Genomic DNA, 57,671 nt, shown 5'->3' with positions numbered 1-57,671 from the left:
CCTGCGGATCTTTGGCCACCCCGCCGGCGCTGCGCAGGCGCGCCAGGAAGTCTTCGAGAAGCTGCTGTTCTTGCGGAGTCATACCCGTACCTGGATGCGATGACCGGCCCTGTGCCGGCATGGCACGGTATGGGCATCGCCCGGCGCAGACCAAGGGTGCGTCCGAGCTCCGGTGTATCGGCATTCATCAATCACGCGCGCCGGGAAAACCAGCCCGGCGGCCGCACTGGCGAACTCCGACATTCTTCCGACAACGCGCGCCAGGTACACCCCCACTCCAAGCGCACACGCCGTGATTATTCCACGTCGATGTCCGAACTGCAGGAGGACGTCGCATGCGGCAGCCGCGCCGCCCACATGTTGTCGACCAGGTTCGGATACGGGCGGCCGTTCTCCTCGGCGCGCTGCTTCGCCGCTTCCTTCTGCGACGACGACAAGGGCTGGCTGCGCTGACCGCGCGGATTCGGCTTCTTCCACGGAGGCGTCTTGGACGAGGACATGGGCGTCAGGGTGAGCGGAGAGGAGCCATCGTCATCTGGCCATGCGTGCGTGGAGGGTGAAGGTGCCAGCGGTCGGCTGTGCCGACACTTAGCCGTTCAACATCTTGCCGGCGGAGGTGCGGCACCCCCCTTCGTCTTTACATCAAACTCGCCAGACACCGGCTTGATTGGCGATCCTCGCACTCCACGACGCGTAAGATTGCACCGCGCCAACTCGAGCCCACGCTGCATCACCTCCACCGTTGCCAGCCAACTGAGCGGAAGCCACTATCGGCGTCGCCGAGCGATGGTTGGAATTGTTTAGCCACCGGAATGCATAAGAGCAAGCAACACACAGACATCAGCAAGTTCCTCAGCTTTGTGCTTCGCCACGAGCCACAGGCCGCTGGCATTACCCTCGACAGCGAAGGCTGGGCGGAGGTCGATGCATTGATCGCAGGTGCTGCGCAAAGCGGCAGGACGCTCGACGCAGACCTCATTCGCGCCGTGGTGGACAGCAGCGACAAAAAGCGTTTTGCGCTCTCGGAAGATGGCCGGCGCATCCGTGCTGTCCAGGGCCATTCGACTGAGAGCGTCGCCATTCAGTACGACGCCAAGGTGCCGCCAGAGTTCCTCTACCACGGCACCGCCACACGGTTTCTGGACGCGATCCTGGCCGAGGGCTTGCGTGCGGGCCAACGGCATCACGTGCACCTGTCGCAGGACATCGCCACCGCGACCACGGTCGGGCAACGTCATGGCAAGCCGGTTGTCCTGAAAGTCGAAGCCCTGCGAATGCACCAGCAGGGCTTTGCCTTCTTTCAGGCGGACAATGGCGTCTGGCTCACCCAGGCAGTTCCGAGCAGCTTTCTTTCGGAAATCTAGTTCCTGTGGCTATCTCGCTTGGGCACCCATACCGCGTGTGCGACTGGGCAGCGACATCCAGGGACTCATAATCCTTTGCTCCGATTTGGCGGGCGTTACGAGACGATCCCTGCATTACTCCGAATCCACCCCCGCCAGCGCGAACACCCACCGCGGCACCACGGGTTCACCAGCATAGAAGTCCTTGGGCTTGTCCTCAGCCATCGCCCAACGGTGCAGCCAACTAATCCCGCCGGGGCCAGTGTAGCCCTCGGCATGGGTGTAGGCAGGGTCGCGCAACGCTTCATCCAGGGAAATGAAGGCGTAGCCGCGACGGCGCGTGGCCGCGACCAGATCCGGGAAGGCGGCCGCGTTGAGCGCATTGGCATGCATCAGCCACACCTGCGGGATGCGGCGGCCGAACAGGGCCTGCGATTCGTGCTCGAAGAAATCCAGCTTGTTGAGCATATACGGCACGTAGCCCTTGCGCAGCCGCAGCAGCATGGCATCGCGCGCCGGGCCTGCCGGCTCGTCCAGCACATGCGCGTAGGCGAACGCCCACACCCACTCGCCGCTGTCCACGGTGACCGGCGCGATGCGGTAGCCATGCGCGGCCAGGAACGCGTTGACCGCCTCGCGGTCGGCAACGCTGCGGCCGGTCGCTAGGTAGGGATGACGGAACCACTGCAGCGACTGGCCACGCTCCGTGAGCAACGGCCGCAAGGTGCGCTCGCCACGCACGATCGCATCTTCGTACGCCGGGACGCCGACCTGGTGCAGGTTCACGTGGCCGTAGGTGTGGTTGCCCAGCGCATAGCCGGCATCCAGCCAGTCGCGCAGCATCGCCACGCGTTGCGGCTGCACTTGACCGTCCTGCTCCAGCTTGTCCTCGTTGACGAAGCCGACGATGGGCACCTGCGCCTGCCGCAGCGAGGCCATCAATTGCGCATGCAGCGCCGGCAACTGGGCCGGCGGCGTCTGCTCGATGCGCTGCCACGGCAGGTCGTCGATGGTTACCGCGATGCGGCGCGTGTCGTCCTGGGCCTGGGCGAATGCGGCGACGCACAGCAGGGCCGGTAGCAACAGGCAGCGAAGTACTTTCATCGGACGCCCCCGGTATGGAGTTGCCAGTCTATACGCACACATGCGGACGACACCAAGGAGCACCTGCCAGCTGGTTGCGCGCCCTGCCTGGCCGACTCTCCGGCAAGAGCCAGGCGCCGAAGATTCAACGCCCTGCGTACGCGTTGCCACGACCCTGAGAGCAGGCTAAAGAAGAGCGGCGTTCCAGGTTCCGAGCCAGCACCCTCACCAGCTGCTCGCGCGCCAAGCGCTTTCGTGCAGGCGACAGGGCCGGCAGGATCTCCACAAGCGCATCGCTGAGCGGCAGCGACCAGGTCGCCTTGGGGCCATCCATCGCCTCATCTCTTCGGATCCCAGGCACACCGTGGATCCACGCCAGCATGAACGGCTTCTGCGACTGCGAATGGAACACCAGCGGCGCCCCGCGTTCGGGCACGATGCGGATCGTCATGGACGGGCTATCGTCGGTCCATGGGATAGATTCGCCATAGAGCCGCTCGAGCGCGTCTCTCACGCCATCTCCATTCACTTGCGCGGCATGCAGTTGGCGCTGTTGTAGGGGTGGGCAATTCCGATCGACAAACAGCGCATTGCGGATTCTGGCGATGGTCGCCGGCGCCATCGCCCGCTGCTGCAACACGTCAAGCCCGGTCGCGCGGTCGATGCGAGGCCCGCGTGCCGCCGCGAACAGTGCCATCACCTTGTCCGTGGCGACCCGCTGCTCGGCGTGCCTCGCCCCATCCTTGTCCGACCAGCGCATGACGAACCCCATGCCGTTGCGCGCCGGAACCAAGTGGAAACGTTCATCGACGTACCCCCACCCCATGTATGTGTATTGGATCGAGACCGAGGCGATCCTGATCGGGACTTGCCGCCCGGCCGGCGCCGCAGCACTTCCTGCAGCAGGCAGCCAGAGCGATGCCACGGCAACGACGATGACCAACGCGATACGCATGCGATTCCCCCCAAGTGCAGGCAACCTAATCCACCTTTCATGCAGAAGGAAGCCGCCAGCGCCGGAATCTCCTTTTCGCAGGTCCAGTCGACACGGGCGGCAGGGAGCGCGGAGCGGATGCGCGCGCGATTCACAACACGCGAGGCGCCGGCACTCGCACCGCCATGGCACCATGCAGATGCGCCGACTCGCGCGCGGACCCGAACAAACGGAAACGACGGAATGAGGAAAGCGCTTTGGCTGGTCTGGACGTGCCTGCTGCTCGCCGGGTGCACGAACACGGCGCAGGCGCCCGCCGCAGCGGCAGCGGCGGCAAGGAAGGACGCCACCACGCAACCGGCACCACCTCCCGCACGCACAGTAGCAACGCAGCTCGGCGGTCAGCGCGGCAGCGGTGCGCCGTACGAACTGGCCGGGACCGAGGTGTGGGAGGTCCCCGATCCCGTGTCCGGCCGCACCTACCAGGTGTTCGTGGCGTTGCCTGCCGGCTATGCCGACCATCCCGAGCGGCGCTACCCGGTGCTGTATGCCACCGATGCCGACTATGCGTTTCCGGTGGCGCGGCAGATTGCGCGGCGCTTGAACGGCGAAGGTCCGGCTATCGAGGACTTCATCCTGGTCGGCTTGTCGTATTCACTCGGCGATGAGCCGATGCCGAGCCGGCGCCGCGACTACACGCCCACCACCGAGGCCGGCGATGTTGCGGCCGCCGGTGCTACTCACGGGGGTTCCAGCACCTACATTGCCTACTTGCGAGATCAGGTGCTGCCCTTCGTCGCGCAACGCTATCGCACCGATGAAGCAAGGCGCCTGTTCCTTGGCCATTCCTACGGCGGCCTGCTCGGTACGCAGATCCTGCTGAGCACACCCGAGCTGTTTTCCGGCTACATCCTGGGTAGTCCGTCGTACTGGTTCGGCGCGCATGCCATGCGCGCCGAGGAAGCGCGCTTCGCTTCCAGTCACCACGATCTTCCGGCACAGGTCTACATGTATGTCGGCGAGTACGAACAGCGCCGCTACGGCAAGCGCTACGACATGGTGACCGACGCGCAGCAGATGGTGCAGACCTTGCGCGGGCGGCACTATCCGTCGCTGCGCCTACAGTTGGACGTGCTGGACGACGAGGATCACCTGAGCGTTGCACCGCGTGGGCTTACCCATGGCTTGAAGTTTCTGCTGGGTGTTCCGCGGCAGTGAGGCGCGGCGCGCACGCCGCCGGTCGGGCGGATACTGCATCTCCACGGATGGCGTTGTCGCGGCTGAAGCCGTTCCCACAGGTGCCGGCCGGCCGCCGTTAAAGGTCTTCTAAAGCAACGCCATTTACTGGCACGTGTTCGCAGAGGTTTACTGAAGGCACCGCGCAACGGCCGCTCAATATTTCAGCGCATCCGCCGTCGGCGCCAACGGTGCAAAGCGTGCGCCGCTGAAATCGTGCAGCAACCGGAATACCTGGGCACCCCGCTGCGCCACCTCGCCGAAGTCGCTCTTGCGCAGACGATACAGCCCGCCCTCGCGCGCGAACACCAGGTCGCCGCCGTCCCAGTCGGCCCAGTCGCTGCCCGGCAGGTCGACCAGCACGGTGCCGTCGCGGTCCAGCACCCGGTGATCCTGGCCATACCAGGCATGGTTTTCCTGGCCGACCGCATGCAGCAGCGACTGCAGGCGGCGGCCGTTGGCGCCGAGCTTCTCGCGCACGCGCGGGCGGCTGAAGCGGAACAATGCGCCGCTGCGCAGCCCGCCACGTTCGCCCTCGCCGGCATCGCGCAACTGCCAGCCATCGCGCTCGCGCAGCACGCCGTCGATCGGCTCGTCCTCGCCGCCGCCCGAATGCGTGCCGAACGGCCGCACCTGCAGATGGTGCGGCAACTGGAAGCCGGCGGGCATCGGAAAAGGATCCCGCCCCTCGCGTGGCCGGTGATTCAACAACAAGGTCCGCTCGTCCTCGAACATCCCGCCGCCGCCCCAGCAGTCGCCCTTCGGCCACAGCGCCAGCGCGGTGAAGAACGGCGGCCGCGACAACGCGGTCCAGGTGCCGAAGTCGCCGCGCTGCTTGGAGGCGAAATACACCAGCAGCCGCCCCGACGGCGACAGATCGCACCGCCGGTCGTAGATGCGGCCCTTGAACCACTGACCGTGCACGAAGCTGTCGTCGCGCAGATCCCAGTGGATCAGCTGCACCTGCTTGCTCGGCCCGCGGCGGAAGATCACCCCGGTGCGGGCATCGCGCGCCAGCAGAGCGAACAGGCGGGTCGCCGGCGGGCGCTGCGACATTGAGGATTGTGCGGACTCCATCTGCGGATCTCCTCGCAGGACACGGCTGTCACAGTGGCAGACCCGCGGCACCGCGACAACCGCTGCCGGCGCGCCGCATTCGCGACGCGCATGCCACAACCGATGTCCGCGAGCGACGGGCCACTCGAGCCCGCCTCTACCGCGTCGTGCTACTTGGCGATCACCGACGTCCCCGACGGCACCATGTAGCAGGCCTGCGCCTTGGCACAGGCCTCAGCGTTGATCTCGGCGATCTGGCTGGCCAGGTACTGCTCCGGGGTCAGGCCCATGCGGTTGCGGTAGGCGTTGTCCGCATCGGCTTTGGCCACCTGCTCCTGCTCGCGCTGGCGCTCGGCGGTGGTGGCTTCCACCAGGGTCTTGACCCGCTGCTGCTGCGCCGCGGTCAGGTTCATCTGCTGCAGCACGTCGGGATTGGGACGGGCGCGGCCGAGGGTGATGTTCTGGATCTGGATCGGCAGGCCCTGCTCCTTGACCAAGGCACGCACGTTCTCGGTCACCGCCTCGTCGATCTTCCGTGCACTGTCCGGGTCGCTCATCATCCGCGTCATGTCGTAGCGCTTGACCTGATCGCGCACGATCGCCGCGTACTGGCTGGCGACGTTGTTCTTGAACCAGTCCTGCCCGAAGCCGGACAGCAACCGCGCCGGCGCGGTGATGCGGTATTGGATCTGCGTGGAGAAGTCCAACAGGATGTTGTCGCTGGACGAGAAGTCGTCGAAGGCCACCTGCACCGTCTGCGGCGTGGTGTCCACGTACACTGCCGACGTCGTCATCCAGGTGTAGGTGCGGCCGGGATCGCGCACATCGTCCAGGCGGATGCCGCCCTTGCCGAACAGCAGCGGCTTGTCCACCAGCACCGCCTGCTGCCCCGGATCGGGCGAGACCACGGTACAGCCGCACAGCAAGGCCGCCACGGCGGCGGCCAGCATGGAATGTTTCATCGATGCCCCCTGAAGGACGGCGCCGCGCGCCGTCGTGTGCGGGGGATGCTAGCGCATCGTGGGGGTGCAAGGCATCTGCTTGTTTGCCGACGCCAAGCAGGCGTCACTCGTCTCGCGCCGCGTGCTGCGTGCCGCGTGCTGCGCCCAAGGCTGACGCCGGCAGGCTGAAGCTCAGAAGACGTCAGCCTCAGTGTCTCGAACTGGCAGGCGCAATCGCGCGGCACTGTGCAAGCAACGCCGCACCGGCGGGGCTTTCCCTCGTCATGGGTCGGTCGCCGAAGGCCTGAAGTACCTCGGTCCGCACACGTTCGGCGCTCTCGGATGAGTCGACAAGATGCGGATCGTCCGACGCCACGCCGAAGCCCGGCAGCGCAGAAGGTTCCAGATGCCCCAATGCCACCAGTTGCCCGCACAGCCCGTAGTGGTAGGCGGCGTATTCGTTCCCAGCCAGCGACACGTCGCCAGCGGCGAACATGCCCACGTGGAAGCCCTCATGTGCCACCAGATCGGCGACGTTGGCCAGCGTCGCCTCTTCGCTCTGCAGCACCGGGGCGACGAGGACGAGCTTCGGCCCTCTGCCCACCCTGTAGAAGGTCGCCTGGTAGTCCACCCGACTGGGCACGACGAGCAACGTGATGGCGATATTCTGCACGTGCGACTGGGCGCTGACGAACGCGAGCGCCTCGGAGGCGACGTGGCAGATCCGCTCAGGCGTGCGCCCCAGTCCCTTGGCAAAGGCCACCTTGATGCGGCGATCGCTGCAGACGATGCGTTTTTCGAAGTGCACGGGCTGCGCGCGCCCCTGCGTCGCGACCTGAGAGCGTGTCAGGAACAAGCCCATCGCTTTGATGACACTGTGCTTGTTCATGCCCTCGACGGAGAGGCGCGGTGCATCCGCCGCTAGCGCTTGCGTGCAGATGAGTGCCACCCAGATGCATTGGAGGGCCAGCAGACGCGCCCAGCTGCAATTGCGCACGTTGTGCTGCAACCTCGTGACCGAGTCAACCCGCATCGAAAGCCATTCCCTGAGGTGCGTGGTCTAGAGGCCGCAGGTGCCCAGCACCCTGTGGCCCGGATGATCCAGTGGGAAGAGAGCGCATAGGCAACCTGTCGATCCGGCAGGACATCTACATCAGGTCCGAGTAATCGCCGATCTGATTGCAGATCTCCACAGGCGGCTCGGCCAACTCCACCAACCGGCGCTTGCGGGCCGCTGTGTCGCTCTTCGGTGACACGATGCGATACAGCAGATACAGGCGGCCCTGCACCTGCCAAAGACCAAACGTGGAGAGCTCTGAGAACTGGTACGCCGTGTCATCCAGCCGATGTGCAGTGAAGTTGCACTCGGCGTAGCTGCCCGAGCCACAACTGGCATCGAGCGACCGCAAGCCGTCCGTTCCTCGCAGATCGAAATGATAGGTAAGCCCCACCTCGCTCTCTATGATCGTTGGCGTGACCTGACGCGCGGACGACGGCCCTCCACCATCCCAATCGGCGGCTTGCTTACAGATTGCGTCTCCAGAGACTGCTGCCACAGCTTCGCTGGTAGAGACGTTGGCGCATCCGACCAAGAAGAAGCCGGTCAGCCCCAGCCAACAGCTTAGTTTCGCCATCGCCCCCTCCCGCTCCGGCGCCAGTGAAATAGCAGGTCTGGCTGACCTCCCACCAAAACGTAGCCGAGCGCGTGGCGCACTGTCCATCTCCACCAGCTTGACCTGGCCTACCAAGGGCCGCTTTTGGCTCACTCAAGGGCCGTCTGGCAGAAGTGTGCCATCGCTAGCCCCTCAGGTGCGTCTTTGGTCACCACCCCATCCCGCATGAATTGCATGAGGTCTTTCGTCGCCGAAATGCCCGCAACGTTCGACGCATTGACGCTGTCAGAAACCCCTTCGGCCCGCTTTGGAAGCGCAATGGATGGTAGATCCTTGCTCCTCACCCATCCCAGTGCCTGCAGTTGCGCACATGCACCCATCGTGTAAGCCAGGCGCTCTTCCTCTTGCATCTCGGACGTCGTGCCGCTGAGGCCACGCAGCAGGTGAAATGTTTCGTGTGCCGTCGTAGAGATGACATTCGCGGCAGTCAGGTCACTGTCCTTGTCTAGTGCAAATGCATAGCGCGCGCTTGCGCTGGCCGCCGTTGCCAGCGACGACGTGCGGGCAATGAGTTGTTGACCGGGGCTGATCAGATCCACCGTCAGCTTCAACTTCATGTCGGGCAAGTCGGACGCAGCGACGGCATACTGAAGTGCCGCCAGCACTGCACCACAGGCCGGCGCAGCATAGGGCTCTGCACTCTCCTGTCGTCGCAAGGCGACGTGCAGCGTTCCGCTGCGACACTCGTCAGTGACAGCGAACTTTTCGGCCGCGCGTGCGCTACCAGGCAACACGCTCACGGTTCTGACCACGAACACCGGCCCGATCCTGGTCACCGCCGTGGCGTGCGCGCCCTCTTTGGCGATCAAGTTGGCAGGTGGCACCTCGATCGAGGCGCAGGCAGGCAACAGCAAAAGCGCCATCGCCAGTGCGATGGCGCAGACGTGCCACCGCACCGCACGCACGGCATCCCGTATCAGCGCGACGTCGATGGCCACTGCTGACCCAGCGCCGCCACCGCGCGTTCGAGCACCGGGTCCTTGCCGTCGCGTAGGTCGGTGCGGGTCGGTGCGGCCACGATGTCCGGCAGCACGCCGACGCCGACGAAGTCGGTGCCGTCGGGGTAGCTGTCGCGTTTGACGCAGATCCGCGCCGAGCCGCCGCCGGGCAGGGCCAGCAGCAGCGGCTGCCCGGTGCTCCCACCGGTCGCCTGCCCCACCAATGGGCCGCGCCGCATCAGCCGGAACACCGCCGCCGTGTCCTCGCCGGCGGAGAACGTGCCCGCATCCACCAGCATCGCCACCGGGCCGGAATAGGCGTTCGGTTCGGGTGCCACCGGCTCTTGTTGCACCGGCCGCCATTCGATCAGCCTGGCCCCGCGTGCCTGTGCCAGCGACGAGCCGTTGTCGCGCTCGACAGAGCGCAGCGATGGCAGCGGCGCCGCGGCGACGTAGCGCAGGATCTGCAAGCCGAACCACGTGTTACCGCCACCATTACCGCGCAAGTCCAGGATCAGTCCGCGCGCGGCACGCACGCGTGGCAGTGCCTGCTTGAGCGCCTGCAGGCTGGCATCGTTCTCCAACTGCGGCACGCGCAGTACCGCCACACCATCGCGGCGAATGCGCAGCAGCGGGGCCTCCGGCATCTTCATCGTGGCGTAGCCGCTGCGGGTGGCATGCACCTCGCTGCGGTGCCCGTCTGCATGCTCCACCGACAGCAGTACCGGGGTAGCGGCATCGCCGGCCAGCAAGGCGTAGGTATACATACGCAACTGCAGGTCTTGTGGGGTGGAGCTGCTGATCTGCGGACGCACCACCCGCTGCGCGTACTGCTCCACCGGCTCGCCGTCGATCGCGAGGATGCGGTCACCGCGTGCCACCCCTTGGCGGCGCAGCGCGGCATCACTGACCGAGGTCACCACCACCTCCCCGTCCAGCCAGGCCGCCCGCAGCCCGGGACGGGCATACCAATGGTCCTCCAGCTCCTTGGGCGGCAGGATCCCGGTGTGTCCGTCGTGCAACTGCGCCAGGAAGCGCGCCAGCACGCGGTAGTAAGCGTCGGTATCCGCCGCGCGCTGGACCAGTGGCAGCGTCTCCAGGTACAGGCGATCCCAGTCCAGGTCCGGCACTTGGTCGAACCAGACGAAGCGATCGCGCGCGGCCATCCACACCTGCGACAACCCGGCCACGCGCTGGGCTTCGGTCAGCTGCGCGGCGTAAGGCACCACGATCGCGGGCGCCGTGGCATCACGCACTGCCAGCGCTTCGTGGCGCCGGACCTCGGCCAGGCGCGGGTCGTCCAGCAACGCCGCCGTGGCCGGGTCCTTGTCCACCACGAAGTCGATCAGCCCCTCATGCCAGGACATCGCGTCCAGGGCGCGCCAGGCCGCCACCGCCGCGTCGCGGTCGCCGAGCCACACCTGCACCCGTACTAGATCGCCCAGCAGGTTCAGGCGGCGGAAGCGCAGCGTCTTGCTGCCCTCGGCGAGCGCTGTAACCGTCGGATCGTCCAGATACTGCAAGCCCTGCTGCAGGGCATCGCGTGCCTGCAGCAGGTCCTCACGCGTGCTCTTGGCGCCGTGCTCGCTGAGCTGACTGGCCCGGTCGCGGAACGCGGTGGCCCGCGCATAGGCCTGATCGGCTGGCGTTTCCGCCGCCCCCACCGACGGCAACAGCAGCAACCACAACAGCGCACCCCATCCGTAGCTTCGCATCGCACCCTCGCGCTCGAGCGTTTGAATCGCAGGCCGCAGTATCGGGCATCTGCTGCGCGCGAGCATCTGGACGACGCTGGGCCGCTGCGGCGACCAAGGGACAAGAGCCTGTCATGAGCCGCACTTCCCTTTACTCGGTTCGTCTCCAGGGGGTGAACTGCGACCCACTATCGGCATCGCGCCCCTGGCGCATCCAGCGCCAGACGATTGAGCGCCTGATTCCTAATCGCACTCCTTGGATGCCGGCGCCACCTCGACCGGGGTCACTTGTCCATCCGGGTTCACGCGATTGACCGCCAGTACACAGACCGAATTGCGGAAATCGAGGTTCAACGCAACCTCGTAGTCGGCGCCCGCCTGCGGAACGAACGTCGATGTCAGCAAGGCGCCGCAGTTCCATCCCATGTGGACGCCTGTCGCCTGGCTCCAGTGCGCAGGCGAACCGGCGCCGGCTTCCACGACAATGGGCTTCCCTGCGTCCAGCGCAAGCTCTTTGTAGAACGGCTTGGAGCCGATCATCTTGCGGTCCTGCAGGTTCCTTGTGTTCTGCGTCTCCGGGATGCCAATCCCCTCGTTCTTCACCGAGCCGAACAGGGAACCGAACGCAGTGCCAAGCGATCCGGATACGCGGATCTTTTCGCCGTACTTGGCCGTGCACACGGCATCCTTGTACAACACGATGCCAACACCATTCTGACCAAACAGGCGAATCCGCGCGCCGGCAGAGGCCGCTTGCGGCGCAGGCTCCTGGCACAAGGCAGGCATCGCATATGCGCTGGCGAGCAGTGCCAGCAAAATCCCATTACGTACTTTCAAAGCATTCCCCTGTTGGGTCGATGGTTTCTCAGACAGCCACGCATAGCGGCAGAAGCCGGCGTTTCTTGACGCAGTTTTCCTAAAAATTTCTTGTAATCCGACCTAGCGCACGCCAACTCAGTGAATCGCTCCTCCGGCTGCATTGCTGGCTGCACCGATCGTACCGCGCATGTCACTCGTCACCGGGATGATCTGCCATCGGTGGCGATGGACAAGCGCCGCCATGCTCCTGCTTGACGCAAGATCGCGTCGCCGGCTAAAGAGCGCTCATCGAAGTCATAGCTGACGAACCGACATGCCAACGACGTTTCCTGGGAAGAGGGGGTGGCTAGCTGGCGTCGCAATGGCGCTGCTGGCCACCGCCACCTGTTTGGCACAGCAACCGTCCGATGCGGCCTGGCTTGCAGCCCGCAATCAGCAAGCTATCGCCCCTACCACGCATACCGCAGCCGATAGCCCCTTGCCGCCGGGCGAATACATCACAGATAAGGGATGGGGTCGCCTGCTGATCAAGCAGCAAAACGGCACATTGACCTTCTCCCTGGAAAGCACCACGGGGGAAGACGTGTGCGAGCTGAATGGCACGATAGAAGGACACACCGGCATCGCCAAGGGGAACAAGGGCCAACCCACCTGCCAGGTGAAGTTCGCCAGTACGCCGCAGGGCATTGACGTAGCGGCTGCCACGCCCGCCGAATGCAAGACGTTCTGCGGCTACAACGGGGATTTCGAGGCGCCCTACCTGCGGGTCAAGGATGGCTGTGGCCGGGACGAACTGGACCGCACACGGACGACCTTCAAGCGCCTCTACGATGCGAAAGACTACAAGGCAGCGCTCGCCACCTTGTCGCCAGTCGTGCCGAATTGCCTGCCGACGCTGGAATGGGAAGACGAAGGCGCCATTCGTAACGATCTGGCCATCACCCAATACAAGAATGGCTTGTATGCGCAGTGCCTTTCCACACTCGACACCTATGCGGAGGACGCCGCCAAGGACGACGACGCGGCCGTGGAAGGATGGATGCCAATGCTGGCGGACCGCTACCTGGCCATCGTGCGGGCAGCGAGAACCAACATCGGCTTGTGCCGCAAAGGCGCAATGAAGCGCTAGGCCTCAAAAGGAGTGGTGTAAGGAGGTCGCCCCGCATCCGCCATCGACAGCGACGGATGCGGGGCTACCCTTAGAAGGGTCACCCCAGTGACTGCCCCTGGCTTCTGGACACCTCGCGCTGCTGTGTCATCACTTGCTCCTGAGCGATGGCTTGGTTCGCCGCCATCAGCTTGGCATCTGACTGCTCGACCGGAGTCTGCATCGCCTGCTGCACTGGCACATGCGCGCGCAGGTGGGCAGGATCGTTCAATTCTCCTTGAACAGCGATAAGGCGTTCAGGCCCGGCGACAACATGATCCACCCTTGTCAGTGCATTGCCGGAGAGCGATGCACTGGAAACATTCGGATACTGATCTCCGTTGTCCTTGCAGGCTGCGAGAAGGCTCCTGCACACACGCTCACTGTTCTCATCGAATGGCACGCCAGCCTGACTCCCGAGCCGCTGCACTCCGTCTCTGATTTGCAGGAGCATTGCGTGATCAGGGTGCGCAGGATTGTCGGGGCCGGTCCGGCCACCATGCTGTTGCGGAGCAGGCCGCAGTTCCGGCGCATGAGGATCCACATGCAGCAGCCGTTGCGTCTGGCCTCCCTGCTGCAGGTTGAGATCGGTGGTGCCATCGTGGTTTCGGGCGCGTGTCAGATTCTCGCGCGCAACAGAACTCCACTCACCGTTCAAGAACGCATGGCCCTGTCCATGCTTGTTCCAGTTGACCAGATCATTGCCTGCGGCATAGAAGCCTGGCCCATTGAAGCGCTCCGGATGCGCGTGGTCCGTGGGGCCGTACTGATGCGCCCCGCCTCTATCCAAGGCACCGACAAACTGCCCTGCGCGATCGTCATGGATGAACAAGTTCTTGATGACGGGGTACTCGTGCGGCAAGTTCTGATGCGCCCTATCTGCATTGAGGGCGGTTGGATTGACGAGTGGATCCGCCAGGACACTTGCCCACGCAGTCGAGAGAGGACTTTCTCGATTCGCATTGCGCAGCAAGTTGACGACCGCCGCACCCCTCAAGGCGTCGTCACGGCCCAGCTCAAAATAGTCTTTCTGACCTGAGCGCTTGGGGAGAAAACCGTCAATGGCAGCACTGACGTCTGCCACAGAGTCATACTGGTTCCCCTCAAGCTTACGAATCATTGTTGCGGCACGTACTTCGTTCTGGTTGTATGCCTTGCCAACCATCGCCGCCAGTTTCACTTGGTCGTCGAGTGACGCGTTCTGATACAGGTTGCTTCGCTGCAGCGGCGCGATGGCGCGATCCATCAACTTATCGATCTGAGCGACATCGCGGTCGTGCACCCAGGTAATGCCGGCATCGGAGGCAAGAAACGCGTCCAACCGCGATTTGACATCCGCATCCAGCGGGCGTCCATGGTCGTTTCTGATCGCATCTCCATCACGACCAAGATCCGCGATCGCTCTTGCCGCCTGATCGTCGGTCAACACCGACTGCGGCTGATGCGCCCTCGCCCAGTCCTGGTATGCATTGATCAGGTCCCTCGGAACGTTCTCGCCGTTAGGATCATTGGGCTGGTAGTGCTGCCCCAGGTCCGTCTGGATGGTACCGATCGAGTAGCCACTGCTGTCCGCTGGTTCGAGCGTGGGCGTTGAGGCCTTGTCGCCTGCGACAACCAGTCGATATGCATCGTATCGACTCTCGGAGGTGACACCCACAGCGAAGTACAGGGTTGCACGCAGCTCCTTGTCTGTGAGCGTACTCATTGTGCGTCCTCCGGATCCGAACAATCCTTGTCATAAGGCACGTCTTTACCTGCGATATCCGGATAAAGCGCGACAGTGCGACGATAGCTGGAACCATACTTCTCATATCGAATGAGTTGTCCATTTTCCAGCTTGAACTGATCCTCTCGCTCGGAGAACGCCGGGCAAGCGGAGTAGCTCTTTCCTCCGTCGTCGCTGCAGTAGCGGACATACAACGTGTCTCCACGCACCTCTCCCTGCAACTGCCCATCATTGCCGCGAACGTTTGTCCCCTCGCTCCAATCTCCCGTCACGCGATCGCCATGTTGCTGCAGATGCAGGCTCAGATAGTGGCCCAAGTCGCATTTCTTGGCATACGCCCACTCCCCAGAGAACGACGGAGATTTGCTCGCGGAAGCGGCGGTAGCACACGAGGTGATCAACGCCATCATCATTACTAGCGCGGCCACCGGAAAACGCGGGCTTGATCGCTCTTGCTCAGCCATCGGTCACTCCTTGGACGTGGGTTGCGGCTCGTATGTGCGGAAGATAGCAACTAGGCCCGGGACGTTCCACAGGTCACCAAGCACGTTAATTTGATGAATGTTCTTGCCTCAACCAAGCTAGGATCAATGCAACCACCCGCTTTCTCCAGGCGGTGCTTCAGAGCCCAGCGCATAGACAGCCCGCTCTTCTCGTACGCGGTTGGACGCCGGTTCGCGCAGCGGCTGGCGTGCGATCTGCAGCAGCAGTTCACGCACGTCGTTCGCTGCGGTGCAGAGCGTGCTGCCCACTTCTGGCAGCGTCTGGCCTGCACGCTCGGCCGTATCGCCGGCCGCCACTATCCGGGCATTGGCGGATACGGTCTCGGCCAGTTGCGTGAGCCTGTCGATCTGCTGCTGCGTCATGCGGAACGTGCCGCTGCCGGCGTCCGTTGCTGCCTGGATAGCAGCATCGGACCAGGCGCCGCGCGTCGTGTCGGTCCGCTGAGCAGGATAGGACAGCGCGCCCAGTACCAGATCCACCTGGTCGGCCAACAGCTCCAGGCAGAGCGCCAGTTCGCCCATGCGCACCTTGGGTTCGGCGGCGCGCTCCTCGGCCTGTGTTCGTGGCTGTGCAAGCCGGACCAGGAAGCGCACGTGATCGCGCAGCTTCGCCAGGCGGAACTGGCTGTCCTCCGGCAGGAAATAGCCGGGCATGTCGTCGTCGTCCAAACGGTCGTGCGCCATCGTTGCCTCCTCATTCCATGAAGGGGTCCGGCCGCCACGCATGGCGGACGGGAAGTCGGGAGGTTCGAAACCGCTAAGAGCCGGCGGGCGTATTTCCCCGAAGGGTGTTGTATTAGCCGCCCTCCCGACGCAGGCATTGCGTCGGCTTGCGCCCGAGCCTCGGGCACAAAAAACCCACCGGTTTGTCGGAGGTGGGTACCGCTCTTAGAGGAGTTTCGACGCTCCTTGCGGTAGAGATTGCTACCGCGGCGCGTGGCCTGTCAATCTTTCGCTAGGAGAATCGACCTGCTCTAGCGCGGCACCAGTGGCTACTCGTCGACTTAAGCTGTATCTGCGCCCGGCACCGCCATCATCGCGGCAACTGAGACCGGTAACATCTAACCTGCACGTTCCAACAAAATCTGACGTAACAGCTAGATCAATGGCCAAGACCCGCGCTTACACCTCGGAGTTCGGCAGCGAGATCGTCACTGCGGAAGCCATCGGCAAGATCCGGCACATCCACTACAACGGGCAGCCCACCGGCCAACGTTATTTCAGCACGCATCGGGCGGGCCAGCGTCGCCCGGTGAAACACGTCATGAAGGGAAAATGCTTCTTCGCCTATGTCGATGGTGGAGGAAATGCCTCGGCTTCCGAGGGCGAGACGTTGAATCACCTCTTGTTCAAGGAAGCTCTAGCATTAGTCAAAGGTACTACGCTCTCCTTGTACAGACTTACTACCGGAAAGCCCGCGCACTGGTGTAATGTTTCAATCCGCATTAAAAAAGCAGAACCGGAGAAAGAAATCGAGCGTGAGAATGGCCCGCCATTACGGGCTGACCTTCGCATTGAATTTGATGACGACATGGGCTTGGGCTTAAAGTGGAATAACGAGCTATATCTAGAGATCTGCCACACTCATGCAGTCCAGGCTGATAAACAATTGGAACTACGCAGCCTTGAGTGCCCGGTCGTAGAAGTGGCAATTCCTCATCTGTTCACCTATCCCGTCAGTGATGACGAAACCAACGATTATCTAGAAGAAGAGCATAGACAGAGAATCAAAGCAATCCTCGAAAGTGAAAACGGCTTCCTGAAGTGCGTCCTTCTCAGTGATCCGAGTTCTAAGGCGTACCTCCAGCGCGTGGCTAACACATATCTCAAAAAGATTAAGTCATTGCAATCGGTTGGCGCCACACTTCGTGATTCGCTTTGTGCGTCTGAGAAACAGTTACGTTCATCCAGCGAGGCAATTACGCGCTTGTCTTCGCAGTTGCACGAAAGTAGGCAAGCCGCAGAGAGACACCTGTCTAACCTGGACGACGCACGCCGTGAGCTCGAGGAGCTTCGACCGCACGTGTCAGGGCTGCAACGCCAAAGAAATCAACTAATAGTGACGTGCATTGTACTGTGTGTATTATTTGGCTTGCTAATGGCTTGGTGGTAATTGGCCAGCGTCAGATTCAAGCGAAGAATTAAATCGCAGCATCTAAGGCATCTAGAGCTTTTCCTAGATGTCGGCTGGGCTAGGCCAGGCTCACCTGTAAGAATAGGTGAACCTGGCCCCGTACTGGGCGCCAGTCTAGGACTGCCGCCTGGGTCGCCGGTACTGACTAACAATAGAGCAGATTGAAATCTGCTCTATTTAAAATGTTGCCTTCTGCGCTTATTGGTGCAGCCCCACATTAAGCGGCAGTTCTTCGCGCCTTAGCTTTTATATCAGCCTTACAGCTTTCCAAAAAGTCTCGCCCCTTTGAGTCCTGAAATACCGCCCACTCAGATGCAAGAAACTCAAACTCCCGATCCTCTTGTAATAATTTAATGAACTTAGATTTCGCCTGATTGATATCATCCAATAGGTACAGAGCGCATGCCACAGCGCGCTCATCAGAGCATCCGGTCACTATACTACCCATTCTACCTTTGTTTAGCTTCCCATCAGCCCGCAACTTAGCAAGTTCATAATTTATTATTAGTGGCGCATGAGTTAGGTTAAACCCAACCTTATCCAGGGCAGCTTTGCATACGGCCTCAGCGGCAGCATAGTTGCCCAATAGAAGAAGCGTGTGGCTTTCGTCGACAACCCCCTGAATGCTTAAAAAGGCTTTAAAGGAATATATCTTGCGCGCCAGTTCCAACTCCAGCTTTCGATCGCCTTCCGATTCAGCTTTAAACCTAAGAAGCCGGATTCTCTCCTCGGGCGTCAGATACTTGTAATTTACCTCACTCAAAGTCCGCAATTTATCTGAAAGCTTTGCATACTTATAAAGAAGCCCAAGTCTTATAATGTAAGTAGAATCATGCGCAATACCTATTGCACTCTCAAGATCCGAAATTGCGGCTTGTAAGTCGCCATGGTGCTTCAAATGATACTTGGATCGCCTATAGAGGAAACCAGGGCTTTTTAATGCCACTTCATTTTGAGAGAGTTCCGTTATTTTCGCCGCCAAATCAGAATCCCTGTCAAACTTCTCAAGCACATCTAAATGAAGTATCTCATAGCTGAAATAGTTGTGCCGATTGGCTGCATCCTTAGCCTTTTTAACTCCTTCAATTAAAGAATCCACTTCTGGCCTGGAAGACCTGTCGTACGCGTGAATGTATGTCATACTCGCACGCAAAACATCTATCTGCCTCGCATCTTGATTTTGACCCGAGGTAAGCAATTCAGAAAGCTCTTCCTTGGCGCGACTGAAGGTCTTTCCAGTCCCGGCCAGGTAATCGAAATACTTAAGCCACGCTCGATTATCAATACTTGGATTCATTGCTATTGAATTCTTGAATGCAGTACACGCATCGACATGCAAGCTCTCAATAGCACCATATCCGGCTTCTATTTCTTCGACTAGGAGCTGTGCTTTGTCACACCAAGCATCTGAGGAGAAGGGGTTTATTCCTATAGCCTGATCAATAACTGCCTTTTTTAGTTCTGCACTCGGAAGTAGATTTGCTTTCCAAAGCAGCCACGCCTCTTCGCGCGGGTCTAATTTTATTAAGTCATCCACTATGGCGACAGCGGCTACAAGGTCGCCAAATGATTCCTCATTTTTCACTGCAACCACGAGAAATTCTTCTCTAGCTTGCCAGCTGGACGCAGACTTAATTGCCTCCTGCAGTTGCTCGCGAGCACCATCAAAATCCCCCATTGATATCTTGTGCTTCGCAGATATCAGCGCCCCCACTTCAGCGTCAGTCATTTTATTTTCAACGCCACCAGAGGAACTAGATTCCTTTTCGGTGACGCTTCTAATTACATCAATAAAGTTTTCTCTTTCAGACAATTTTTTTAATTTATCTATGTCCCTGACGATTATTTCGGAGTTAGAGGAAAGCAAGTACTCATTTCGGCAGAATGAAATAACAGTTCTACGGGGCTTATCCGAGATAAGATTTGTCTCAACCGGAAGCTTATCTCCAATTGCGTCTCTATGGAGTTGTGCCATCAGTTCATCGAAGCCGTCAATTTCGACAAAATAGACGCGATCCTTCCATAGAAGCTTCAATAGATCTTCGCTTGGCCTTTCACCCTTTCTAAAGCACCAATATATACCATGCCTAAAATAATCATCGCTTCGTAGTAGATGACTAATGACGTCCATGATGGATCTGTCGCCACCAGAATATCCAGCAACAATAAGACCATGCTCGCGACTAAACTCAGAAAACTTTTTCTTTATGTTCTCCTCTAATGTCTCTGTTTCTCTGACTGTAGATTTTATATCGTCAAATAAATAGTCGCCGTGCAGTTTTATTATTTTCGGCCGCTTTGAAGTTATGCTTATACTCGAAACAGAAGAGTCGTGAGCACAAACGATTGGCCTCAAATCAGAGAACCTGAAAAAAGCTTCGTTTATTAGATCATCGAAGTTTGTGGTGAACAATGTATTTAAGTAGCCATTTTCGACCAGCTTGATTAAGTAGGCATAGCCAATGCTCGGGTTCTTGTCCGCGACCTCAGCCTCTATGAACATACGGCGTTGCCTAGGCAGATCGAAACGACGCTCAAATAAACAAGAGTATTCCCTGTTTGGAACGAACCAACTGCTTTCTTGACGCGCCATGTATTGATTTATTTGCTCTACTGTTGGGGTTGTTACTTCTGGATGCGCCGACTTGTAAATTTCCTCTTTCCAAAGCGATGTAAGTTCTGAAGCAGTTCGTATTCCTGAAGTCACAGAACAACCCGCACCAAGCAGCAATGTGAAGTTTGGCACCTCACTTGTTCGAGTTACCAAAAACCTACTTAGATCGCTATATGAACGTCGCTTCGTATGTAATTGTGAAAGCACATCCGTCTCTTTCATGCCCCCTCCTTCTGTTTTAGAAATCTGCTCAGTCATATCGCAGCAAAGACCAACATTTCGGAAGATAGCTCAAAATTAGATAGTGCAGGTATACGAAATTTTGCGTGCACTTGGAATTCGGCAAAAAAAAGGCAGCCATTGGCTGCCTTTTTGGAATCAAACGCTGACTTCGTCCATCAAACCCCAACCGGATTAGCCTTCTCAGGATCAATCTTGTACTGCTTGATCGCCCTCGCCACATCCTTCCCGGTCATCTTCCCATCCTTCGCCAACGCCGCAATGGCGGCATGCGCGATGTAGTACCGATCCACTTCGAAGAACCGGCGTAGGTTGGCGCGGGTATCCGAACGGCCGAAGCCATCGGTGCCCAGCACGGTGTAGTGCATCGGCACGAAGGCGCGGATCTGGTCGGCGAAGGCGCGCACGTAGTCTGTGGCGGCGATGGCCGGGCCCTGGCGGCCTTCCAGCAGCTGGGTGACGAACGGCTTGCGCTGTTCGCCTTCCGGGTGCAGGCGGTTCCAGCGCTCGGCGTCGAAGCCGTCGCGGCGCAGTTCGTTGAAGCTGGGGCAGGACCAGATGTCGGCGGTGACGCCGAAGTCCTTGTCCAGCAGTTCGGCGGCGGCGATGGCTTCGCGCAGGATGGTGCCCGAGCCCAGCAGCTGCACGCGCAGTTCGCCCTTCTTGGGCTTGCCGGCGTCCTTGAGCAGGTACATGCCCTTGATGATGCCGTCTTCCGCGCCCGCCGGCATTTCCGGGTGGGCGTAGTTCTCGTTCATCAGGGTGATGTAGTAGTACTCGTCCACCTGCTCCTGCATCATCCGCTGGATGCCGTACTGCATGACGACGGTGACTTCGTAGCCGAAGGTGGGGTCGTAGCTGCGCACGTTGGGGATGGAGCCGGCGATGACCTGGCTGAAGCCGTCTTCGTGCTGCAGGCCTTCACCGTTGAGCGTGGTGCGGCCGGCGGTGCCGCCGAGCAGGAAGCCGCGGGTGCGCATGTCCGCCGCCTGCCAGGCGATGTCGCCCACGCGCTGGAAGCCGAACATGGAGTAGTAGATGTAGAACGGCAGCATCGGCACGTTGCTGACCGAGTAGCTGGTGCCGGCGGCCAGCCACGAGGAGATGGCGCCCGGCTCGCTGATGCCCTGCTGCAGCACCTGGCCGGACTGGTCCTCGCGGTAGAACATCAGCTGGTCGGCGTCCACCGGCTTGTACTTCTGGCCGAACGGGGCGTAGATGCCGATCTGCCGGAACATGCCTTCCATGCCGAAGGTGCGCGCTTCGTCGGCCACGATCGGCACGATGCGCGGGCCCAGTTCCTTGTCGCGCAGGGCGATGTTGAGGCTCTGCACGAAGGCCATGGTGGTGGAGTAGGTGCGCTCGCCGCTGTCCTTGAGCAGGCGCTCGAACTTGTCCAGGCCCGGGGCCGGGATGGACAGGTCGGCCTTGCGGCGGCGCTGCGGCAGGTAGCCGCCGAGCGCGGCGCGGCGCTCCTGCAGGTACTGCACTTCCGGCGAGTCCGGGCCGGGGTGGTAGAACGGCACCTGCTCGGCGTCGGCCAGTTGCTTGTCGCTGAGCGGGATGTTGAAGCGGTCGCGGAACGCGCGCACGGCGTCGTCGTCCAGCTTCTTGGTCTGGTGGGTGGGGTTCAGCGCCTCGCCGGCCGAACCCATGCCGTAGCCCTTGACGGTCTTGGCCAGGATCACGGTGGGCATGCCGGTGGTGTTCACCGCCTGGTGGTAGGCGGCGTAGACCTTGTGCGGATCGTGGCCGCCGCGGTTCAGGCGCCAGATGTCGTCGTCGGACAGGCCGGCGACCATGGCCGCGGTCTCCGGGTACTTGCCGAAGAAGTTGGCGCGGGTATAGGCGCCGCCGAAGGCCTTGCAGTTCTGGTACTCGCCGTCGACGGTTTCCATCATCAGCTTCTTGAGGACGCCGTTGGTGTCCTTGGCCAGCAGGGCGTCCCAGTAGCCGCCCCATAGCAGCTTGATGACGTTCCAGCCGCCGCCGCGGAACACGCCTTCCAGCTCCTGGATGATCTTGCCGTTGCCGCGCACCGGGCCGTCCAGGCGCTGCAGGTTGCAGTTGACCACGAAGATCAGGTTGTCCAGGCCTTCGCGGCCGGCCAGGGCGATGGCGCCCAGGGTCTCGGGCTCGTCGCTCTCGCCGTCGCCGATGAAGCACCACACCTTGCGGTCGGACTTCTCGATCAGGCCGCGGTGCTCGAGGTACTTCATGAACTGCGCCTGGTAGATGGCGCTGAGCGGGCCCAGGCCCATCGACACGGTGGGGGTCTGCCAGAAGTCCGGCATCAGCCACGGGTGCGGATAGGAGGAGATGCCCTGCCCGTCCACTTCCATGCGGAAGTTGTTGAGCTGGTCTTCGCTGATGCGGCCTTCCAGGAAGGCGCGGGCGTAGATGCCGGGGGAGCTGTGGCCCTGGATGTACAGCAGGTCGCCGGGGTGCTTGTCCGAGGGCGCGCGCCAGAAGTGGTTGAAGCCCACGTCGTACAGGGTGGCGCTGGAGGCGAAGGAGGCGATGTGGCCGCCCAGGTCGCCCGGCTTGCGGTTGGCGCGGACCACGGTGGCCATGGCGTTCCAGCGGATGATCGAGCGGATCTTCCACTCGATGGCCGCGTCGCCCGGGCTCTTGGCCTCGTTGGCGGGGGCGATGGTGTTGACGTACTCGGTGGTCGGCGAGAACGGCAGGTAGGCGCCGGAACGACGGGTCAGCTCGACCATGTCCTCCAGCAGCTGATGCGCGCGCTCGGGGCCTGCGACATCGATGACGGCCTTGAGCGATTCGATCCACTCCTGGGTTTCAGTGGGGTTCGGATCGTTCTGCAGCACCTCGTTCAACCAGTTCATAACGCTCCCGTAGGTCGCACGCACGCGCGCGATGGCATGTGTTTTCTCGAAGCCTGCAAGTGTAGCGCAACCGCTTCTCAGGACCTCGTACGCCAGCGTATGGAACGGACTGTCACATTGGCCCGGGACACCGCGCGGGACAGCCGCAAAGGCCGCTGTGCCGGGCGGCCGCGGCTGCGCTTATGATCGGGCTCCAGGCCCCCGTGGAGCGCCGCCATCGCCGTCGCCTCGTCAGCGCAGGAGCCTTCCGCGGTCGCCTGGCGTCACAGCCTGCGCACGCGGCTGCTGCTGTGGGGCAGCCTGCTGCAGGTGGCGCTGCTGCTGGGCCTGGCCCTGCTGTTCTACCTGGGGGCGCGCGAGGTGATGGTGCGCAACGCGCGCGAGGAGGTGGCCGGGCTGACCCAGCAGACCGCGCGCAGCCTGGACGCCACGCTGGGCTCGGTGCAGGTGAGCGGGCGCACCCTGGCCGCCGCCGCGAGCGGGCTGGGCCGGCAGCCGTTCAACCTGCGCAACCTGCTGCAGGCCACGCTGCAGGGCGACCCGGACATCGCCGGCGCCTTGCTGGTGATCGAGCCCGGCGCACTGAAGGACGACGGCCGCGGTTTCGCCTGGCACCTGCGGCGCACCGCTACCGGGGTGCTGGAACAACCGGTGGAGGCGCTGGGCTTCGACGCGCGCAGCATGCCCTGGTACCGGCGCACGCTCACCGCGCCGGCGCCGTGGTGGTCCGAACCGTACAGCGACGCCAGCACCGGCGGCGCGTTCCTGACCACCTACAACCTGCCGCTGCGCCTGCCCGGCGATGGGCCGCAGGCGCCGGCGATCGGCATGGTGAGCGTGGACGTGCCACTGCAGCGGCTGCAGGCCATCGTCGCCGAACTGCCGGCCAACAGCGGGCTGCTGCCGATGCTGCTGTCGCCGGACGGGCTGTTCGTGCTGCATCCGGACCCGGCGCTGCGCTTCCGCCGCACGCTGGAGGCGCACGTGGCGCGGGCGCGGCCGGACCTGTCGCCGCTGGCGCAGGCGGCCGACACCCACAGGCCGGTGCGCTTCGAGCACACCGCGCCGGACGGCACCCGCTACCTCACCCAGAGCGCGGCGGTGGGCGACACCGGCTGGACCTTCGCGCTGAGCGTGTCGGAGGACTACATCCTGGCCGGGCTGAACCGCATCGTGCTGTGGGGCGCGCTGGCCGGAGCCGCCGCGCTGGCGGTTTGGTTGTGGCTGCTGCACCGCTACACGGTGCGGCTGGTGCGGCCGATCGAGGACCTGACCGACTCGGCGCTGCACTTCAGCCAGGGCGCGTTCGACTATCCGCTGCGCCACGTCGAGCGCGCGGACGAAGTGGGGGTGATGGCGCGCGCCTTCGACAGCGCGCGCGGCTCGATCAAGCGCCAATTGGACGAGATCGCCACGTTGGCGCAGGCGCGGCAGCGCATGCAGAGCGAACTGTCGATCGCGCGCGACATCCAGCAGGCGATGCTGCCGGGCGGGCGCACCTTCGACAGCGCCCACAAGCACCTGGAAACCTACGCGCTGCTGGAACCGGCGGAGATGGTGGGCGGCGATTTCTACCAGTTCTTCGAGACCGAGCCGGGGCTGTTGTGGTTCGTGGTCGGCGACGTGTCGGACAAGGGCGTGCCGGCGGCGCTGTTCATGGCGCGGGCGATGACCGTGCTGGAGATCGCCGCGCGCCGGCACACGCGCCCGGACGCGATCCTGATCGCCGCCTCGCAGCGGCTGGTGGAGGGCAACGAGCCGTGCATGTTCGCCACCGTGCTGTGCGGGCTGATCGACGTGCACAGCGGCGACTACTGGCTGTCCAGCGCCGGCCACGAGCCGCCGCTGCTGCTCGACGCCGACGGCCGCGCGGAATTGCTGCCACTGGAATCCGGCCCGCCGCTGGGGTTGGAGCCGCAATCGCGTTATCCGGTGGTGCACGGGCGCCTGGCCGCCGGCGCCACCCTGCTCAGCTACACCGACGGCATCACCGAGGCGATGGATGCGCAGGACCGGCCCTACGGCGAGGAGCGGCTGCTGGCGGCACTGCAGCCTGGCGCCGACGCGCAGGCGCAGTGCGCCGCGGTGCTGGCCGACGTGCAGGCGTTCACCGCACCGGCACCGCAGTCCGACGACATTACGCTCCTGGCGATCCGGCTGCGCCAGGATCCGGCACGGGAGGCGACGCGATGATGCTGCGATGGCAGATGGAACCGGCAATCGACGCACTGGCGCAGTTGAGCGACAGCGTGGAGGCGGCGCTGCGGCGCCACGGCGTGAGCGGCGAGCAGGTCAGCCGCACCCGGCTGATCGTCGAGGAACTGGCCTGCAACACCCTCGAACACGGCCACCTGCGCCGTGCCCCGCTGCCGGTGGACGTGATCGTGCATCTGCTGCACGACGCGCTGGTGCTGGAATTCCACGACAGCGGCCCGGCCTTCGACCCGCGCGACGCGCCGGTGCCGAACCTGGACGCGGACATCGCCGAGCGCCCGATCGGCGGCCTCGGCCTGCACCTGGTGCAGCAACTCGCCGATCGCCTCGAGTATCGCCACGACGGCGGCCGTAATGTGGTGCGCATCGTGTTGCTGCAACCTGCCGATCCCCCTCTTCAGGAGTCGCCCGCATGACCACGTTGAGCCTGCAGATCGACCCGGCGCAGGACAAGCGCCAACGCCTCACCCTGAGCGGGCGCCTGGACACGCACACCTACCAGGCGCTGGACGAGGCGCTGGCGCCGCTGCTGGCCACGCCGATCACCACGTTGGTGCTGGACCTGTCGCACCTGGACTACATCAGCAGCGCCGGCATCCGCTCGATCTTCAAGGCGCGCAAGGTGCTGGCCGCGCGCGACGGGCGGGTGCTGGTGGTGAACCCGCAACCGCAGATCCGCAAGGTGTTCGACGTGGTCAAGGCGGTGCCGTTGAACGAGATCTTTACCTCGGTGCAGGAACTGGACGAGTACCTGGACGAAATGCAGCGGCAGGTGCTTGCCGATGGCGCAATGCGTCGGGACTGAAGTCCCTCCCACAGTGCACCCGGCGAGCGCGCTGCAAGACTCCTGTTTTGACGCACGTCGACTGCGATGCCGCTGCGATGCACGACGCGGCGTGCCTGCCGATGGCGCAATGCGTCGGGACTGAAGTCCCTCCTACAGTGTGCCCGGCGAGCGCGCTGCAAGACCCTCTTTCGACACAAGTCGGCTGTCATGCAACCGCGACGCGCGAAGCGGCGTGCGTTCCGATGGTGCAGTGCGTCGGGACTGAAGTCCCTCCCACAGTGTGCCCAGCGAGCGCGCTGCAAGGCTCTCTTTTGACGCACGTCGACTGGGCATGCGGCCGCGATGCGCGACGCGGCGTGCCTGCCGATGGCGCAACGCGTCGGGACTGAAGTCCCTCCCACAGTGCACCCGGCGAGTTCGCTGCAAGTTTCCACACAAGCGGCCTCAGCCGCGACGGGATTTGCTGGTACAGCCCGTCGCGGCTGACACCGCTCCCACAGGAATGGCTGAGCATCGTTGTGGGAGGGACTTCAGTCCCGACGAGGGAGGGTGTCAGTCGGCTTTCGGCTTCGTTTGTCGCAACTGCATGACCGTTGATTCTCACACGGGGGCCCACTGGCCGAGGCGGCCTGGGCGGCTCACGCCCGCCGCGATCCAACGCGCACCGGACACACGCGCAGGACGCAAACGCGCGCTGCCGTCTTGACTGAACCAATCCCACCGCGCTCCCGCGCCCGGCCTGCCAAGCGCTTGCCGGCCACACTACTTCGATATATCGTTTCCACACCCGATTCGACATATCGAAATGCCACGACCCCACGCCCCCGGCCCGCATCCCGCGCACCGCCTGTTCGACGAGGACCGGGCCGGGCGCGGCCGTGGCGCACGCGGCCCCCGTCCGCTCGGCCACGGCGACCTGCGGCTGTTGCTGCTGGCGATGATCGAGACCCAGCCGCGCCACGGTTACGAGTTGATCCGCGCGGTCGCCGAGCTGTTCCATGGCCTGTACACGCCCAGCGCCGGCACGGTCTACCCCACCCTGGCGCAGTTGGAAGCGCAGGGCCTGGTGCAGGCCGATGCCGACGCGACCCGCAAGCGCTATGCGATCACCGAAGCCGGCCAGGCCTTCGTGCGCACCGAGCGCGCACAGGTGGACGCGGCGCTGCAGCGCACCCAGCACAGCGCGCGTGCGCTGGTGCGCGCCAACGTGCCGGCGCCGGTGCGCGAGGCGATGCGCCGCATCAAGCAAGGCCTGCTGGCGCGGCACGGGCGCTGGGACCCGGACGAGATCGAGCGCGTCGCCGCGCTGTTGCATGCCGCCGCCGACGGCATGGATGGCAACGCACCCTGATTCCCCTTCCAGCCAGCACGCGGACATTAGCGCTTTCGGCGTCCGCGTCGCCTGCCAACCCTCTCCCCCACTTCCGAGGATTTCCATGGCGACCCACGAACATCGCCTGCTGCGCCACCCGCTGCGCCTGCGTCATCTGCAGGTGCTGCGCACGCAACCGCTGACCCCGCACATGCGCCGCATCGTCGTCGGCGGCCCCGAACTGGACGGCTTCGTCAGCGCCGGGCCGGACGACCACGTCAAGCTGTTCTTCCCCAACCCCGAAGGCGCGTTCGTGCTGCCGACGATGACCGAGCACGGCCCGGTGTATCCGGCCGACGCGCTGCCCTCGCCCGCCCGCGACTACACCCCGCGCCACTACGATGCCGACGCGCAGGAACTGACCCTGGACTTCGTGCTGCACGGCGACGGCCCGGCCTGCCGCTGGGCGGCGCAGGCCGACCCGGGCGATGTGCTGGTCGTCGGCGGGCCGCGTGGCTCGTTCGTCGCCGCCGACGATTTCGATGCCTATGTGCTGATCGGCGACGAGACCGCGCTGCCGGCGATCGGCCGCTGGCTGGAGACCCTGCCGGCCAACGCGGAAGTCGACGCGCTGATCGAGATTCCCGGCTACGCCGACCGGCAAGCGCTGGAGTGCGACGCCGAGCTGCGCATCACCTGGCTGGAGCGCAACGGCGTGGACGCACGCAGCAGCCAGCTGCTGGAAGGCGCGCTGCGCGACTTCGACCCGCCCGAGGGCGACGCGTTCTACTGGATCGCCTGCGAATCGGCCCGCGCGCGGATGATGCGCAAGTTCGTCGAAGGCCACCTGGGCGTGCCCAAGGAGTGGATCCGCGCGACGGGGTATTGGAAGGCCGGCGGGGACCAGGACGAGTAGCGCTCCAGGCACTGCTGCGCGGCGAAGTGCGCTCGCACTTTGGGCTGGACAGCATTGATGCATGCTGTAGACATGACGCAGATTTGTGATATCTATCACAATATTTCACAGACCTGCATTTTACAAAGCCGCCTACCCATCGACGGATCTCGAGAGGCGGCTGGCACATGGACAATGCATTTCACGACATCGATCCCCGCGGCATCACGCTAAATCCAGACGGATCACTCAATTTCGCCAACCACCGACTGCGCGCTGCAGCGACTGCTTCGGCAAAATTGGGCTCCATTCGTCCTATGAGCGAAAATGCCGGAAATTGCACCAATTCCGGCACTTGCTCCTCCACGAACTACACCTGTAACAACACGGGCGATTGTTCCAAAGCGTCGAATGTTGGCTCTTGCAGAAACGGCGGCCAGCCCTCGCCGAACGGCTGAGGCAAACACAATGCTGAGCGAAGCCACTATCGCCGAAGCGCTTTCCCCGCGCATCCTTTCCCTCATCCTACTTCCCACCGAAAAATGCAACTTCCGCTGCACGTATTGCTATGAAGACTTTGCAATAGGACGCATGCAGCCGGATGTGGTCAGCGGCATCAAGGCGTTGATCACCAATCGCGCACCGCACTTGGATCGACTCAATATTTCCTGGTTTGGCGGGGAGCCACTGCTGGCGCGTGATGTTGTCCTGGACATTGGTCACCATGCAAACTCAGTATGTGCCCAGCACGAGGTAGCATTCAGCGCGGGCTTTACGACTAACGCCTACCTACTGGAACCACATCTACTTCAGCGATTTACTGAAATCCAGCACCGCGATTTCCAAATAACACTGGATGGCGATGCGGAGTGGCATGACAAGACACGGGTCACCGCCAACAAAGGCGCGACATTCGAGAAGATATGGTCGAATCTCATCGCCTATCGGTCACTCGCAGCGAATTTCGCGATCTCTCTGCGGCTCCATCTGCATCAGGACAACATCGAATCGGTACGACGCCTCTATGCCCGCCTGCATCGTGAATTGCTCGACGATTCACGGTTCTCGGTCTACTTTCACAAGGTTTCAAACCTGAGCGCGGGTGGCACAATCGGAGAAACGGTTTTGCCGCGGGACCGCTACTTGGAAGCGATTTCCTATATCACCGATCGCACCAACCGCTCGTCCAAAGAAGAACGTCCGATTTCTGAAGAGCACCTGGATGGCTATATCTGCTATGCAGCAAAACCAAATTCGCTAATGATTCGCGCCAACGGGAAGATCGGCAAATGCACGGTGGCACTCAACGATGACCGCAATAACTTGGGGCGTCTTCACGCTGACGGCACCATCGATATCGAAAACGACAAGCTGCGTCGGTGGATGAGCGGATTTTCCGACCTCTCCGAGCAAACGCTTGGCTGCCCCCTTTCCACCTTGGCAAGCACCTGAGAGGCATCTCAATGCCAATCCATATAGACCCAGACAAAATATCCCTAGGCAAAAATGCAGAAGTCCTGTTCGACGGATCAGAAGCATCTACAGCTTCTGCAGTCGAAACACTGGCAACCAAGCGCTTCGGCCCATTATCTACTAATGGAACCTGCAATGGCACAAATCCGGCATGCACCAATACGGTGGACTGCTCGTTAAGCAGCAACACCAATTGCAATAACAAAGGTTCCTGCGTTACCCCCACCCCAGGCCCAGGCCAGGGCTGACGTGCAACTACTAGGTGGATCGACATGACAACACATACGAACGATAGCCGCCGCAACTTCCTCTTCGGCACCGCGGCTACTGCAATTGCCGCGATGATTCCTGCAGCTGCTGCATCTGCGGTGACAACCGGTGCCAGCGCTCCACAAACATCGTCCCCCGTTGGCCGCACCCTCCCCGAGACGCAGACCTTCTCAGTGCAGGTCCTCGGCGATCTGCGCCAGCCATCGACCGACCTGCAATTGATCCCGGGTCAACTCTCCGAACCACTGGCGCTCAAGGGCAATAGCACCTATCGGGTGAAGATCAGTCCTACCGATATCACCACGCGCTTCGGACCGATCTACAGGCTCACCCTTGCCGATGCACAAGGCACCCCGCTGGAGGAGATGAACATTGGCAGCGACACTACTGCCACTTTCAGCCGTTACGGTGTGCAGGTCTATGCGCTGTCGATTGAGCAGGCGATGTAGAACCACCTGCAGGAACTGCACCCACGCCAGAAAACACAAACGCCCGCCGGAATGGCGGGCGTTTGTGTTGCGGCGAACGACGGCGCGCGAAGCGCCGCCGCCGCGACCACAGGCGGCCTTACTTGGCCGCTGCCTGCAGCGCTTCGGTGGTGATGCGGATCTTCACTTCGTCGCTGACGTTCGGCACGTAGGCGCCCAGGCCGAAGTCGCTGCGCTTGACCGTGGTGGTGGCGTCGAAGCCCAGCGCCGGCACCTTCTTCATCGGGTGCGGACCGGCACCGTTGAGGGTCACCGCCAGCACCACCGGCTTGGTCGTGCCCTTGATGGTCAGGTCGCCGGCGACGGTCAGCTTGTTGCCGCCGGCCGAGGTCACCTTGGTGCTCTTGAAGGTGGCGGTGGGGAACTTGGCGGCGTCGAAGAAGTCGGCGCTCTTCAGGTGCTCGTCGAACTTGGCGGTGAAGCTGTTGAGGCCGGACAGCGGCAGGGTCACGTTGACGCTGGACTTGCTCACGTCCTGGGCGTTGTAGACCAGGGTGCCGTCGACGTCGCCGAAGTGCGCGGACGGATTGGAGAAGCCGAAGTGGCTCCACTGCACCAGCACGTCGGTGTGGGCCGGGTCGAGCGTGTAGGTGCCGGAGACGCCCTTGGCGGCGGCAGCGGCCGGCGCGGCGAAGGCGCTGGTGGCCGGCTGGGCGACGACGACGGCCAGGGCCATGGCGAGCGGGAGCAGCAGTTTGCGGGTCTTGGTCATGGTGGAACTCCTTGGAGGGGTGATGGGACGAAACTGCGGCAGGCGCGGGCCTGCGGTGGGACACGAAAGCGGAACCCGCGCGCTCACTCGATGCGCGCGGCCTCGTCGAAACTCAGCCGCGGCAGGCGCGGGAACAGGCCGCTGGGATCGCCGTAGCCGAGGTTGACCAGGAAGTTGGATTTGATCGCAGTGCCCGCGAAGAACGCGGCATCGACCTTGGCGTTATCGAAGCCGGACATGGGACCGGCATCCAGGCCCAGCGCACGCGCGGCCAGGATCAGGTAGGCGCCCTGCAGCGAGCCGTTGCGGAACGCGCCTTCGCTGCGGCCTTCGCGCGGGCCGTCGAACCAGCTCTTGGCATCGGTGTGCGGGAACAGGTACGGCAGCTTCTCGTGGAAGTCCTCGTCGTGGGCGACGATCACCGTGACCGGCGCGGCCAGTGTCTTGGCCAGGTTGCCTTCGGACAGCGCCGGCTTGAGCTTTTCCTTGGCCTGCGGCGAGGTGACGAAGACGAAGCGCGCCGGGCTGCCGTTGGCCGCGGTCGGGCCCCACTTCACCAGGTCGTACAGGGCGCGCAGGGTGGCTTCGGCGACCGGCTTGTCCAGGAACGCGTTCTGGGTGCGTGCGGTGCGGAACAACTGGTCGAGGGCGGCGTCGTGCAAGGCGTCGGACATGGAGGAAGTTCCTTGATCGAGGGAAGCGCCAGGAGGCCGGTGGGGCCGTCCCGATGCGAGGCGGCCAGTGTAGAGTGGCACGATTGTCGCAACACCCGGCCGCGATGCAACGGATTACTACCAAACGTGAAACGATCGGACGCGACCTGGGCGATTAGCGATGGCCGCGCCGGCAACGCCCGCCAGGCCGAGGCGCTGGCTGCCGCGTTGGCGCTTCCGGCCGCGGCACCGATCCAGGCGCAGGTGTTGCAGCCGCACATGCCGTGGCGCTGGTTGGCGCCACGCTGGCTGCCCGGCGCGCGGCATGCATACGGCACGACGTTCGCGGAGGCGCTGCGGCACCCCCCGCCAGTGGCCGTGGGCTGCGGCCGCCAAGCGGCACTGGCGACGCGGCTGCTGCGCACGCGCGGCAGCCAGGTGGTGCAGATCCTGGATCCGCGGCTGGACCCGCGCCACTGGGACATCGTGGTGGTGCCGGAACACGATCGCCTGCGCGGCCCCAATGTGCTGACCCTGCTCGGCAGCCTGCATCCGATCGACGATGCCTGGCTGGCGGCCGGGCGCACGGCGTTTCCTGCGTTGGGCGCATTGCCCTCGCCGCGCATCGGTCTGTTGGTGGGCGGCCCTTCCGGGCTGGCGCCGTGGAGCGAAGCACAGGCACAGGCCGCCTTCGCCGACATCGCCGCACAGTTGCGCGCGCACGGCGGCAGCCTCCTCGCCAGCGCATCGCGGCGCACGCCGCCCGCGGTGGCCGCAGCCCTGCGCCGCACGTTCGCCGAAGTACCGGGCATAGTGTGGTGCGGCGCGGACGATGGCGCCAATCCCTATGCGGGCCTGCTCGGCTGGGCCGAGCGCCTCGCCTGCACGCCGGATTCGGTGAACCTGCTCTCGGAAGCCTGCGCCACGCGCGTGCCGGTGCAGGTGCTGATGCCGGAGACGGCGCGTGGCCGCGCCCTGGCGTTCCATCGCGCCCTGCAGGCGCGTGGACGCCTGCTTCCGGCGAACGATGCCGGCGACGCGTACGCCGGCATCGCACCGCTGCGCGAAACCGCGCGGGTGGCCGCGCTGATCCGCGACCGTCTGGCGGCGCTGGCCTGATCGGCCGCCGCGCCGGCGTCGCTGCCACGACGCCGGCACGGCAACCGGGCCCAACGCGTCACATCACGCTGTGTCAGGGGTTGCTCGGCGAGCGCGGCACGCCCGCCGGCGCCGCATCCAGCGCGCCGATCAGCAGCCGCACCACCGGCGTGCCCACGCCGACCGTGTAGTTGTACTTGCCCTTGATCGGCTGATTGTTGTCGACCACGCCGTTGTAGCCGGGGATGCCGCGATGCAGCGCCTCCGGCCCATTGGCGGCCAAGCGGTACAGGTAATCGTTGAGATTGCCCTGGCGGCCCTGCTTCTCCACCAGCAGCGCGACCGCGCTGGCGAATTCCGGCGCGGCGACGCTGGTGCCGATCACCGCCGAGATACCGCCCTTGAAGTAGGTGGCCACCGAGCTGTCGCCCTCACGGCACGGCTGCGTCGCAATCCCCGGGCAGCCGCCGACCAGCATGCCGATGTCCGGCAGCGCGCGCATGGACGTGCGCGTCCCGCCGAGTGCACGCAACTGGTAGGCCGGACGCTGGAACAGGGCGCTGACGCCGCCACCGGCGCCCCAGTAGCCGCCGGCCAGGTTCGCGCCGACGCCGTAGTAGTCGGCGGTCTCCAGCGGATCGCCGTAGGCGCTTTCGCTCTTGTAGCCGGATTCCAGGCTGCCCTTCTTGTACGCAGTGAGCAGGTTGCCGCCGCCGACCGCGGTCACGTGCGGGCTGGCTGCGGGGTGTTCGACGCCGGCGACGAAGCGGCCGTCCTTGTGGTCGACCGCGTACTGCGTATCCGCGCAGTCCAGGCCGGCGTTGTCGCCGCTGGAGGCGACGAAGGTGATGCCCTGCGCGTTGCCCTGCTTGAACACCGCATCGTAGGGACGCAGCAGCGAGGTGAAATCCTTGCCGCCGTTGTAGGCCGCGGTGTAGTACAGCTCGCAGACGCCGAACGAGGAACTGACCACGTCGGCCTGGTTGTCCTGCACGATCTGCCGGTAGCCGGCCAGCACCGAGGCGTCGCTCAGGTCCGGGATCACGTACAGCAGCACGTGCGCACCCGGCGCGCCGCCGAGCGCCATCTCCACGTCGAGCGCGGCCTCGCTCGCCGCGGCGTCGTTGCCGTCCTGCAGGCCCGGCGTGGCGCCGGCCACGTAGTGGCGCGCGTACAGGGTCGGGTCGGCGTGGTTGGCGGCGTAGCGGCTGAAGTTTTCGTGGTCGAACATCGCCTTGATGTCCGAATCCAGCACGTCGCTGCTGATCAGGATGGCGATGGTGCTGCCGGTGCCGTCGAGCCGGCGCTGCTGCCCGGCCGCGCCGGTGGTGGCCTGGTAGGACGGATAGCCGTAGGCCTGCTTGAGGTCGTTGTACCAATAGGTGGTGCCGCCGGCGCCGTAGCGGTTGGCGGGATTCTTGGTGGCTGCGCGCTGCCAGTTGACGTGCATCGGCGGCACACCGCGGGTCAGGCCGGTCACCGTCGCACCGCTGTCGCGCAGCGCAGCGGGCAGTTGCAGGGGAGCGGCGGCGGCGAGGTGGGCCTGACTGCCCTGCTGTACCTCGGCGGTCAGCGGCGCCGCGAACAAGCGCTCGACGTTGTTCGCGCTCGCACTGACATGCAGGGTGTTGCCCTGCTCGGTGACGTTCATGTGCGCGGCCTGCAGCGCGGCACGCACCTGCGCGACCTGCGCCGGTGCCGGCGCGAAGCGGCGCTGGAATTCGGCCGGCGTCAGCCAATGGTGATACTGCGGAGAGACCGGATCCTGGATGTCGGCCAGCAACGCGTCCAGGCCGGCCTGATCGCGCAACGGCAGGTGCACGTCGAAATTGACCGGCGCGGCGCGCAGCGTTGCGGTCATCGCCGCGATGGAGGCGTCGGGCACGGCATTGGCGGTGCCGAGCGCGCACAGCAGGGAAGCGGACAACACGGCAGCCAGCAAGGGCCGACGGCGGATGCGATCAAGCATGGGCGTCTCTCCGGGGGTAGAGCGGGTGGGACGAGGCCGTGGCGGCCTCGCGGTGGGAAATCGATGGCCCCTCTTCCCTCGGGAGAGAGGTTGGAGTGAGGGTGGGAAGCACGAAGTGCGCGCGTGGTTCGTTGCGACGAGGCTGCGCCCGTACCCTCATCCGCCCCTGCGGGGCACCTTCTCCGGGGGGAGAAGGGAGACGCTGAGCCCCTCTCCCATCGGGAGAGGGGTTGGGGTGAGGATACGGCGCGCGCAGCGCGTGCGTGGTGCGTTGCTGCGAGGCTGCGCCCGGACCCTCATCCGCCCCTGCGGGGCACCTTCTCCCGATGGGAGAAGGGAGACGCTGCGCCCCTCTCCCATCGGGAGAGGGGTTGGGGTGAGGGCGCGGCGCGCGCAGACCTGTCGAGGCGAGGAACCAACAGCGCACGCGAACGACGCTCCGAGCGACGCGAGGGCACTGTGCTTCCTGCTCATGTCTGCACGCATCGGCACGTCGTCGGGCTTGGGCGAGGCGTGATCATTGAGGAGGAGCGCACTACAAAACTTTGACGGACGACGCCGTTTTCGACTTTGGAAACAGCATGTTTCGCCGGGTTTCCGACACACACGCTTACATGTGTTCACCACTCGTCATGCATGGCAATCGGCGACACTCTGTATCGCATTGATGTCGACACGCGCGTGCCACGCCGCTTCTTCCGCGATGTCGCACGATGGCGCGCCTGCAGTCATCGCGCGCCCGGCGGCGGCGACACGAACGCCATGCAGCAGGACCGCTGCATGACAACCGCAACGCCGATGACGCCAACCTGCAACGTCGCTGTCGCATCGTGTGCGCACTTCCTTTACGAATCCCCCTTGCGCATGCCTCTCCATTCCTTGCTGAGCACGGCGATCCTTGCCGCCCTGTTGTCGCCCTTCGCCGCCACTGCCGCAGAACCCACCGCCGATGGCGCCGCGGCCGACGTGCAGCAACTCGATGCGGTGTCGGTGATCGGCCAGGGCGAGACCCGCCAGGTGCAGCGCATCACCGCGCAGGACGTGGCGGTGCTGCCGCCGGGCACCAGCATCCAGAAGCTGCTCAACCGCATTCCGGGCGTCAACGTGCAGTCCAACGACGCCTTCGGCGCCAACGAGGAATCGCAGACCATCAGCCTGCGCGGCTTCAACGGCGTGCGCCTGGGCTACACCCTCGACGGCCTGCCGCTGGGCGACAACGCCTACGGCAACTACAACGGCCTGAACATCAGCCGCGCGCTGATCGCCGAGAATTTCGGCGGCGTGGAACTGGCCTCGGGCATCGGCAGCCTGGGCACCGCCTCCACCAGCAACCTCGGCGGCACGGTGCAGTACTACTCCGATGATCCGTCCACCGAGGTCGGCGTGCGCCTGGCGCAGACCATCGGCTCGGACAGCAACCGCCGCACCTACCTGCGTCTGGATACCGGCGAGCACAACGGCTTCTCCGCGTACCTGTCCGGCATCTACGCCGACGCCGACATGTGGGCGCCGCCGGGCTCGCCGACCCACACCGCGCAGTTCAACGGCAAGGGCGTGTACCAGTTCGAAGGCGGCAAGATCACCGCCTTCGTCGACACCTCGCGCACCTCGCAGGCCGACTACGCCTACCTGTCCAAGAGCGGCCTGCACCGCGGCCTGGGCTGGGACTGGAACCTGTACGCGCCGGACTGGCAGCGCGCACTGGCCGCGGCCTATTGCGCGCCGGCCACGCGCAACCCCAGCCGTTGCGGCTACAGCGGCGGCGTGGACAACATCGACGACGCCTATTACCAGAGCCGCGCGCTGCGCAACGACGACCTGTACTACCTGGCCGGCGACTTCCAGCCGTCCGATGCGGTGAGCGTGCACACCCAGGTCTACCACCACGAGAACGAAGGCCAGGGCCACTGGTGGTCGCCGGGCCAGCCGTCCTACCCGGGCACGCCGCAGGCGCTGCCGATCTCGATCCGCAGCACCAACTACACCATCAACCGCACCGGCGGCATCGCTTCGCTGGGCTGGGACATCGGCCCGCACCACCTGGAAGCGGGCGTGTGGTACGAGCGCAACAAGCACCACGTGGAGCGCAACTTCTACTGGATCGACGGCCCGATCGACGACGACATCTTCCTGAGCAACCCGAACCGCCGGCTGTTCTCGCAGGACTACGTCATCACCACCAAGCAGGCCTACGTGCAGGGCACCTTCAAGCTGCTCGACGAGCGCCTGACCCTGGACATCGGCGCCAAGAGCCCGCACACCACCATGACCGCGCGCGAGACGCCGGGGATCGCGGTGGAGTCGCCGGTGGCCAACGGCGAGCTGAAGGCCAGCAAGGCGCTGCTGCCGCAGGCCGGCCTGAGCTACCGCCTGGCCGAGGGCCAGGAAGTGTTCGCCTCCTACGCCGAGAACATCGCCGCGTTCCAGGGCGGCGGCGCCGGCGGCCCGCTGCTGGTGACCCAGGCCTCGTTCGACGCCAGCGTCGGCGCGTTGCAGCCGGAGAAGTCCAAGACCTTCGAAGCCGGCTACCGCCTGGTGCGCGACCAGTTCGAGGCTTCGCTGGTCGGCTACGACGTCACCTTCGACAACCGCCTGCTTTCGCTCAACCCGTGCCCGAGCATCCAGCAGGGCACCAGCCCGGCGTGCACCACGCGCTTCTTCAACGTCGGCTCGGTGAGCAGCCGCGGCGGCGAGCTGACCTTCATCTGGAAGCCGACCGCGCACCTGCAGTGGTACAACTCGGCCTCGATCAACCGCTCCACCTACGACGACAACTACGTGCAGAACGGCGCGGTCATCCCCACCGCCGGCAAGTCCACCGTGGACACGCCCAAGCGCATGTTCGCCAGCGAACTCAGCTGGACCTGGAACGGCTGGAACGCCAACCTGCGCGGCAAGTACACCGGCCAGCGCTACTACACCTACACCAACGACCAGGGCTTCGGCGGCTACACCTCCTTCGATGCCGGCGCCGGCTACGATTTCGGGGCGGTGTCGTTCCTGCGGGACCTGAAGCTGTCGTTGAACGTCACCAACCTCACCGACAAGCGCTACGCCTCCAACCTCACCTCCTTCAGCAACAGCGATCCGAACGGCCGCTCGCTGGCCTTCCACGCCAGCGCGCCGCGGCAGGCGTTCCTGACCCTGGACGCGCGCTTCTGAGCGCGTCCATCCTGTCCGCCCGCCCCCGAACCGGAACGCATGCGATGATCCGATCCACCTCCTGGTTGTTGGGATGCGCGATGGCCGTGTTGGCAACCACCGCGGCGGCCGCACCGGCCGCCGCCCCGGGCGAGCACAAGCCGCTGGTGATCGGCCACCGCGGCGCCAGCGCGCTGCGCCCCGAGCACACCCTGGCGTCCTACGCCAAGGCCATCGCCGACGGCGCCGATTTCATCGAGCCGGACCTGGTCTCGACCAAGGACGGCGTGCTGGTGGCGCGCCACGAGAACGAGATCGGCGGCACCACCGACGTGGCCGCGCATCCGGAGTTCGCCGCGCGCAAGACCGTCAAGCAGATCGACGGGCAGCGCGTGGAAGGCTGGTTCACCGAAGACTTCACCCTGGCCGAGCTGAAGACCCTGCGTGCGCGCGAGCGCCTGCCGCAACTGCGCGGCACCGCCTTCGACGGGCAGTTCCAGGTGCCGACCATGGACGAGATCATCGACTTCACCGCGGCCGAGTCGGCCACGCGCGGGCGGCCGATCGGGCTGATTCCCGAGATCAAGCACGGCACCTATTTCCATGGGCTCGGCCTGGCGATGGAAGACAAGCTGGTCGCCACCCTCGATGCGCATGCCTACACGCGCAAGGCGCCGGTGGTGATCCAGTCGTTCGAGATCGGCAACCTGGAATACCTGCACGGCAAGTTGGGCAGCACCCATCCGAACGTGCGCCTGGTGCAGTTGCTGGGCGACCCCAAGGACCGCCCGGGCGACCAGTTGCGCAATGGCCCGACCTACGCGCAGATGGGCAGTGCACAGGGCCTGCGCGCAATCGCCAAGTACGCGCAGCTGGTCAGCCCCAACCTGCGCGCGATCGTGCCGGTGAGCGCCGACGGCGCCCTGGCCGCGCCCACGTCGTTCGTGGCCGATGCGCATGCGGCCGGCCTGCAGGTGATTCCGTACACGTTCCGTCCCGAGAACTACTTCCTGCCCAAGCAACTGCAAGACGCGCGCGGTCCGGCCGCGGTGAACGCCGCCGGCAGCATGACCGAAATGCGCGCGCTGATCGATGCCGGCATCGATGGCTTCTTCACCGACGACCCGGCGGTGGGCCGCGCGGCGGTGGATGGGACGGCGCTGCCGCGATGAAGCCGAGAATGGGGAATGGGGAATGGGGAATCGCAACAGCGGTTCCCAGCGCAGAGTTCCATTTGTAGGAGCGGGTTCAGCCGCGATGGAGCCGGGATTGGGGAATAGGAAATGGGGAATCGCAAAAGCGGTTCCCAGCGCGGGGTTCCATTTGTAGGAGCGTGTCCGCACACGGGCATTGGTCATTGGGTGTCCGGGCCGCGATAATGCGCGCCCGCCGCCCCTGCCCCGATCGCCGTGCCATCCGTTGCCGCTCCCTCGCCCACTTTCGCCGCGCTGACCCCGCGCGCGCTGCTGCTGTCCGTGCTGGCGATGGGCGCGGTGGTGTTGCTGTCGAACGTGCTGGTGCAGTTCCCGATCAACGACTGGTTGACCTGGGGCGCCTTCAGCTATCCGCTGGCGTTCCTGGTCAGCAACCTGATCAACCGCCGCTTCGGCCCGCGCGCGGCGCGGCGGGTGGCCTGGTGCGGGTTCGCACTGGCGGTGCTGCTGTCGATCTGGATCGCCACCCCGCGCATCGCCGCGGCCTCGTGCCTGGCCTTCATCGCCGCGCAGTTGCTGGACATCACCGTGTTCGACCGGCTGCGCCGCGGCCGCTGGTGGCGCGCGCCGATCGTCGCCACCACCTGCAGCGCGACGCTGGACACCACGATCTTCTGGTCGATCGCCTTCGCCGGCTCGGCGCTGCCGTGGCTGAGCTGGGCCGCCGGCGACCTGGCAGTGAAGCTGGGCATCGGCGTGTGCCTGCTGGCGCCGTTCCGCGCGCTGCTGTGGCGGATGGCGCCGACGCGCTGACGGCTGCGCCGCGCTTTGCGCAAGCGCGGCTTCACAAGCGGCCACGGCAGACGTTGAACAGGCCATCGGCGGCGCACGTCCCGTGCGCCGCGCCTGCGACGAGACCACGCCCATGCCGCACGACGTCACCCCCGCCCTCGCGCTGAGCGCGCTCAACGCCACCCTGGCGCAACTGCAGCCTGCCGGTATGGCGCTGCCCACGCTGACCACGCCCGCCGTGTCCTGCCCGGAATGGTCCTGCAACACCTTCGCCCCGCTGATGCTGGAGATGGTGCTGCTGCATCGCGACCGGCCCTTGCGCACCAGGCTGTACCTGGCGGACGCGGCGTTGCCGACCTTCGGCGACGGCGACTTCGTCAACATCGTGCTGCTGGGCGATCCGTCGCAGTTGATCCACAACGTCAACATCCTGGTGGCCGGCGAGCGGGTTTACCTCTTCCAGGCCTACCTTGAGCAGGTCGTGGACGTGGTGCGGGTGTTCGAGTCAGTGACCTTCCATGCGCTGTGGCACGACCTGTGCGCCGGCCGCGCCGGCCTGTGGAAGCGCGCCTACCAGGGGCTGTTCGGGGTGGATCCCGACCAGGTGGTGGACACTGATCCCGACGCGGCCTGGTTCCAGACTCAGTACGTCAGCGCGTAGCAATCGCGCCACCGCGGCGCGGAACGGCATGCCGGCGCCGATCGCCGCGACCAAGGCGGCGTGTTTGCGGATGTAGCGCGGCAGCGTGCACAGGCTCCCCGGAGATTGCAGACAGCGCAGGCGACCCGTTTTCTGCCGCGATTCGGCAAGACGCACGTTGCTGGAAACGCGTGTCGCCGCCGCCATCGCACGTGCACGCCTGCGCCTGCCTGGCGTCAGGATGGCAGGCGCACTAGCGAGTCGCGTCGCCGTCAGCACGGCCATCGACGAACACCAGCTCCAGCGCGACCGCGGCAGCGCGAATCGCCGCACGCGCCGCGGCGATCTCGACCGTGGGCGCGGTCAGGCGCGGACGCCGGTCCAGCGTGCAGGCCAGGCCGGCCTCCACCAGCGTGGCATGCGCGGCATGCAGGCTGGCAGCGATGGAAGGCGACAGCCAGCCGCTGTGCGCCAGCGCATCGAGCAGCGCCGGGGTGTCGCGCGGCGCCAGCAGCGCCGGCTGCTGCGCGGCGCCGAGCAGCACGCCGGCCTGCACCAGGAATTCCAGGTCGACCAGGCCGCCGGCGCCCTGCTTGAGGTCGAAGCGCGCGGCATCGCTGCGGTCGAGTTCGGCACGCATGCGCGCACGCATCTTGCGCACTTCCTCGCGCAGCGCTGCAGGCTCGCGCGGGCGCGCCAGGGTCTGCGCGCGCACCTGCTCGAACTGCTGCAGCAGCGGCGCATCGCCGGCCACGCCGCGCGCGCGCACCAGCGCCTGGTGTTCCCAGGTCCAGGCGCGCTCGCGCTGGTACTCGCGGTAGCTGGCCAGCGACGACACCAGCGCGCCCTTGCCGCCGTCCGGGCGCAGGCGCACGTCGATGTCGTACAGGCGGCCGCCACCGGTGACCGCGCCGAGCAACGCGATCACCTTCTGCGCCAGCCGCGCGAACCAGCGCCCGCTCTCCAGCGGCCGCGGTCCGGACGACGCTTCGACGCCCGGCGGATGGTCGTACAGGAACACCAGGTCCAGGTCCGAGCCGATGCCCAGTTCCACGCCGCCGAGGCTGCCGTAGCCGACGATGGCGAAACTGCCGCCAGGCACCTCGCCGTGCGCGGCGACCAGATCGGCACGCGCCAGGCGCAGCACGGTCACCACCACCGCCTCGGCCAGCTGCGCCAGTTGGCGGGCGCTGTCGAGCGCGGGCTGGCGTCGATCCAGCGTGGCCAGGGCGATGCGGAAACTCAGCGCCTGGCGCGCTTCGTTGAGGCCGCGCAGGGCCGCTTCCGGATCGTCGCCGGCGGTGGCGACCGCGACATCGCACAGCCGCTGCATCGCCGCCTGGTCCGGCATCGGGCCATCGACGCGGCTGTCGAGCAGTTCGTCCAGCAGCAGCGGATGCGCGGCCAGCCGTTCGGACAGGAAGGCGCTGCGCGCCAGCACGTCGACCAGCCGCGCCAGCGCGCTGGGTTGTTCGTCGAGCAGGGCCAGGTAGCTGGCCCGGCGCAGGATCGCCTGCAGCAGGCCGAGCACGCGGTGCAGGGCGGCATCGGCCTGCGCCGAGCGCGCCGCGGCATGCAGCAGCGCCGGCAGCACCCGGTCCAGGCGCGCGCGTGCGGCATCGGAGAGCGTGCGCACGCCCAGCGACTGCACGAAGCCGCGCAAGGCCTGGTCGGCGCCGTCAGGGTCTGCGAAACCAGCCTCGCGCAGCACCTGCACCTGGCCACCGTCGGGCAGGCCGCGCCAGTAGTCGGCCAGCGCATCCGGCGCCAGCACGCGCTCGCGCGGCGCCAGCAGTTCGGCGAACTCGGCGGCGACGCGGTCGCGCTGGAGTTGCAGCGCTGCGTGCAGCGCGGCCCAGTCGGCATGGCCAAGGCCGAAGGCGATGCGCGCGCGGTCCAGCGGATCCTCCGGCAGCGCGTGGGTCTGCGCATCGCGCAGCATCTGCAGGCGGTTCTCCACCTGGCGCAGGACGCGATACGCCTGTGCGAGCGCTGCGCCGTCCTCGGCGGCGACCTGGCCGGCGGCGACCAGCGCGTGCAGCGCCGGCAACAGGCGGCGTTCGCGCAGTGCGGGTTCGCGGCCGCCGCGGATCAACTGCAGCGACTGCACCAGGAACTCGATCTCGCGGATGCCGCCGGCGCCGCGCTTGATGTCGTCCAGCCGGTCGTGGCGCGCGACTTCGGCGGTGATCGCCGCCTTCATCTCGCGCAGGCCGTCCAGCGCGGTGTAGTCGAGATAGCGCCGGTACACGAACGGGCGCAGCGCCTGCAGCCATTCCTCGCCGGCGGCGATGTCGCCGGCCACCGCGCGCGCCTTCAGCCAGGCGTAGCGCTCCCAGTCGCGGCCTTCGCGCTGGAAATACTGGTCCATGCCGGCGAACGACAGCGCCACCCGGCCGGCCGTGCCGAACGGGCGCAGGCGCAGATCCACGCGGTGCGCGAAGCCGTCGGCGGTGGTCTCGTCGAGCAGCCGCGCCAGGCGCTGGCCAAGCCGCGCGAAGTATTCCTCGGCGGCCAGCGCACGCGCGCCGTCGGACTCGCCGCCCTGCGGATAGGCGTAGACCAGATCCACGTCGGAGGAGAAATTCAGTTCGCCACCGCCAAGCTTGCCCAGGCCGAACACCACCAGCCGCTGCACGCTGCCATCGGCGGCACGCACCACGCCATGACGCGCGGCGAACTCGCCTTCCAGCGCCTGCAGCGCCAGCGCCAGGCAGTCCTCGGCCAAGCGCGTGCTGCCGGCCAGGGTCGCATCGACATCGTCCAGGCCCAGCACGTCGCGCCACACCAGGCGCGCCGAGGCGGCCGCGCGGTAGCGGCGCAACTGCGCCGGCCATGCGGCGGGCTGCGCCGGATCCAGTTGCGGCAGCGGCAACGGCGGCGGATCCGGCTGCGCCAGGTGCGCGAGCAGCGACGGCTGCCGGCACAGCGTGTCGAGCAGGAAATCGCTGGCCAGCAGCGCGCGCGCCAGCGCGTCCTCGAAACCGGGATGAGACGGCCACGGCTGCGCAGCCACGGCCTGGCGCAAGCGCGCCAGGCTGCGTTCGAGCGTGGGTTGCAGGACGTCGGGAACGGCGAAGGGAGCAGAAGCCATCGGCCGATGATGGCATCCCGCGGCGACCGCGGACAGGACCGCGGCGTCGAGGCAATCAAACGCGCGCCGTCGGACACGGCGAGCGCAAGGGAAGCGTCGTGATTGCAGCATCGGCCCCAGCCAGGGCGGAGCTGTCTGCGCTGCATACGAGGAACTTCATTCCGATGTGTCCGACGCTTGCTGGATCTCCCACCACCGCGCGTCGCGGCTGAAGCCGCTCCCACAGGTGAAGCACCCACATTCTCGGCAACCCCACTGTGCAGCAATGCACTGTGGGAGGGACTTCAGTCCCGACCCGACGGCGCATCCGGCGCCGCAAGGCCGTTCCACCGTCGCACGTTACGACGGAGGCCGTTCCCGCACGTATCAAAAATCCACGCAGAACGCAGCTTTTCAGCACTTTTCGCGACGTTTCGCAGACCTTGCCGCCAGCCCCGCCACGACGATGGTGTATCATGTCCATCTCGACGGAGCCCTGTGCGCCCTGCGCCGCCCGCTCCGTTCTTCGATCCTGCAGCGCCGTGGTGTTGACGCGGCCGTCCGGGATCGCCCCCGCAGACCAGTGCGGCGCCGTTGCGCCCTGTCGTTCCGTCTTGCTTGCCTGGCGCGTGCGGGCCGGGGGTCATCACCTCACCGTTCCAGGACAGGAGAAGACATGTCGGAGTTCCACGCCCATTTCGGATGGTTCAAGCGCCGCCGCCAACTGCAGGTGGAAGAAGTCACCGTCGTCGACAAACCCATGCTCAAGCGGGCGGTCGGCGCGGCGGCGCTGGGCAACGCGATGGAATGGTTCGACTTCGGCGTGTACGGCTACCTGGCCGTGACCCTGGGCCACGTGTTCTTTCCCAGCACCAACCCGACCGCGCAGTTGATCGCCACGTTCGCGACCTTCACCGTCGCGTTCCTGGTGCGCCCGCTGGGCGGGCTGGTGTTCGGCCCGCTGGGCGACCGCTACGGCCGGCAGAAGGTGTTGGCCGCGACCATGATCCTGATGGCGCTGGGCACGTTCTCGATCGGCCTGATCCCCTCCTACGCGCGCATCGGCATCTGGGCGCCGATCCTGTTGCTGGTGGCGCGGCTGGTGCAGGGCTTTTCCACCGGCGGCGAATACGGCGGCGCGGCGACCTTCATCGCCGAGTACTCCACCGATCGCAACCGCGGCTTCATGAGCAGCTGGCTGGAGTTCGGCACGTTGGGCGGCTACATCGCCGGCGCCGCCACGGTGACCGCGCTGCATTTCGCGCTCAGCGATGCGCAGATGCTGGACTGGGGCTGGCGCGTGCCGTTCCTGATCGCCGGCCCGCTGGGCCTGCTCGGCCTGTACATGCGCATGAAGCTGGAGGAAACCCCGGCGTTCCAGGCCTATGCCGAAGAGGCGGAAAAGCGCGAGCACGATGCGCCGGGCCTGGGTGCGCTGTTCCGCGTGCACTGGCCGCAGTTGCTCAAGTGCGTGGGCCTGGTGCTGGTGTTCAACGTCACCGACTACATGCTGCTGACCTACATGCCCAGCTACCTCAGCGTCACCATGGGGTATGCCGAGAGCAAGGGCCTTCTGCTGATCATCATCGTGATGCTGGTGATGATGCCGCTCAACGTGCTCGGCGGGTTGTTCAGCGATCGCCTGGGCCGCAAGCCGATGGTGATCGGCGCCTGCATCGCGCTGCTGGTGCTGGCGGTGCCGTGCCTGCGGCTGGTCGGCACCGGCAACGACTGGCTGATCTTCCTCGGCCTGATGCTGCTGGGCGTGGCGCTGGTGTGCTTCACCAGCTCAATGCCGTCGACCTTGCCGGCGCTGTTCTACACCCCGGTGCGCTACAGCGCGCTGTCGATCGCCTTCAACGTGTCGGTGTCGCTGTTCGGCGGCACCACGCCGCTGGTCACCGCGTGGCTGGTGGAGCGCACCGGCGATCCGCTGGTGCCGGCGTACTACCTGATGGGCGCGGCGGTGGTGGGCATCGCGACCATGGCCTTCGTGCGCGAAACCGCCGGCCTGCCGCTGCGCGGCTCGCCGCCTGCGGTGGCGAGCGAAGCCGAAGCGCATGCGCTGCTGCGCAGCGACGAGCCGCTGACTGTGGATCCGACCCGGCCGGAACTGCCGCCGTCGCCGGAACCGCCGTCGCAGGCCATGCCGACCTGACGCACACGCAACCGGCGCCGCGTACCCCGCATCGACGACGGTTCGCGGCAGTCGAGGCGCAGCGGCGCTGCCGGCGGCGCATGTGCACGCGCCGCCGCGGACAATCCACGTCCCCGCGCCCGAGCTTCGGGCGCAGCGCACGACGCGGCGCTTCCGTCATGGGCAACCGGCCGAGCGCCTTCGCCTCGGTCGCGCGTCCATCAGGCGACCTCTTTCGACACGGCAGACCGATGTTCGGCGCCACGCCTGCCGAACACGATCACGCTGCAGAGCGCGAGGATCCAGACACTGATGCCGCCATACAACATCACCCATTGCATGCCTTGGATCATGGCTGCCGCCGCGACGTCGGGCGGAACCGTCGGCGTGGAGAGGCCCTGCCCCGCCGCGTGTGCGGTTCCGCCGGAAAGCCGCTCAGCCAGCCCCCGCAGCAACGTGGCGTCGACCGTCGGCAGCGTCCGGCGGAGAAAGGACAACACGCCCTCCACCAGGATGAATCCCATGACCGCAATATTGATCGCAAGGCTGATCAGGCGCGCACTGGTGTCCATGCCGGAGGCCATGCCGGTACGCGCGACGCAGACCGACGCGGTGATGGTATTGGTCACCGGGGTGTTGACGATCCCCAACCCGGTACCGGCCAGCAGGCACCCGGGGAGCATCGTCAACCAACTGGCCCGCACCGTGCCGCTGCCCCACGCCATCAGCAAGAAGCCGGCTCCGATCGCAAACAGGCCGGCAGGAATCACGGTATGCGCGCGGTAGCGCAGCGCCAACCGCTCGCCCAACGGCGGCAGCACCAGGGTCGGCAAGGTGTAAGCCAGCAGCGAAAGTCCGGTGGCCACGTTGCCGTAGCCCAGCCCATGCTGGAACAGCAGCGGCAGATAGATCATGAGCGGCCAGAAGCTGAAGTTCATGCCCATCGAGCCCAACAGGGCGCCGGAAAAGTCGCGGATGCGGAACACCGAGAAGTCGAACATGGGCGCGTCGGCGCGGCGCTCCGCCACAACGAACGCGACGCAGCTGCCGCTGGCGATGATCAGACTCGCCAGCGACGAAACGCTGCCAAAGCCGGCTACCGGCCCTTGCGTGATGAACCACGCCAAGGCGAGCACCGCGACCGACAGCGAGACGATCCCGGCGACGTCCAAACGGCGCCGCTGCGGATCGCGCGACTCATCGACACCGACAAGCGCCAGTCCCAGAGCGATCGCGGAAATGGGAACGTGCACAAGGAAAACCCATTCCCAACTCCACAACGCGACGATGCCGGCACCGATGATCGGGCCGAAACCCAGGCCGATGCCGAAGACGATCCCCCAGATCCCAAACGCCTTGGCACGGGCCGTCGCGTCTGCGAATTGCTGCGAGAGCACGGCGAACTGGCACACCAGCATGGCGCCCCCGGCCATCCCCTGAAGGAAGCGGCCAGCGATCAGCAGCGCCGTGCTCCCTGCCAGGCCGCATACCAAGGAGGTCACGCCGAACAGGAACACGCAGATCAGGAAGATCCGCTTGCGCCCGTAGCGGTCGGCCAGCGTGCCCGTCGCCATCAGCACGGTGGTGCAGGCGATGGTGTAGGCATTCATGATCCACTGCAGATCGCGGAAGCTGCAGTGCAGCGCCGCTTCGAGGAGGGGAAGGATCACCGGCACGCTGGAGATCTCCAGACCGAACATCAGCGAAGCCAGGCAGGCGGCCGCCAGCGTGAGGGTGTTCCTGCGCGCGGAAGGAAGGTGCGTCATGGGCTTTTCCTAGAGGGACATCCGCCCGCGGCGCCGAGCGGACCGACCGGTGCACGGCGGGTCGATTCGGGCTTGGGAGCGGCTGACTTCCAGTCTGGGAGCACACAATGGATGATGGAAATGATTTAATTTTCTTGAATTAATTAAAAAATGGACTGAATCGCATGGACTACGATCCGGATCTGTTACGCACCTTCGTTGCGGTGAACGAGACTGGCGGCTTCACGCGCGCAGGCGAACGGCTGCACCTCACCCAGTCGGCCATCAGCCATCACATTCGCAAACTGGAAGCGCAGGCCGGCACGGCACTGCTGAATCGCACAACCCGCCGGGTGAGCCTGACCGAAGACGGCGAAGACTTTCTTCGCCATGCGACGCAGGTGCTGCAGGCGCATGACGCGCTCGCACGGCGCTTCCGGCGTTCTCCGGTGTCCGGCACGGTGCGTTTCGGTGCCCCCGAAAGCTACGTCGGCGATCGCCTTCCGCCGATGCTGGCGCGGTTCGCACGGATGTTTCCGGCGGTGCGGCTGGACGTGACGGTGGATACCTATGCCGCGCTGCACGAGCAGATCGTTGCGGGTTCCCTCGACCTGGCGGTGACACTCGCACTGGAGGACGACCCGACAACGCCCCTGCTGCGCCGGACCCGCTTCGTGTGGGCGGCCGCGCCAGCGTTCGCGCCGGCCGCGAATGTGCCAGTCCCGCTCGCTTTTGCGCCCAAGCCCTGCCTGCACCGGCAGGTGGGAACCGCTGCACTGGAGCGCGCCGATCTCGCCTGGCGAGTGGCATTCACCTCGCCAAGTCAGCAGGGACTGCGTGCCGCCGTGAAGGCTGGCCTGGCCATCACCGCCCTGCCCCAGGAAGATCTGGAAGCGGGAATGGTCGCCGTGGACGAGCGCTTTGGATTGCCGCCGTTGCCGCACGCCAGCTTCCGGCTGCTGTGGAGCGAGGCCAACCGAACGCCGGCAGCGGAGGCGCTAGCGCAACAACTATCGCAATCACCCGAGGCACTTTCCGGCAGCGACGCGATGCCCGCCGACTGAAATAAAAAAGCCCGCTTGCAGCGAACTGCCAGCGGGCTTTGCTCCCTCCCCCACGTCGGGATGCAGGGCGATCTTGGGCGCTTTTTTTGGACATTGCACGCTGCACTGCAAAACGATACCGGGCAGTACATTCTGCGTGGGCGGAAATGGGGAGACGGGAATGGGGAATAGATAAAGCGGGGGATACGCGCGTTGCATGCTTTCGCATGCCGGCGTGGCGCGGCGCACAGCGCATCCACCCGCAGCCAGCGAAGCACGCCCAACGCGATCTCTGTCGCGCTAAGGCGATGCCGCCGGTGCCGGCGCCTCCGGCAGCCATGCCGGTTGCTTGTCGTACCACTCGCGCGCGCCGAGCAGATGCCATTGCCGTTGTTCGCCGCGCAAGGCCACGCCGACGCCGAGCACGCCCCAGCGCGCATACAGATCGCCTTGGGTGCCGGCGTCGCCGACGCGCAGGCGCGCGCGCAAGGCCACGCGTTCGTTCTCCGCCGCGACCCGATCCAGCCACAGCGCGTCCTTGCGCCAGCGCAGCTGTCCGCTGGCCTGCAGTTGTCCGGCATCGGCCAGCTTCAGCAACCACGCCGGCGCATCGCTGTGCTGCGCGAACACCGCCAGCACCGGGCCGGCGTCGCGCATCTGCATCTGCACCTGCGCATCGGCCTGCACAGGCGCCGCCGCGGCGATGCGGCCCTGCGGAATCCGTAGCGTCGCCCACCAGTCGCCCTGCCTGGGCTGGGTGCCGTAGCGCACGCCCTGCAGGCGCAGGGTGCTGCCGCTCAGATCGAAGCGCTTGTCCTGCAGCTCGGCGCGGCGCAGCAGCGCGTCCAGGTCGAGATCGCCGGCCAGTTCCAGGCCCGCGGTCTGCAGCCGCGCCCGGCGACCGAGCACGCGCAAGGTGCCCTGGCCGACCTGGCCGGACGCATCCAGCTGCAGATCGCCGCTGAGCCGGCCATCGCCGCCGAGCACACGCACCTGCGCCGCCGGCAGGTAGCGGTTGTAGGCGCGCAGGTCCGGCACGCGCGCATCGGCGAAGCGCAGCCGCGCCTGCAACGAGTCGCGCAAGGTGGCCAGCGCGCCGTCGCCCTGCAAGTCCAGTTGCAGGTTCTCGCCTTCGACGAAGCTGGCCTTGGGCGCGTCCAGCGGCGCCAGCGCGAAGCGGCGCATGCGCACGTCCAGTTGCGTGCGCGGCTGTTCGGCGCTGCCGACGATGCGGCCGACCGCCTGCGCCTTGCCGCTCAGGCGCACGCGCGTGATCTCCGCCACCGCCTGCACGTCGGGTACGTCGAGACGGCTGCCGGGCTGCAGCGCGCCCTGCCGCAATTGCAGATCGGCGGCGACGTCGCCGCCGCCATCGAGCTGGAACCACGGCTTGCGCACCAGCAGGTCGCTGATCCAGTTCAACGATTCGAAATGCCAGCGTCCCTGCACGCGGCCGGAGGTGCGCGGCAGCAACGCCGCCAGGTCGTCGAACGGCACCTGGCGCCCGGCGATGCGCAGGTCGGCATCGAGCATGCTGCGCGGATCGACCTGACCGGGCAGGCGCGCGCGGGCGCGGATGTCCTCGCCCTCCACGTCCAGCAGCAGCGTCAGCACGCCGCGATCGGTGGCGCCCACGCCGGCATGCAGCGGCACCCGCCAGTTGAGCGTGCTGCCGGGCTGCAGCGCGCCGCGCAGCAGGTGCAGATCTGCCTGCACATGGCCCAGCCCGGGTTCGGTACTGAGTTTGGTGGTGTCGCCGGCGGTATCGATGCGCAGGGCCACGCTGCGGCCGTGCATGCGCAGCGCCAGGTCGGTGATGCCCAGCTTGCGCAACCCCGGCGCCTGCGCGCGGTAGTGGCGCGGAAACGAGAAGCGCGCGTCCAGCGTGGCCTGGTCGGCGATCTGGCGCTTGCCGTAGCGCACGCTGGCGTCCTCGAACACGATCTGCGAGCGGAACAGTTCCGAGGGGCCGCCACGCAACTGCTTGAGGAAGCCGACGGTGCCGTGGCCCTTGCCCTCGATCGCAAAATCGCCGAAGCGGGCGCGGCGCAGCGTGCCGCTGTGGATCGCATCGAAGCGCAGGGTCCAGCCCTGGTCGCTGGGCGGCGGTGGCGGGATCATCTCCTCGAGGCGGTCCATCTCGCCGATCACGTTCACCGCTTCCATCCACGGCAGGCGTACTTCGCGATGCAGCAGCGGCAGCAGCGCGATGCGCGCGCTGACGCGGTCGGCACGCACCTGCCAGACATTGCGCTGCACGTGGCCGCGCATGCGCACGTTCCAGGCGGTGATGAAGCCGGGCAGCACGGTGACGGCCGGCCCGGTGTGCATGCGAAACTTCTCCGGCTTGCGGTTGGTGGCCAGGTCGAACAGCGGCGTGTTGAGGAACACGTTGCCGGCCAGCAGATACAGCAGGTAGGCGATCAGCAGGCCGCGCAGGAGCAGGCGCCAGCCGCGCGGCAGACGCCGGTAGCGAGCATGGACGGCGGTCAGTGGACGGGCGGAGAGCGGCACCGCCGCACTATCGCCGCGGTGCGGCGTGGAACGCGTGAAAGCGACGGTGGCACGTACACGGCACTGCATGCGCGCTGCGTCCTGTCATCACAAGGCAGACCCACCAGGAGAAGGGAGAAGCCAGAGCCCCTCTCCCACCGGGAGAGGGGTTGGGGTGAGGGTCCGGCGCGCGAAGCGCCGCACACATCGCACACACCGTGGCGTACATCCTCATCGCTGCGTCCGTTGCGCCGCATGCGCCGCCACGCGACAGGCGCAAAAAGTGGGGACACACCCCAACGCGGGCCTCGGCCCGATCCGCGATAATTGCCCTCCCCTTCCCACGCCATGGTCGCCGCATGTCCGCCGAACGTATCCTCCATCCCCGCCTGCGCGAACGCATCGTCAGCGCCGAGGCCGCGGCGGCGTTGATCCAGCCCGGCGAGACGGTGGCGATGAGCGGCTTCACCGGCTCCGGCTATCCCAAGGCGGTGCCGATGGCGCTGGCGCAGCGTATCGAGGCGGCGCACCTGCAGGGGCAATCGTTCAAGATCCAGCTGATGACCGGCGCCTCCACCGCGCCGGAGCTGGACGGCGCGCTGGCCAAGGCCGACGGCATCGCCCTGCGCATGCCGTTCCAGTCCGACCCGGACGCGCGCCAGCGCATCAACGCCGGCACGCTGGACTACATCGACATCCACCTCAGCCACGTCGCCCAGCACGTCTGGTTCGGCTTCTACGGGCAAATCGACACCGCGGTGGTGGAAGTGGCCGGCATCCGCGAGGACGGCAGCCTGATCCCGTCGACCTCGGTCGGCAACAACAAGACCTGGCTGGACCTGGCGAAGAAGGTGATCGTCGAGGTCAACGACTGGCAGCCGGCCGGCATCGACGGCATGCACGACGTGTACTACGGCACGGCGTTGCCGCCGCATCGCAAGCCGATCCCGCTGCTGCATGCCGACGACCGCATCGGCGAGCCGTCGCTGCGCTGCGACCCGGACAAGATCGTGGCGGTGGTGCGCACCCACGGCCCCGACCGCAACAGCCCGTTCACCCCGGCCGACGCCACCAGCCAACGCATCGCCGAGCACCTGATCGCGTTCTTCCAGCACGAGGTCGGCAAGGGCCGGCTGCCGCCCAACCTGCTGCCGCTGCAGTCCGGCGTGGGCAACATTCCCAACGCGGTGCTGGCCGGCCTGGCCAGCAGCGGCTTCCGCGACCTCAGCGCGTTCACCGAAGTGATCCAGGACGGCATGCTCGACCTGTTGCGCAGCGGCGTGTTGAAGGTCGCCTCGTGCACCGGCTTCGCGCTGAGCCCGGAGGCAAACGAGGAGTTCAAGCGCAATATCGACTTCTACCGCAAGCGCATCATCCTGCGCACGCAGGAGATCTCCAATCATCCGGAACTGGTGCGGCGGCTGGGCTGCATCGGCATGAACGGCATGATCGAGGCCGACCTGTACGGCAACGTCAATTCCACCCACGTGATGGGCAGCCGCATCATGAACGGCATCGGCGGCTCCGGCGACTTCGCGCGCAACGGCTTCCTGTCGATCTTCCTCAGCCCCAGCACGGCGAAGCACGGCAGCATCTCCTCGATCGTGCCGATGGTCAGCCACGTCGACCACACCGAGCACGACGTCTCCATCATCGTCACCGAGCACGGCCTGGCCGACCTGCGCGGCCTGCCGCCGCGGCAGCGCGCGCAGCAGTTGCTCGCGCACTGCGTGGACCCGAGCTACCGCGCGCAACTGCAGGACTATTTCGATCGCGCCCTGCACACCAGCTACGGCAAGCACACCCCGCACCTGCTGCCCGAGGCGCTGTCCTGGCACCAGCGCTGGCTGGATACAGGGACGATGCACGCGGGCGGCTGAGTCACCGATCGGCAGCGGGGCATGCAGCCCTTCCCACATTGCAGCCCTGCCATCCCGACATCTGCGCGAATGTCCGGCGCCCTTGTAGCAGCGGCTTCAGCCGCGATGCATTTTCCCGAGGTCGCGCTTGAAAGCGCTCCTACGACGGCTGTCGATGATTCTGGAGTGCCACTGAGCACTGCGGGACCGCGCGTCGGGACTGAAGTCCCTCCCACAGTGCGGTCCCGTGCCATCCCGACATCTGCGCGGGTGGTCGGCGCCCTGGTAGCAGCGGCTTCCACCCGCAACGCGTTTTCCCGAGGTCGCGCTTGAAGGCGCTCCTACGACGGCTGCCGATGATTCTGGAGTGCCGCTGAGCACTGCGGGACCCCGCGTCGGGACTGAAGTCCCTCCCACAGTGCAGCCCTCTCGCATCCAGAATCTGCGCGAATGTGCGGCATCGTCGTAGAAGCGGCTTCAGCCGCGACGGGCGTTACGGGTCACGCTTCTCGCGGCTGAAGCCACTCCTACGACACCGCTGCGGATTCGTCGGTCGCTTGCAGGTGGTCGGCGCCAGATGCGGTCTCGGGCGCGGTCAGGAACGCCAGCTTGCGGCCGCGCGGCAACTGCTTGAGCACGTACTCGGCGCGCGAGGCGGCGGCGCGGTCGGGATAGGCACGGCTTGCCAGCAGCCGCACCGGTGGGTTGGCGCGGGTGTACTTGGCACCGGCGCCGCGCAGGTGCGCCTGGAAGCGTGCCTGCAGGTCCGGGGTGATGCCGGCGTAGTAGCTGCCGTTGCGGCATTCGAGCAGGTACAGGAACCAGGGCGAGTCGGCGGCCATGCAGGCATTATCGACATGGTGGCCGGTTTCGCCAGCAGCGGCGTCCGCACATGCGCGCATGCGACTCGGGCAGCACCTATCGGTCAGACCCCGATGTCGGCCAACGCTGCGCTGGCGGCATCGGCCAGTTGTCGATCTTCGGCGGTCAGCTTGACCCCACGCGCATGGCGCTGGAACAGCGTCGCGCCGAGCAGGGCCTGGTACGTCCGGCAGGCGATCGCCGCTATGCCCCCGGCCCCTCAATGCGCGGCTTGTACATCCCATCGCGCCACTTCCACGCCGCCGCGCTGAACCGGCGACAACCGGTCTTAACGCCACGCCAACACCTTGCCAGCCGCTGCCACACACCGGCATACCGTGGTCACCGGATGGGCGGATAACGTCATCACCGGCACGCAGCCGTCGATACCGAAGCTCTCTCCCTTCGCATTCGGCGGCGCGTCCGGCCCCTCTTCAGGGCCTCCCCCGCCCCCACGCACGCAGCCGGTCAGGCTGCGTGCGTTTCTCCCACCACCGAGCTCAGGCCGCCTGCGCCACGCGCGCCTGGCGCCGTGCGCGCACCGCCTGCGCCAGCCGCTCGAGCACCTGCACCGAGGTGTCCCAGTCGATGCAGCCGTCGGTGATGCTCTGGCCGTAGACCAGCGGCTGGCCGGCGACCAGGTCCTGGCGGCCGCCGCGCAGGTGGCTCTCGACCATGGCGCCGACGATGCGGGTCTGCCCGGCCTCGAGCTGGCGCGCGATGTCCTCGATCACCTTGGGCTGGTTGTCCGGGTTCTTGCCGCTGTTGGCGTGGCTGGCGTCGACCATCAGTCGCGCCGGCAGTCCGGCCTTCTCCAGCACCTGCGCCGCCGCGGCCACGCTGTCGGCGTCGTAGTTGGGCTGGGTGCCGCCGCGCAGGATCACGTGGCAATCGGGGTTGCCGGCGGTGGCCGCCACGGCGGTCTGCCCGTCCTTGGTCACAGCCAGGAAATGGTGCGGATGCGAGGCCGCGCCGACCGCATCGACCGCGATCTTGACGTCGCCGCTGGTGCCGTTCTTGAAGCCCACCGGGCACGACAGGCCGGACGCCATCTCGCGGTGCACCTGGCTCTCGGTGGTGCGCGCGCCGATCGCGCCCCAGGCCACCAGGTCGGCGATGTACTGCGGCGAGATGATGTCGAGGAACTCCACGCCGGCCGGCAGACCCAGTCGGTTGATGTCGCGCAGCAGGCCGCGCGCCAGGCGCAGGCCCTTGTTGATGTCGAAGCTGCCGTCGAGGTTGGGGTCGTTGATCAGGCCCTTCCAGCCGACCGTGGTGCGCGGCTTCTCGAAGTACACCCGCATCACGATCTCCAGCGCATCGCCGTAGGTCTCGCGCAGCGGGCGCAGGCGCTGCGCGTACTCCATCGCCGCGACCGGGTCGTGGATCGAGCAAGGACCGATCACCACCGCCAGGCGGTCGTCGCGGCCGTGCAGGATCTCGTGCAGCGCCGCGCGCGCGGCGGCGACGGTCCGCGAGGCCTCCTCGTCGCAGGGCAGCAGCACCTGCAGTTGGGAGGGCGGGGTCAGCGGTTCGATCTTGCGGATGCGCAGATCGTCGGTGTGCGGGGCCATGTGCGTGTCTCGTCGGGGGGCTGGGTGGGGGCCAGATCCGGCGGCATGAAAAAAGCCGCCAGGTTCGCTGGCGGCTTTCGGGATTGCGGCTGAAGTGTCCTTCAGGGTGAACGCGATCCTTCCTCCGCCAGCGGCATCGGAAAACCGTAATACCAAAAGTAAAAGCTGCGGCAGGAAGCGTTCATGGGACGTAGTGATAGCACAGGGTTTGCGGCAGCGCCACAGTTGCATCAGCAACTTGTGGAGCCGGGAAAGGGGAACCGGGAATGGGGAATCGGAAAAGCGGTTCAACGCGGCGGTAGGGCCATGATGTCGCCGTCATCGCGTAGGAGCCTTTGACGCGTGGGTTCTTACGTGGCGCTGCGCGCTCCGGACCCTCACCCCAACCCCTCTCCCGGAGGGAGAGGGACTAGAGCGCATCCCGAATCCCCACTCCCAAATCCCGGCCTCTCAGAAGTCCAGCACATATTCCATCGCCACCTCGCGGCCGATCGCGTCGTACAGGGTGGTGTTGTAGAACTGGTAGCCGTAGTAGCGCTCCTTGTTGTCGTAGCCGACGGTATCGAGCACGTTGTTGATGTACAGGTTGACCTTCATCTTCGGGGCGATGCGGTAGCCGGCGGTGAGGTTCCAGTACAGCGCCGGGCCGACGCGACCGAAGTAACGCGTGGTGCTCTCGCCGAAGTGGCGGTTGCCGCTGTCGGTGACGCGGCAGGCGTCGGAGGGGCTGGGCTGGTAGCCGTCGTCGAAGCGGGTGCAGGTGCCCCAGTTCACCGCCTGGGTGGAGCCGAAGCGCTTGGCGTAGAGAGTGAGATCCAGCGGACCGCCGTTCTCCCAGTGCACGCTGCCGCGCAGCTTGCTGCGGATCTTCTGGTCGCGCAGGTTCTTGTCGTCGTCGGTGCGATAGGTCTGCTCGTGGTAGCCGATCAGATTGTTGTAATCCAGGGCGAAGCTGAAGTTGCCCCAGCGCGCGGTGTTGAGGCGGTACTTCAGCGAGGCGTCGACGCCGGACACGTGCATCTGCGCGATGTTGATCGGCCCCTGCTCGATGCCGGTGACCCGGCCGGCGGCATCCCGCGCCACGCGCGAGAGGATGCGCGCGCAGTACTCGGCGCCGCCGGGATTGACCCACACGCCGCCGGCGGTGGTCAGGCCGGTGCGGCAGCCGGCTTCGGCGCTGAGCACCTCGTCGCGATTGAGGTCCTTGATCATGTCCTGCAAGCGAATCCGGTAGTAGTCCGCGGTCAGCGACAGGCCCTCGGCGATGTCCCAGACGAAGCCGGCGGTGACCGAGCGGCCATGCTCCGATTCCAGGTCCGGGGTGCCGCGGCGATTGACCTGCATCAGGTAGAACACGTCGCTGTTCTCGGCGCTGCAGCCGCCGGTGAGGTAATAGCCCTTCTGGATGCAGCGGTACTGGTCGATCACGGTCTGCTGGGTGGAACTGGGCTCGCCGAGCACGTAGTGCATGTCCGGGGCGCGGAAACTGGTGGCGACGCTGCCGCGCAGCAGCAGCGTGCTCAGCGGTCGCCACTCCAGGCCGGCGCTCCAGGTGGTGTCGCGCTGGGTGCCGATCGCCGCGCCGAGGTCGCTGCCGTAGGCGCGGTAGTCGCCGTAGCGGTCGTGCCGCGCCGCCAGGCTGGCGTTGAGCGAGGACAGCAGCGGCACGTCGAACTCGATGCCGCCGGAGTAGCGCAGGCGCTCGCCGCCGCCGTAGTCGACCACGTCCAGCGGATAGCAGGTGTTGGCGCAGGGGTCGGGCGACAGCCGGTAGCCCTGCTTGGCCACTTCGCCGACCGCGGCGAACTTGATCGGCCCGGCCCAGCCCTGCAGCAGCTCGCCGGTGATGTTGGCGCTGGCCTGGTTGACCCAGGAATCGGCGCGGTTGTGCGCCTTCACCGCCAGGTCGTTGTACTGCGCGCCGGTCAGCGGCTGGTACCAGCGCGACTCGTCCAGATCGTAGATCGGCGTGCCGTCGGCGGTGCTGCCCAGTTGCGGGCCGAGGAAGTAGGCGGTGGCCTTCTGCGTGTCCACGGTGCGCACGTATTCGTCGACGGTGTAGCGCGCGCGGCCCACCGCCACTTCCCAGTCGAAGCGATCGGCGAGGCGGCCCTTGAGGCCGGCGCTCAGGTCCCAGGACAGTTCCCTGGTGGTGTTGGCCAGGTTCTTCCAGCCGCCGGATTCGAAGCGGGTGAGCTGGCGGATCGCGTACAGGTCGCGGTCGCTGCCGGTGTCGTGGAACGGGCCGAGGTAGACGTAGGGCGGGTCGTAGGTCCAGTAACCCAGGCTTTTGGTCGTGGACAGCGTGCTCCAGGCCTGCACGCCGTTGTCGAAGTCGAAGGTGCCGTACAGATACGC

45 protein-coding genes and 1 pseudogene (2 of these 46 cut by a window edge) are annotated in these 57,671 nt (G+C 65.6%); 20 read left to right on the top strand and 26 right to left on the bottom strand.

Annotation, left to right across the window (positions count from 1 at the left end; genetic code table 11):
• Together CEK69_RS04525 and CEK69_RS04520 are read right to left on the bottom strand one after the other, a co-directional pair.
• On the bottom strand, positions 1-82 hold the start of the coding sequence (locus CEK69_RS04525) for a DUF2076 family protein (protein ID WP_152244105.1). 554 nt of this gene lie to the left of the window's left edge; 82 of the gene's 636 nt are visible here — the first part of the coding sequence; the start codon lies at positions 80-82; its stop codon lies beyond the left edge, outside the window.
• A 214-nt stretch (positions 83-296) separates the two neighbouring features.
• Positions 297-500, bottom strand: coding sequence for a hypothetical protein (locus CEK69_RS04520; protein ID WP_152244103.1), 204 nt, complete (start codon positions 498-500; stop codon positions 297-299).
• 312 nt (positions 501-812) lie between these two features.
• On the opposite strand from CEK69_RS04520, the gene CEK69_RS04515 reads away from it, so the two are divergent.
• Positions 813-1,364 carry an RNA 2'-phosphotransferase gene (locus tag CEK69_RS04515; RefSeq protein ID WP_152244101.1) on the top strand — a complete coding sequence of 184 codons (552 nt, stop codon included), beginning with the start codon at positions 813-815 and terminating at the stop codon, positions 1,362-1,364.
• A gap of 114 nt (positions 1,365-1,478) precedes the next feature.
• On the opposite strand, the gene CEK69_RS04510 is transcribed toward CEK69_RS04515, so the two are convergent.
• Both CEK69_RS04510 and CEK69_RS04505 read right to left on the bottom strand, forming a co-directional pair.
• Positions 1,479-2,447 carry a polysaccharide deacetylase family protein gene (locus CEK69_RS04510; protein WP_152244099.1) on the bottom strand — a complete coding sequence of 323 codons (969 nt, stop codon included), beginning with the start codon at positions 2,445-2,447 and terminating at the stop codon, positions 1,479-1,481.
• Between the two features lie 124 nt (positions 2,448-2,571).
• The gene (locus CEK69_RS04505) at positions 2,572-3,381 is read right to left on the bottom strand and encodes a hypothetical protein (RefSeq protein ID WP_152244097.1); all 810 of its coding nucleotides are present in this window, start codon (positions 3,379-3,381) and stop codon (positions 2,572-2,574) included.
• Between the two features lie 222 nt (positions 3,382-3,603).
• Here CEK69_RS04505 and CEK69_RS04500 point away from each other — a divergent pair, with 222 nt between their 5' ends.
• Positions 3,604-4,578: an alpha/beta hydrolase-fold protein gene (locus CEK69_RS04500; RefSeq protein ID WP_152244129.1), complete on the top strand. Its 975-nt coding sequence runs from the start codon at positions 3,604-3,606 to the stop codon at positions 4,576-4,578.
• A 174-nt stretch (positions 4,579-4,752) separates the two neighbouring features.
• Here CEK69_RS04500 and CEK69_RS04495 read toward each other — a convergent pair whose 3' ends face one another.
• The 7 genes from CEK69_RS04495 to CEK69_RS04465 form a co-directional block, all read right to left on the bottom strand.
• Positions 4,753-5,652, bottom strand: coding sequence for a hypothetical protein (locus CEK69_RS04495; RefSeq protein WP_152244095.1), 900 nt, complete (start codon positions 5,650-5,652; stop codon positions 4,753-4,755).
• A 170-nt stretch (positions 5,653-5,822) separates the two neighbouring features.
• Positions 5,823-6,602: an SPFH domain-containing protein gene (locus CEK69_RS04490; protein ID WP_017907998.1), complete on the bottom strand. Its 780-nt coding sequence runs from the start codon at positions 6,600-6,602 to the stop codon at positions 5,823-5,825.
• 199 nt (positions 6,603-6,801) lie between these two features.
• Positions 6,802-7,626: a hypothetical protein gene (locus tag CEK69_RS04485; protein ID WP_152244093.1), complete on the bottom strand. Its 825-nt coding sequence runs from the start codon at positions 7,624-7,626 to the stop codon at positions 6,802-6,804.
• Positions 7,627-7,741: 115 nt separating this feature from the next.
• Positions 7,742-8,227 (bottom strand): hypothetical protein, encoded by a 486-nt coding sequence (locus tag CEK69_RS21195; RefSeq protein ID WP_226975032.1) that lies wholly within the window; start codon positions 8,225-8,227, stop codon positions 7,742-7,744.
• Positions 8,228-8,355: 128 nt separating this feature from the next.
• Positions 8,356-9,204, bottom strand: a complete 849-nt coding sequence (locus tag CEK69_RS04475) for a hypothetical protein (protein ID WP_152244091.1) — start codon at positions 9,202-9,204, stop codon at positions 8,356-8,358.
• Complete coding sequence (locus CEK69_RS04470; RefSeq protein ID WP_193313893.1) at positions 9,183-10,919, bottom strand: S41 family peptidase; 1,737 nt, start codon at positions 10,917-10,919, stop codon at positions 9,183-9,185. The genes CEK69_RS04475 and CEK69_RS04470 overlap by 22 nt, the downstream gene beginning before the upstream one ends.
• Before the next feature lie 222 nt (positions 10,920-11,141).
• On the bottom strand, positions 11,142-11,684 hold the full coding sequence (locus CEK69_RS04465; protein WP_226975035.1) for a hypothetical protein: 543 nt from the start codon (positions 11,682-11,684) through the stop codon (positions 11,142-11,144).
• A gap of 394 nt (positions 11,685-12,078) precedes the next feature.
• Here CEK69_RS04465 and CEK69_RS04460 point away from each other — a divergent pair, with 394 nt between their 5' ends.
• A complete protein-coding gene (locus CEK69_RS04460) occupies positions 12,079-12,846 on the top strand; it encodes a hypothetical protein (RefSeq protein ID WP_226975031.1) in 768 nt (255 codons plus the stop codon).
• 79 nt (positions 12,847-12,925) lie between these two features.
• Here CEK69_RS04460 and CEK69_RS04455 read toward each other — a convergent pair whose 3' ends face one another.
• From CEK69_RS04455 to CEK69_RS04445, 3 genes are all read right to left on the bottom strand, one after another.
• Positions 12,926-14,569, bottom strand: a complete 1,644-nt coding sequence (locus tag CEK69_RS04455; RefSeq protein WP_152244087.1) for an XVIPCD domain-containing protein — start codon at positions 14,567-14,569, stop codon at positions 12,926-12,928.
• On the bottom strand, positions 14,566-15,054 hold the full coding sequence (locus CEK69_RS04450) for a hypothetical protein (RefSeq protein ID WP_226975036.1): 489 nt from the start codon (positions 15,052-15,054) through the stop codon (positions 14,566-14,568). The genes CEK69_RS04455 and CEK69_RS04450 overlap by 4 nt, the downstream gene beginning before the upstream one ends.
• A 123-nt stretch (positions 15,055-15,177) precedes the next feature.
• Positions 15,178-15,777: a hypothetical protein gene (locus CEK69_RS04445; protein ID WP_152244085.1), complete on the bottom strand. Its 600-nt coding sequence runs from the start codon at positions 15,775-15,777 to the stop codon at positions 15,178-15,180.
• Positions 15,778-16,198: 421 nt separating this feature from the next.
• Here CEK69_RS04445 and CEK69_RS04435 point away from each other — a divergent pair, with 421 nt between their 5' ends.
• Entirely contained in the window at positions 16,199-17,206 is a 1,008-nt protein-coding gene (locus tag CEK69_RS04435) for a hypothetical protein (protein ID WP_152244083.1), read from the top strand.
• 238 nt (positions 17,207-17,444) lie between these two features.
• Here CEK69_RS04435 and CEK69_RS04430 read toward each other — a convergent pair whose 3' ends face one another.
• Together CEK69_RS04430 and aceE are read right to left on the bottom strand one after the other, a co-directional pair.
• Positions 17,445-20,063, bottom strand: a complete 2,619-nt coding sequence (locus CEK69_RS04430; RefSeq protein ID WP_193313892.1) for an SIR2 family protein — start codon at positions 20,061-20,063, stop codon at positions 17,445-17,447.
• A gap of 176 nt (positions 20,064-20,239) precedes the next feature.
• Positions 20,240-22,930, bottom strand: coding sequence for a pyruvate dehydrogenase (acetyl-transferring), homodimeric type (gene aceE, locus CEK69_RS04425; protein WP_152244079.1), 2,691 nt, complete (start codon positions 22,928-22,930; stop codon positions 20,240-20,242).
• Between the two features lie 216 nt (positions 22,931-23,146).
• Between aceE and CEK69_RS04420 the strand changes: the two genes are divergently transcribed.
• The 8 genes from CEK69_RS04420 to CEK69_RS04390 all read left to right on the top strand — a co-directional run bounded on the left by CEK69_RS04420 (position 23,147) and on the right by CEK69_RS04390 (position 30,330).
• Positions 23,147-25,123 (top strand): SpoIIE family protein phosphatase, encoded by a 1,977-nt coding sequence (locus tag CEK69_RS04420; protein WP_193313899.1) that lies wholly within the window; start codon positions 23,147-23,149, stop codon positions 25,121-25,123.
• Positions 25,120-25,560, top strand: coding sequence for an ATP-binding protein (locus CEK69_RS04415; protein WP_152244075.1), 441 nt, complete (start codon positions 25,120-25,122; stop codon positions 25,558-25,560). The genes CEK69_RS04420 and CEK69_RS04415 overlap by 4 nt, the downstream gene beginning before the upstream one ends.
• A complete protein-coding gene (locus tag CEK69_RS04410; protein ID WP_152244073.1) occupies positions 25,557-25,949 on the top strand; it encodes an STAS domain-containing protein in 393 nt (130 codons plus the stop codon). Before CEK69_RS04415 ends, CEK69_RS04410 begins: the two co-directional genes overlap by 4 nt.
• Positions 25,950-26,736: 787 nt before the next feature.
• A complete protein-coding gene (locus tag CEK69_RS04405) occupies positions 26,737-27,282 on the top strand; it encodes a PadR family transcriptional regulator (RefSeq protein WP_152244071.1) in 546 nt (181 codons plus the stop codon).
• 85 nt (positions 27,283-27,367) lie between these two features.
• Entirely contained in the window at positions 27,368-28,159 is a 792-nt protein-coding gene (locus CEK69_RS04400; protein WP_152244069.1) for a siderophore-interacting protein, read from the top strand.
• 167 nt (positions 28,160-28,326) lie between these two features.
• The gene (locus CEK69_RS20995) at positions 28,327-28,596 is read left to right on the top strand and encodes a hypothetical protein (RefSeq protein WP_193313891.1); all 270 of its coding nucleotides are present in this window, start codon (positions 28,327-28,329) and stop codon (positions 28,594-28,596) included.
• 10 nt (positions 28,597-28,606) lie between these two features.
• Complete coding sequence (locus CEK69_RS04395) at positions 28,607-29,590, top strand: radical SAM protein (RefSeq protein WP_193313890.1); 984 nt, start codon at positions 28,607-28,609, stop codon at positions 29,588-29,590.
• A gap of 293 nt (positions 29,591-29,883) precedes the next feature.
• On the top strand, positions 29,884-30,330 hold the full coding sequence (locus CEK69_RS04390) for a hypothetical protein (protein ID WP_152244065.1): 447 nt from the start codon (positions 29,884-29,886) through the stop codon (positions 30,328-30,330).
• A 118-nt stretch (positions 30,331-30,448) separates the two neighbouring features.
• Here CEK69_RS04390 and CEK69_RS04385 read toward each other — a convergent pair whose 3' ends face one another.
• Both CEK69_RS04385 and CEK69_RS04380 read right to left on the bottom strand, forming a co-directional pair.
• On the bottom strand, positions 30,449-31,081 hold the full coding sequence (locus CEK69_RS04385) for a YceI family protein (RefSeq protein WP_152244063.1): 633 nt from the start codon (positions 31,079-31,081) through the stop codon (positions 30,449-30,451).
• Positions 31,082-31,164: 83 nt separating this feature from the next.
• Positions 31,165-31,755 carry a malonic semialdehyde reductase gene (locus CEK69_RS04380; protein ID WP_152237463.1) on the bottom strand — a complete coding sequence of 197 codons (591 nt, stop codon included), beginning with the start codon at positions 31,753-31,755 and terminating at the stop codon, positions 31,165-31,167.
• A 126-nt stretch (positions 31,756-31,881) separates the two neighbouring features.
• Between CEK69_RS04380 and CEK69_RS04375 the strand changes: the two genes are divergently transcribed.
• Positions 31,882-32,853: an ELM1/GtrOC1 family putative glycosyltransferase gene (locus tag CEK69_RS04375; protein WP_152244061.1), complete on the top strand. Its 972-nt coding sequence runs from the start codon at positions 31,882-31,884 to the stop codon at positions 32,851-32,853.
• Positions 32,854-32,926: 73 nt separating this feature from the next.
• Here CEK69_RS04375 and CEK69_RS04370 read toward each other — a convergent pair whose 3' ends face one another.
• Positions 32,927-34,801, bottom strand: a complete 1,875-nt coding sequence (locus CEK69_RS04370) for a S53 family peptidase (protein WP_193313889.1) — start codon at positions 34,799-34,801, stop codon at positions 32,927-32,929.
• An 864-nt stretch (positions 34,802-35,665) separates the two neighbouring features.
• On the opposite strand from CEK69_RS04370, the gene CEK69_RS04365 reads away from it, so the two are divergent.
• The 4 genes from CEK69_RS04365 to CEK69_RS04350 all read left to right on the top strand — a co-directional run bounded on the left by CEK69_RS04365 (position 35,666) and on the right by CEK69_RS04350 (position 40,549).
• Positions 35,666-37,963 (top strand): TonB-dependent receptor, encoded by a 2,298-nt coding sequence (locus CEK69_RS04365; RefSeq protein WP_152244059.1) that lies wholly within the window; start codon positions 35,666-35,668, stop codon positions 37,961-37,963.
• An 80-nt stretch (positions 37,964-38,043) separates the two neighbouring features.
• Positions 38,044-39,114, top strand: coding sequence for a glycerophosphodiester phosphodiesterase (locus CEK69_RS04360; RefSeq protein WP_152244057.1), 1,071 nt, complete (start codon positions 38,044-38,046; stop codon positions 39,112-39,114).
• A gap of 237 nt (positions 39,115-39,351) precedes the next feature.
• Positions 39,352-39,909, top strand: a complete 558-nt coding sequence (locus tag CEK69_RS04355; RefSeq protein ID WP_017914641.1) for a queuosine precursor transporter — start codon at positions 39,352-39,354, stop codon at positions 39,907-39,909.
• Between the two features lie 112 nt (positions 39,910-40,021).
• A complete protein-coding gene (locus tag CEK69_RS04350; RefSeq protein ID WP_152244055.1) occupies positions 40,022-40,549 on the top strand; it encodes a hypothetical protein in 528 nt (175 codons plus the stop codon).
• 232 nt (positions 40,550-40,781) lie between these two features.
• On the opposite strand, the gene glnE is transcribed toward CEK69_RS04350, so the two are convergent.
• Positions 40,782-43,622 carry a bifunctional [glutamate--ammonia ligase]-adenylyl-L-tyrosine phosphorylase/[glutamate--ammonia-ligase] adenylyltransferase gene (glnE, locus tag CEK69_RS04345; protein ID WP_152244053.1) on the bottom strand — a complete coding sequence of 947 codons (2,841 nt, stop codon included), beginning with the start codon at positions 43,620-43,622 and terminating at the stop codon, positions 40,782-40,784.
• Positions 43,623-44,277: 655 nt separating this feature from the next.
• Here glnE and proP point away from each other — a divergent pair.
• Complete coding sequence (proP, locus tag CEK69_RS04340) at positions 44,278-45,759, top strand: glycine betaine/L-proline transporter ProP (RefSeq protein WP_152244051.1); 1,482 nt, start codon at positions 44,278-44,280, stop codon at positions 45,757-45,759.
• A gap of 200 nt (positions 45,760-45,959) precedes the next feature.
• Here the strand turns inward: proP and CEK69_RS04335 are convergent, their stop codons facing one another.
• Positions 45,960-47,504, bottom strand: a complete 1,545-nt coding sequence (locus CEK69_RS04335) for an MFS transporter (RefSeq protein ID WP_152244049.1) — start codon at positions 47,502-47,504, stop codon at positions 45,960-45,962.
• Positions 47,505-47,668: 164 nt separating this feature from the next.
• Here CEK69_RS04335 and CEK69_RS04330 point away from each other — a divergent pair, with 164 nt between their 5' ends.
• Complete coding sequence (locus tag CEK69_RS04330) at positions 47,669-48,547, top strand: LysR substrate-binding domain-containing protein (protein ID WP_017907324.1); 879 nt, start codon at positions 47,669-47,671, stop codon at positions 48,545-48,547.
• Between the two features lie 279 nt (positions 48,548-48,826).
• On the opposite strand, the gene CEK69_RS04325 is transcribed toward CEK69_RS04330, so the two are convergent.
• The gene (locus CEK69_RS04325) at positions 48,827-51,040 is read right to left on the bottom strand and encodes a hypothetical protein (protein WP_152244047.1); all 2,214 of its coding nucleotides are present in this window, start codon (positions 51,038-51,040) and stop codon (positions 48,827-48,829) included.
• Positions 51,041-51,378: 338 nt separating this feature from the next.
• Here CEK69_RS04325 and CEK69_RS04320 point away from each other — a divergent pair, with 338 nt between their 5' ends.
• On the top strand, positions 51,379-52,899 hold the full coding sequence (locus CEK69_RS04320; protein WP_152244045.1) for an acetyl-CoA hydrolase/transferase family protein: 1,521 nt from the start codon (positions 51,379-51,381) through the stop codon (positions 52,897-52,899).
• 506 nt (positions 52,900-53,405) lie between these two features.
• Here the strand turns inward: CEK69_RS04320 and CEK69_RS04315 are convergent.
• The 4 genes and pseudogenes from CEK69_RS04315 to CEK69_RS04300 all read right to left on the bottom strand — a co-directional run.
• Positions 53,406-53,720, bottom strand: a complete 315-nt coding sequence (locus tag CEK69_RS04315) for a GIY-YIG nuclease family protein (RefSeq protein WP_152244043.1) — start codon at positions 53,718-53,720, stop codon at positions 53,406-53,408.
• Positions 53,721-53,812: 92 nt separating this feature from the next.
• Positions 53,813-53,920, bottom strand: a pseudogene (locus CEK69_RS04310) (LysR family transcriptional regulator); the annotation flags it as partial.
• 319 nt (positions 53,921-54,239) lie between these two features.
• Complete coding sequence (locus CEK69_RS04305) at positions 54,240-55,313, bottom strand: 3-deoxy-7-phosphoheptulonate synthase (protein ID WP_152244041.1); 1,074 nt, start codon at positions 55,311-55,313, stop codon at positions 54,240-54,242.
• Between the two features lie 450 nt (positions 55,314-55,763).
• Positions 55,764-57,671, bottom strand: the 3' portion of a protein-coding gene (locus CEK69_RS04300) for a TonB-dependent receptor (protein ID WP_226975034.1). Its footprint extends 1,005 nt past the window's final position; only the last 1,908 of its 2,913 coding nucleotides appear in the window; its start codon lies off the right edge, out of view; its stop codon occupies positions 55,764-55,766.

The organism is Xanthomonas sp. LMG 12462 (genome assembly GCF_009192885.1).
GTDB lineage: Bacteria > Pseudomonadota > Gammaproteobacteria > Xanthomonadales > Xanthomonadaceae > Xanthomonas_A > Xanthomonas_A sontii.
Note: the sequence above shows the minus strand (reverse complement) of the source record. Positions and strands in the feature narration are given on the sequence as shown.

Coding starts and splice junctions, on each gene's coding strand:
- CEK69_RS04400 (WP_152244069.1), top strand. CDS start 27,368: ATGGCGACCCACGAACATCGCCTGCTGCGCCACCCGCTGCGCCTGCGT.
- CEK69_RS21195 (WP_226975032.1), bottom strand. CDS start 8,227: ATGGCGAAACTAAGCTGTTGGCTGGGGCTGACCGGCTTCTTCTTGGTC.
- CEK69_RS04460 (WP_226975031.1), top strand. CDS start 12,079: ATGGCGCTGCTGGCCACCGCCACCTGTTTGGCACAGCAACCGTCCGAT.
- CEK69_RS04315 (WP_152244043.1), bottom strand. CDS start 53,720: ATGGCCGCCGACTCGCCCTGGTTCCTGTACCTGCTCGAATGCCGCAAC.
- proP (WP_152244051.1), top strand. CDS start 44,278: ATGTCGGAGTTCCACGCCCATTTCGGATGGTTCAAGCGCCGCCGCCAA.
- CEK69_RS04470 (WP_193313893.1), bottom strand. CDS start 10,919: ATGCGAAGCTACGGATGGGGTGCGCTGTTGTGGTTGCTGCTGTTGCCG.
- CEK69_RS04305 (WP_152244041.1), bottom strand. CDS start 55,313: ATGGCCCCGCACACCGACGATCTGCGCATCCGCAAGATCGAACCGCTG.
- CEK69_RS04445 (WP_152244085.1), bottom strand. CDS start 15,777: ATGGCGCACGACCGTTTGGACGACGACGACATGCCCGGCTATTTCCTG.
- CEK69_RS04405 (WP_152244071.1), top strand. CDS start 26,737: ATGCCACGACCCCACGCCCCCGGCCCGCATCCCGCGCACCGCCTGTTC.
- aceE (WP_152244079.1), bottom strand. CDS start 22,930: ATGAACTGGTTGAACGAGGTGCTGCAGAACGATCCGAACCCCACTGAA.
- CEK69_RS04465 (WP_226975035.1), bottom strand. CDS start 11,684: ATGCCTGCCTTGTGCCAGGAGCCTGCGCCGCAAGCGGCCTCTGCCGGC.
- CEK69_RS20995 (WP_193313891.1), top strand. CDS start 28,327: ATGGACAATGCATTTCACGACATCGATCCCCGCGGCATCACGCTAAAT.
- CEK69_RS04395 (WP_193313890.1), top strand. CDS start 28,607: ATGCTGAGCGAAGCCACTATCGCCGAAGCGCTTTCCCCGCGCATCCTT.
- CEK69_RS04490 (WP_017907998.1), bottom strand. CDS start 6,602: ATGCTGGCCGCCGCCGTGGCGGCCTTGCTGTGCGGCTGTACCGTGGTC.
- CEK69_RS04455 (WP_152244087.1), bottom strand. CDS start 14,569: ATGAGTACGCTCACAGACAAGGAGCTGCGTGCAACCCTGTACTTCGCT.
- CEK69_RS04515 (WP_152244101.1), top strand. CDS start 813: ATGCATAAGAGCAAGCAACACACAGACATCAGCAAGTTCCTCAGCTTT.
- CEK69_RS04365 (WP_152244059.1), top strand. CDS start 35,666: ATGCCTCTCCATTCCTTGCTGAGCACGGCGATCCTTGCCGCCCTGTTG.
- CEK69_RS04390 (WP_152244065.1), top strand. CDS start 29,884: ATGACAACACATACGAACGATAGCCGCCGCAACTTCCTCTTCGGCACC.
- CEK69_RS04370 (WP_193313889.1), bottom strand. CDS start 34,801: ATGCTTGATCGCATCCGCCGTCGGCCCTTGCTGGCTGCCGTGTTGTCC.
- CEK69_RS04410 (WP_152244073.1), top strand. CDS start 25,557: ATGACCACGTTGAGCCTGCAGATCGACCCGGCGCAGGACAAGCGCCAA.
- CEK69_RS04485 (WP_152244093.1), bottom strand. CDS start 7,626: ATGCGGGTTGACTCGGTCACGAGGTTGCAGCACAACGTGCGCAATTGC.
- CEK69_RS04350 (WP_152244055.1), top strand. CDS start 40,022: ATGCCGCACGACGTCACCCCCGCCCTCGCGCTGAGCGCGCTCAACGCC.
- CEK69_RS04385 (WP_152244063.1), bottom strand. CDS start 31,081: ATGACCAAGACCCGCAAACTGCTGCTCCCGCTCGCCATGGCCCTGGCC.
- CEK69_RS04435 (WP_152244083.1), top strand. CDS start 16,199: ATGGCCAAGACCCGCGCTTACACCTCGGAGTTCGGCAGCGAGATCGTC.
- CEK69_RS04335 (WP_152244049.1), bottom strand. CDS start 47,504: ATGACGCACCTTCCTTCCGCGCGCAGGAACACCCTCACGCTGGCGGCC.
- glnE (WP_152244053.1), bottom strand. CDS start 43,622: ATGGCTTCTGCTCCCTTCGCCGTTCCCGACGTCCTGCAACCCACGCTC.
- CEK69_RS04320 (WP_152244045.1), top strand. CDS start 51,379: ATGTCCGCCGAACGTATCCTCCATCCCCGCCTGCGCGAACGCATCGTC.
- CEK69_RS04495 (WP_152244095.1), bottom strand. CDS start 5,652: ATGTCGCAGCGCCCGCCGGCGACCCGCCTGTTCGCTCTGCTGGCGCGC.
- CEK69_RS04380 (WP_152237463.1), bottom strand. CDS start 31,755: ATGTCCGACGCCTTGCACGACGCCGCCCTCGACCAGTTGTTCCGCACC.
- CEK69_RS04450 (WP_226975036.1), bottom strand. CDS start 15,054: ATGGCTGAGCAAGAGCGATCAAGCCCGCGTTTTCCGGTGGCCGCGCTA.
- CEK69_RS04360 (WP_152244057.1), top strand. CDS start 38,044: ATGGCCGTGTTGGCAACCACCGCGGCGGCCGCACCGGCCGCCGCCCCG.
- CEK69_RS04520 (WP_152244103.1), bottom strand. CDS start 500: ATGTCCTCGTCCAAGACGCCTCCGTGGAAGAAGCCGAATCCGCGCGGT.
- CEK69_RS04505 (WP_152244097.1), bottom strand. CDS start 3,381: ATGCGTATCGCGTTGGTCATCGTCGTTGCCGTGGCATCGCTCTGGCTG.
- CEK69_RS04430 (WP_193313892.1), bottom strand. CDS start 20,063: ATGAAAGAGACGGATGTGCTTTCACAATTACATACGAAGCGACGTTCA.
- CEK69_RS04510 (WP_152244099.1), bottom strand. CDS start 2,447: ATGAAAGTACTTCGCTGCCTGTTGCTACCGGCCCTGCTGTGCGTCGCC.
- CEK69_RS04500 (WP_152244129.1), top strand. CDS start 3,604: ATGAGGAAAGCGCTTTGGCTGGTCTGGACGTGCCTGCTGCTCGCCGGG.
- CEK69_RS04415 (WP_152244075.1), top strand. CDS start 25,120: ATGATGCTGCGATGGCAGATGGAACCGGCAATCGACGCACTGGCGCAG.
- CEK69_RS04330 (WP_017907324.1), top strand. CDS start 47,669: ATGGACTACGATCCGGATCTGTTACGCACCTTCGTTGCGGTGAACGAG.